The organism is Micromonospora sp. DT231 (genome assembly GCF_049847025.1).
GTDB lineage: Bacteria > Actinomycetota > Actinomycetes > Mycobacteriales > Micromonosporaceae > Micromonospora.
The window spans coordinates 171925-229595 of the sequence record NZ_JBNCNO010000011.1; the positions used below are offsets into that span (position 1 = coordinate 171925).

At 69.8% G+C, this 57671-nt stretch carries 41 protein-coding genes and 2 pseudogenes (2 of these 43 only partly in view); 18 read left to right on the forward strand and 25 right to left on the reverse strand.

Features of this window, described 5'->3' with window-relative positions; translation table 11 throughout:
* The 6 genes in view from ACPXBU_RS25560 to ACPXBU_RS25585 are tightly spaced (at most 5 nt apart) and all read left to right on the forward strand, a layout consistent with a single transcriptional unit that may run on beyond the window.
* On the forward strand, positions 1 to 876 hold the 3' portion of the coding sequence (locus ACPXBU_RS25560; protein ID WP_425759961.1) for a threonine ammonia-lyase. It extends 180 nt beyond the left edge of the window; 876 of the gene's 1056 nt are visible here — the last part of the coding sequence; its start codon lies off the left edge, out of view; the stop codon is at positions 874 to 876.
* On the forward strand, positions 873 to 1883 hold the full coding sequence (sbnA, locus tag ACPXBU_RS25565) for a 2,3-diaminopropionate biosynthesis protein SbnA (protein WP_425759962.1): 1011 nt from the start codon (positions 873 to 875) through the stop codon (positions 1881 to 1883). Before ACPXBU_RS25560 ends, sbnA begins: the two co-directional genes overlap by 4 nt.
* On the forward strand, positions 1877 to 2887 hold the full coding sequence (sbnB, locus tag ACPXBU_RS25570) for a 2,3-diaminopropionate biosynthesis protein SbnB (RefSeq protein WP_425759963.1): 1011 nt from the start codon (positions 1877 to 1879) through the stop codon (positions 2885 to 2887). Before sbnA ends, sbnB begins: the two co-directional genes overlap by 7 nt.
* Complete coding sequence (locus ACPXBU_RS25575) at positions 2884 to 9348, forward strand: amino acid adenylation domain-containing protein (RefSeq protein ID WP_425759964.1); 6465 nt, start codon at positions 2884 to 2886, stop codon at positions 9346 to 9348. The genes sbnB and ACPXBU_RS25575 overlap by 4 nt, the downstream gene beginning before the upstream one ends.
* Positions 9345 to 16505 carry an amino acid adenylation domain-containing protein gene (locus ACPXBU_RS25580; protein ID WP_425759965.1) on the forward strand — a complete coding sequence of 2387 codons (7161 nt, stop codon included), beginning with the start codon at positions 9345 to 9347 and terminating at the stop codon, positions 16503 to 16505. The genes ACPXBU_RS25575 and ACPXBU_RS25580 overlap by 4 nt, the downstream gene beginning before the upstream one ends.
* Before the next feature lie 5 nt (positions 16506 to 16510).
* The gene (locus ACPXBU_RS25585) at positions 16511 to 17788 is read left to right on the forward strand and encodes an MFS transporter (RefSeq protein WP_425759966.1); all 1278 of its coding nucleotides are present in this window, start codon (positions 16511 to 16513) and stop codon (positions 17786 to 17788) included.
* A gap of 276 nt (positions 17789 to 18064) precedes the next feature.
* On the opposite strand, the gene ACPXBU_RS25590 is transcribed toward ACPXBU_RS25585, so the two are convergent.
* The 7 genes from ACPXBU_RS25590 to ACPXBU_RS25620 are packed head-to-tail and all read right to left on the reverse strand — an operon-like array spanning position 18065 to position 24163.
* Positions 18065 to 18994 carry an LnmK family bifunctional acyltransferase/decarboxylase gene (locus ACPXBU_RS25590; RefSeq protein WP_425759967.1) on the reverse strand — a complete coding sequence of 310 codons (930 nt, stop codon included), beginning with the start codon at positions 18992 to 18994 and terminating at the stop codon, positions 18065 to 18067.
* Positions 18994 to 20055, reverse strand: coding sequence for a histidinol-phosphate transaminase (locus ACPXBU_RS25595; protein WP_425759968.1), 1062 nt, complete (start codon positions 20053 to 20055; stop codon positions 18994 to 18996). The genes ACPXBU_RS25590 and ACPXBU_RS25595 overlap by 1 nt, the downstream gene beginning before the upstream one ends.
* Complete coding sequence (locus ACPXBU_RS25600; RefSeq protein WP_425759969.1) at positions 20048 to 20275, reverse strand: acyl carrier protein; 228 nt, start codon at positions 20273 to 20275, stop codon at positions 20048 to 20050. The genes ACPXBU_RS25595 and ACPXBU_RS25600 overlap by 8 nt, the downstream gene beginning before the upstream one ends.
* Positions 20268 to 21332 carry a 4-hydroxy-2-oxovalerate aldolase gene (gene dmpG / locus ACPXBU_RS25605; RefSeq protein WP_425759970.1) on the reverse strand — a complete coding sequence of 355 codons (1065 nt, stop codon included), beginning with the start codon at positions 21330 to 21332 and terminating at the stop codon, positions 20268 to 20270. Before dmpG ends, ACPXBU_RS25600 begins: the two co-directional genes overlap by 8 nt.
* Positions 21329 to 22225, reverse strand: coding sequence for an acetaldehyde dehydrogenase (acetylating) (locus ACPXBU_RS25610; RefSeq protein WP_393248291.1), 897 nt, complete (start codon positions 22223 to 22225; stop codon positions 21329 to 21331). Before ACPXBU_RS25610 ends, dmpG begins: the two co-directional genes overlap by 4 nt.
* A 31-nt stretch (positions 22226 to 22256) precedes the next feature.
* Entirely contained in the window at positions 22257 to 23045 is a 789-nt protein-coding gene (locus tag ACPXBU_RS25615) for a 2-keto-4-pentenoate hydratase (protein ID WP_425759971.1), read from the reverse strand.
* A 23-nt stretch (positions 23046 to 23068) separates the two neighbouring features.
* Entirely contained in the window at positions 23069 to 24163 is a 1095-nt protein-coding gene (locus ACPXBU_RS25620; RefSeq protein WP_425759972.1) for a class I SAM-dependent methyltransferase, read from the reverse strand.
* Between the two features lie 344 nt (positions 24164 to 24507).
* On the opposite strand from ACPXBU_RS25620, the gene ACPXBU_RS25625 reads away from it, so the two are divergent.
* Together ACPXBU_RS25625 and ACPXBU_RS25630 are read left to right on the forward strand one after the other, a co-directional pair.
* A complete protein-coding gene (locus ACPXBU_RS25625; protein WP_425759973.1) occupies positions 24508 to 25110 on the forward strand; it encodes a response regulator transcription factor in 603 nt (200 codons plus the stop codon).
* Between the two features lie 20 nt (positions 25111 to 25130).
* A complete protein-coding gene (locus tag ACPXBU_RS25630) occupies positions 25131 to 25745 on the forward strand; it encodes a helix-turn-helix transcriptional regulator (RefSeq protein WP_425759974.1) in 615 nt (204 codons plus the stop codon).
* A 142-nt stretch (positions 25746 to 25887) separates the two neighbouring features.
* Here ACPXBU_RS25630 and ACPXBU_RS25635 read toward each other — a convergent pair whose 3' ends face one another.
* From ACPXBU_RS25635 to ACPXBU_RS25645, 3 genes are all read right to left on the reverse strand, one after another.
* Positions 25888 to 26634, reverse strand: coding sequence for a thioesterase II family protein (locus tag ACPXBU_RS25635; RefSeq protein ID WP_425759975.1), 747 nt, complete (start codon positions 26632 to 26634; stop codon positions 25888 to 25890).
* A 364-nt stretch (positions 26635 to 26998) separates the two neighbouring features.
* Entirely contained in the window at positions 26999 to 27952 is a 954-nt protein-coding gene (locus ACPXBU_RS25640; RefSeq protein WP_425760047.1) for a TauD/TfdA family dioxygenase, read from the reverse strand.
* Positions 27953 to 28023: 71 nt separating this feature from the next.
* Positions 28024 to 29802: a condensation domain-containing protein gene (locus ACPXBU_RS25645; RefSeq protein WP_425759976.1), complete on the reverse strand. Its 1779-nt coding sequence runs from the start codon at positions 29800 to 29802 to the stop codon at positions 28024 to 28026.
* A gap of 359 nt (positions 29803 to 30161) precedes the next feature.
* Here ACPXBU_RS25645 and ACPXBU_RS25650 point away from each other — a divergent pair, with 359 nt between their 5' ends.
* Complete coding sequence (locus ACPXBU_RS25650; protein WP_425759977.1) at positions 30162 to 31619, forward strand: class I adenylate-forming enzyme family protein; 1458 nt, start codon at positions 30162 to 30164, stop codon at positions 31617 to 31619.
* 6 nt (positions 31620 to 31625) lie between these two features.
* Here ACPXBU_RS25650 and ACPXBU_RS25655 read toward each other — a convergent pair whose 3' ends face one another.
* Positions 31626 to 34607, reverse strand: a complete 2982-nt coding sequence (locus tag ACPXBU_RS25655; RefSeq protein ID WP_425759978.1) for a BTAD domain-containing putative transcriptional regulator — start codon at positions 34605 to 34607, stop codon at positions 31626 to 31628.
* A gap of 324 nt (positions 34608 to 34931) precedes the next feature.
* Positions 34932 to 35240 carry a phosphopantetheine-binding protein gene (locus ACPXBU_RS25660; RefSeq protein WP_425759979.1) on the reverse strand — a complete coding sequence of 103 codons (309 nt, stop codon included), beginning with the start codon at positions 35238 to 35240 and terminating at the stop codon, positions 34932 to 34934.
* 252 nt (positions 35241 to 35492) lie between these two features.
* Between ACPXBU_RS25660 and ACPXBU_RS25665 the strand changes: the two genes are divergently transcribed.
* Positions 35493 to 36026 (forward strand): phosphopantetheine-binding protein, encoded by a 534-nt coding sequence (locus ACPXBU_RS25665; RefSeq protein WP_357556855.1) that lies wholly within the window; start codon positions 35493 to 35495, stop codon positions 36024 to 36026.
* 437 nt (positions 36027 to 36463) lie between these two features.
* Here the strand turns inward: ACPXBU_RS25665 and ACPXBU_RS25670 are convergent, their stop codons facing one another.
* From ACPXBU_RS25670 to ACPXBU_RS25680, 3 genes are read right to left on the reverse strand one after another with little or no spacing between them, the layout of a single operon-like run.
* Entirely contained in the window at positions 36464 to 37285 is an 822-nt protein-coding gene (locus tag ACPXBU_RS25670) for an S-methyl-5'-thioadenosine phosphorylase (RefSeq protein WP_425759980.1), read from the reverse strand.
* Positions 37286 to 37325: 40 nt separating this feature from the next.
* A complete protein-coding gene (locus ACPXBU_RS25675; RefSeq protein ID WP_425759981.1) occupies positions 37326 to 37862 on the reverse strand; it encodes a hypothetical protein in 537 nt (178 codons plus the stop codon).
* Positions 37855 to 39222, reverse strand: coding sequence for a molybdopterin-dependent oxidoreductase (locus ACPXBU_RS25680; protein ID WP_425759982.1), 1368 nt, complete (start codon positions 39220 to 39222; stop codon positions 37855 to 37857). The genes ACPXBU_RS25675 and ACPXBU_RS25680 overlap by 8 nt, the downstream gene beginning before the upstream one ends.
* 117 nt (positions 39223 to 39339) lie before the next feature.
* Here ACPXBU_RS25680 and ACPXBU_RS25685 point away from each other — a divergent pair, with 117 nt between their 5' ends.
* Positions 39340 to 40401 (forward strand): NAD-dependent epimerase/dehydratase family protein, encoded by a 1062-nt coding sequence (locus ACPXBU_RS25685; RefSeq protein ID WP_425759983.1) that lies wholly within the window; start codon positions 39340 to 39342, stop codon positions 40399 to 40401.
* A gap of 17 nt (positions 40402 to 40418) precedes the next feature.
* On the opposite strand, the gene ACPXBU_RS25690 is transcribed toward ACPXBU_RS25685, so the two are convergent.
* Positions 40419 to 41819, reverse strand: a complete 1401-nt coding sequence (locus tag ACPXBU_RS25690) for a hypothetical protein (RefSeq protein ID WP_425759985.1) — start codon at positions 41817 to 41819, stop codon at positions 40419 to 40421.
* Between the two features lie 144 nt (positions 41820 to 41963).
* Here ACPXBU_RS25690 and ACPXBU_RS25695 point away from each other — a divergent pair, with 144 nt between their 5' ends.
* The 5 genes and pseudogenes from ACPXBU_RS25695 (at position 41964) to ACPXBU_RS25715 (ending at position 46243) form a co-directional block, all read left to right on the forward strand.
* The gene (locus ACPXBU_RS25695) at positions 41964 to 42638 is read left to right on the forward strand and encodes a glycosyltransferase family 2 protein (RefSeq protein WP_425759986.1); all 675 of its coding nucleotides are present in this window, start codon (positions 41964 to 41966) and stop codon (positions 42636 to 42638) included.
* Positions 42635 to 43237: pseudogene (locus ACPXBU_RS25700) on the forward strand (TIGR04282 family arsenosugar biosynthesis glycosyltransferase); the annotation flags it as partial. The gene ACPXBU_RS25695 and the pseudogene ACPXBU_RS25700, both read left to right, overlap by 4 nt.
* A gap of 206 nt (positions 43238 to 43443) precedes the next feature.
* Positions 43444 to 44133, forward strand: coding sequence for a class I SAM-dependent methyltransferase (locus tag ACPXBU_RS25705; protein WP_425759987.1), 690 nt, complete (start codon positions 43444 to 43446; stop codon positions 44131 to 44133).
* Between the two features lie 415 nt (positions 44134 to 44548).
* Positions 44549 to 44784, forward strand: a pseudogene (locus ACPXBU_RS25710) (two-component sensor histidine kinase); the annotation flags it as partial.
* Between the two features lie 169 nt (positions 44785 to 44953).
* On the forward strand, positions 44954 to 46243 hold the full coding sequence (locus tag ACPXBU_RS25715; RefSeq protein ID WP_425759989.1) for an SLC13 family permease: 1290 nt from the start codon (positions 44954 to 44956) through the stop codon (positions 46241 to 46243).
* Between the two features lie 3 nt (positions 46244 to 46246).
* On the opposite strand, the gene ACPXBU_RS25720 is transcribed toward ACPXBU_RS25715, so the two are convergent.
* Together ACPXBU_RS25720 and nhaA are read right to left on the reverse strand one after the other, a co-directional pair.
* Complete coding sequence (locus tag ACPXBU_RS25720; RefSeq protein WP_393362455.1) at positions 46247 to 46693, reverse strand: CBS domain-containing protein; 447 nt, start codon at positions 46691 to 46693, stop codon at positions 46247 to 46249.
* A 70-nt stretch (positions 46694 to 46763) separates the two neighbouring features.
* On the reverse strand, positions 46764 to 48086 hold the full coding sequence (gene nhaA / locus ACPXBU_RS25725; RefSeq protein ID WP_425759990.1) for a Na+/H+ antiporter NhaA: 1323 nt from the start codon (positions 48084 to 48086) through the stop codon (positions 46764 to 46766).
* A gap of 743 nt (positions 48087 to 48829) precedes the next feature.
* Here nhaA and ACPXBU_RS25730 point away from each other — a divergent pair.
* Positions 48830 to 49906 (forward strand): cellulose binding domain-containing protein, encoded by a 1077-nt coding sequence (locus tag ACPXBU_RS25730; RefSeq protein ID WP_425759991.1) that lies wholly within the window; start codon positions 48830 to 48832, stop codon positions 49904 to 49906.
* Between the two features lie 548 nt (positions 49907 to 50454).
* Here ACPXBU_RS25730 and ACPXBU_RS25735 read toward each other — a convergent pair.
* The 3 genes from ACPXBU_RS25735 to ACPXBU_RS25745 all read right to left on the reverse strand — a co-directional run bounded on the left by ACPXBU_RS25735 (position 50455) and on the right by ACPXBU_RS25745 (position 52557).
* Positions 50455 to 51219 (reverse strand): hypothetical protein, encoded by a 765-nt coding sequence (locus ACPXBU_RS25735; protein ID WP_425759992.1) that lies wholly within the window; start codon positions 51217 to 51219, stop codon positions 50455 to 50457.
* A gap of 101 nt (positions 51220 to 51320) precedes the next feature.
* Positions 51321 to 51464 (reverse strand): hypothetical protein, encoded by a 144-nt coding sequence (locus ACPXBU_RS25740; protein ID WP_425759993.1) that lies wholly within the window; start codon positions 51462 to 51464, stop codon positions 51321 to 51323.
* Positions 51465 to 51816: 352 nt separating this feature from the next.
* Complete coding sequence (locus ACPXBU_RS25745; RefSeq protein WP_425759994.1) at positions 51817 to 52557, reverse strand: hypothetical protein; 741 nt, start codon at positions 52555 to 52557, stop codon at positions 51817 to 51819.
* 39 nt (positions 52558 to 52596) lie between these two features.
* Here ACPXBU_RS25745 and ACPXBU_RS25750 point away from each other — a divergent pair, with 39 nt between their 5' ends.
* The gene (locus ACPXBU_RS25750; protein ID WP_425759995.1) at positions 52597 to 53223 is read left to right on the forward strand and encodes a TetR/AcrR family transcriptional regulator; all 627 of its coding nucleotides are present in this window, start codon (positions 52597 to 52599) and stop codon (positions 53221 to 53223) included.
* A 554-nt stretch (positions 53224 to 53777) separates the two neighbouring features.
* On the opposite strand, the gene ACPXBU_RS25755 is transcribed toward ACPXBU_RS25750, so the two are convergent.
* The 4 genes from ACPXBU_RS25755 to ACPXBU_RS25770 form a co-directional block, all read right to left on the reverse strand.
* A complete protein-coding gene (locus ACPXBU_RS25755; protein ID WP_425759997.1) occupies positions 53778 to 54689 on the reverse strand; it encodes a hypothetical protein in 912 nt (303 codons plus the stop codon).
* 170 nt (positions 54690 to 54859) lie between these two features.
* Entirely contained in the window at positions 54860 to 55396 is a 537-nt protein-coding gene (locus ACPXBU_RS25760) for an FHA domain-containing protein (protein ID WP_425759998.1), read from the reverse strand.
* Positions 55384 to 56022, reverse strand: a complete 639-nt coding sequence (locus ACPXBU_RS25765; RefSeq protein ID WP_425759999.1) for a 4Fe-4S cluster-binding domain-containing protein — start codon at positions 56020 to 56022, stop codon at positions 55384 to 55386. The genes ACPXBU_RS25760 and ACPXBU_RS25765 overlap by 13 nt, the downstream gene beginning before the upstream one ends.
* Positions 56019 to 57671: the 3' portion of an AAA family ATPase gene (locus ACPXBU_RS25770; RefSeq protein WP_393362419.1), read on the reverse strand. Its footprint extends 204 nt past the window's final position; the window shows 1653 of its 1857 coding nt (coding positions 205-1857); its start codon lies beyond the right edge, outside the window — the gene reads right to left on this strand; the stop codon is at positions 56019 to 56021. The genes ACPXBU_RS25765 and ACPXBU_RS25770 overlap by 4 nt, the downstream gene beginning before the upstream one ends.

A 57671-nucleotide genomic window follows, 5' to 3' on the forward strand; every position in this document is an offset into this window, starting at 1 on the left:
CGGTACGCCGACGAGGTGGTGGCGGGTTCCTCCGGTAACCACGGCATCGCCGTCGCCATGCTCGGTACCGCGTTGGGCATCAGGGTGACGATCGTGATGGCTGCTGGTGCCAGCGACAGCAAGGCCCGGACGATCCGGGCACTCGGCGCCAGCGTGGTCCAGGTGACCGGCGGCGTGGTCGAACGCGACCGCCGGGCCGCGGACATCGCCGCGGCGACCGGGGCGGTCTTCGTGCCTTCCTCCGACGACGAACTGGTGGTGGCCGGGGCCGGCACGGTCGGGCTTGAGGTGCTCGAACAGGTGCCGGGCCTCACGACGATCTTCGTACCGACCGGCGGTGGTGGCCTGCTGGCCGGCGTCTGCCTGGCGGCGTCGGCGCTGTCTCGGCGGGTGCGGGTCGTCGGGGTGGAGCCGATGTCCGCACGCCGCTACGCGGCTTCCGTTGCCCAGGGTGCGCCGACCGAGCTGCCACCGTCCATGACGATCGCCGACGGTCTGCGCGGGCAACGACCCGGTGCGGTTCCCTGGCCGATCATTCGGCACCGGGTCGACGACCTGATCGGCGTGACCGACGAGGCGATCACCCACGCACTGGGTGTCCTTCGCCGAGCCGGTGTCAGCGCGGAACCAAGCGGTGCGGTAGCGCTGGCCGGCGCTCTACGGCACGGATCTGCCGGCCGTGCGGTGGTGATCGTTTCGGGTGGAAACGGCGCGGCCGGCCGCAGCAGTACGAAGAAAACAGAAGAACCTCCGGCAGAACTGCTGCCGGCGTCAACCGGTGAGTCTGCATGTTCTTCCCTGCGCTGTCTCGGTGGTGCGGAGGAATCTCGTAGTAGGCGCATCGCGGCGGATGCAATTCGAGGAGCGGCTCTATGACCGAACAAACCCCCACCGGGTCAGGAGTGCTGGCGACCATCGGAGCGACACCGATCGTCGAGCTGGTGAAGCTCGACCCCGAGAGTACGTTCAGGACGTTCGCTAAGTTGGAGTCGCACAATCCGGGCGGCAGTATCAAGGACCGCTCGGCGCTGGAGATGCTGCGAGGACGCATACACGACGGGCGGCTCGTACCCGGAAGATCGGTGGTGATCGAGTCCAGTTCCGGCAATCTCGGAATCGGGCTCGCACAGGTCTGCGGGTACTACGGAATCCGCTTCATCTGTGTGGTAGACCCGCGCACCAACAAGGACAACATCGCCATCATGCGGGCGCTCGGCGCGCAGGTCGAGGTGGTCACCGATGTCGATCCGGCCACCGGAGAGTACCTGCCCGTCCGTATCCGTCGGGTGCGTGAACTCGTCGATACGATCGATCACGCGTACTGCCCGGACCAGTATTCGAACCCGCTCAACCCGCAGGCACACCATACGACCGTACGAGAGATCGTGCGCGCCCTGCCGGACATCGACTACCTGTTCTGTGCCACGAGTTCCTGCGGCACCCTGCGGGGGTGCTCCGAATACATTCGGACGCACCAACTGCCGGTGACCATCGTGGCGGTGGACGCGTTGGGCAGTGCGATATTCGGCCCAGCGGTCGGGTGGCGGATGATTCCCGGCCACGGCGCATCGGTGCGTCCGAAGCTGTACCGCAGCGATCTGGCCGACGTCGTGGTCCGAGTCGACGATCTCGACGCGATTGTGGCGTGCCGCAGGCTGGCCGCCCGCGAGGCGATTCTCGTCGGTGGCTCGTCGGGTGCCGTCGTGGCGGGCCTGGAGCAGATGCGCGATCAGATCCGACCCGGGGCCACCTGCGCGATGGTCTTTCCCGACCGCGGTGAGCGGTACCTCGACACCATCTACGACGACGACTGGGTCTTGACGTACTTCGGTGACGTGTCGCACCTGTGGACCAAGCCCGACATGGAGGTGGCGCCATGCTGATTCTCGGAGCAGGTGAGGTCCGTTCCGTCCTCGACGGGGGCGAGCGCGACGTGATGTCCGCAGTGGAGGCGGCGTACCGGTCGCACGCGTTGGGCCGTACCCGGGTACCGCAGTCGGTCTTCCTCCGCTTCCCCGACGGAGAGCGCGAGCGGATCATCGCCCTACCGGCCTATCTGGGAGGTGAGACGCCGACCTGCGGGGTGAAGTGGGTGTCATCCTTCCCCGGCAACCTCCACCGGGGGATGCACCGGGCCTCGGCCGTGATGATCCTGAACTCGGTACACACCGGCGTGCCGGAGGCGATCCTCGAAGCGTCGGCGATCTCGGCCGGACGTACGGCCGCGAGCGCCGCCCTGGCGGCGTCCACGCTCTCCTCGTCCAGTCCCGAATCCGCGGTGACGCTCGTCGGCTGCGGTCCGATCAACTTCGAGGTGCTGAGGTATCTGCGCACCGTGCTGCCGACGCTGGACACGGTGACCCTGTACGACCTCAGCGTCGAACGGGCGCAGTCCTTCGCCGCCGAGGCGCGGTCGGTCTGGCCGACGTTGAAGATCGACGTGGCCGAGAACGCGGCCGACGCCATGTCCCGCCACAAGCTGGTGTGCCTGGCTACGACGGCGAGCGCCCCGCACCTGGGTACCGAGCACTGCCGCCCGGGAACGCTGGTGCTGCATCTGTCCCTGCGTGACCTCACCACCGACTCGATCCGTTCCAGCGTGAACATCGTCGACGACGCGGACCACGTGTGCCGGGCCGCGACCTCGCTGGATCTGGCCCAACAGGAAGCCGGCCACCGCGACTTCATCGCCGCCTCGCTCGGCGAAGTCCTGGTGGCCGGTGAGCGGTACGTCAGAAGCGACGAAGCCGTGACGGTGTTCTCGCCGTTCGGACTCGGCTGCCTGGATCTGGCGGTGGCCGACCTGGTCCGGCGTGCGGCATCGGGTCGCAGCCTGGGCACCACATTGGATGACTTCCTACCGACGAAGCAGCAGGTGTGCGCATGACCGACATCCTCGAAACCGACAACCAGCTCCGACTGTCGTTCGAGCAGGAGCAGCTGTGGTTTCTCGACCAGGTCCGGTCCGGCACCCAGGAGTACCTGTTGCACTGGGGATTCCGGCTGCGCGGGCCGCTGGACCGGGTGGCGCTGACCGCCGCCTTCACTGACATCGCTGGCCGGCACGAGATTCTGCGCACCCGCTATTCGACGGTTGACGGACAGCCGGTGCAGATCATCGACGAGCCGGTGGCGGCCGACCTCACGGTGGTGGACCTCACCGGGCACCCGGCAGCTGAACAGGACCGACTGGTACGGGAGATCGGCGAGGCGGCGGTGACCACGCCGATCGACCTGCGTGGATCATCCTCCTGGCGGTTGACCCTCGTGCAGCTTTCCCCCGCTGACGCAATCTTGATGCTGGTGGTGCATCACATCGCCTTCGACGGCCCGTCGCTGGGAATCCTCGCCCGGGAACTGGGCGTGCTCTACGCGGCCCATGCCGCCGGCGAGAAGTCGCCGCTGGCGCCGCTGGAGCTCCAGTACGCCGACTTCGCCGACTGGCAGCGGAGTCGATGGGACGCGAACGACGCGGCGTTCGTCCGGCACCTGGACTACTGGCGTGAGCGACTGACCGGACTGCCGTCACTGGAACTGCCCACGGACCGGCAGCGCCCCGCCGCCTGGGAACCGGCCGGCGACGTGGTGGCGTTCGCGGTGCCGGCCCCGTTGGCGGCCCGGATCAGCGCCGTGGGACGCGCCGCCCGAGCGACCCCGTTCATGGTGTTCCTGGCCGCCTACCAGCTTCTGATCAGCCGTTACGCGGACCAGCTCGACTTCGGTGTCGGGGTGTCGACCAGCGGGCGGAACCGGGTCGAGCTGGAACCGGTGATCGGCTCGCTCGCGCAGACGGTGGTGCTGCGGACCGACCTGTCCGGCGATCCCACCTTCGTCGAGTTGCTCGGCCGGGTCCGCGAGACGGCCCTGGACGCCTTCGAACACAAGGACGTGCCCCTGCAACGCCTGGCCGCCGAACTGTCGCCGGACCGCGGCCTGTCCCGCAACCCGCTCTTCCAGGTCGGGTTCGCGGTCCTGAACGGCCAGGGGGAGCCGCTGAGTCTGCCCGGCATCGAGGTCGACTGGGTGCCGACCCCCGTACGCAGTGCCACCTTCGACATGTCGCTTCAGATGACCGAGGAACCGGACGGATCCTGGGTCGCCCGGATCACCTATCCGACCGCCCTCTTCGACCGGGCCCGGATCCAGCGGATGGCCGACAACTACGTGGCGCTGCTGGAGAACCTGGCGGCGGCGCCGGAGACGCCGCTGCGCGACGTGCCGACGGTGACCGGCGCCGAACAGCAGCAGTTGCTCGGCTGGCACCCAGCACCGCGCGGAGCGACCGACGCGCTGCTGCCGGACCTGTTCCGGGCGCAGGCCGAGGCCACGCCGGACGCGGTGGCCGTGGTCTGTGGCGACACCGAGCTGACCTACGCCGAGCTGAGGTCCAGGACGGACAACCTGGCCAGGTTCCTGCGCATTCGCGGAGTCGGCGCGGAAACCGCCGTCGGCGTTGCCCTGCACCGCGGCACCGATCTCGTGGTCGCGCTGCTCGGCTCGCTCACCGCCGGCGCGGTCTACGTCCCGCTCACACCCGACCTGCCCGACGAGCGACTCGAGTTCATGATCGAAAATGCGGGCGTCGAACTGGTGCTCACCGACACGGCGCTGCGACAGCGGATCCCGCAGCAGACCCCGGTGGTGGTGCTCGACGAGCAGTGGGACGACATCGCACGCGCCACGCCACCGCCGCCGGTGGCGCGCGACGCCGCGAACGCCGCCTACGTCATGTACACGTCCGGCTCCACCGGTCGCCCCAAGGGCGTCGTGATCAGTCACGGCGGGATCCGGAACCGGGTGCTGTGGGCCGTGGACCGGTTCGGGCTCACCGGTACCGACCGTGTACTCCAGAAGACGACCATCGGGTTCGACGCGTCGATGTGGGAGTTCCTGGCGCCGCTGGTGTCCGGCGGTGCTGTGGTGATGGCGCCGCAGGACGCGCACCGCGACACCGCGGTGATGGTCGGTGCCCTCGCCGCGTACCGGATCACCGTGGTGCAACTCGTCCCGTCCGTGCTGCGCACCGTGGTCGAGGAGCCGGAGCTGGCCGCCTGCGACGCGCTGAGGTTGGTCTGCTCGGCCGGCGAGCCGCTGCCGACCGAACTGTGCGAGCGACTGCTCGGCGTGCGGGAGGTGGAGCTGTACAACACCTACGGCCCGACCGAGTCCTCGATCGACGTGACCGCGTGGCGCTACGCGCGTGGCGAGACCGACGGTACGGTTCCGATCGGTGCCGCGCTGCCCGGCGTCGACCTGTACGTGGTGGACTCCGCCGGCCGGCTCGCGCCCATCGGCGTACCGGGTGAGTTGTGTATCGGCGGTGTCGGCCTCGCCCGCGGATACGCCGGGCGCGGCGACCTCACCGCCGAACGCTTCACCCCGAACCCCTTCGCCACCCGGCCCGGCCAGCGGTGGTACCGCACCGGAGACCTCGCCAGGTGGCGTGACGACGGGGTCCTGGAGTTCGTCGGCCGCCTCGACGCGCAGGTCAAGGTGCGGGGGGTGCGTGTCGAACCCGGTGAGGTGGAAGCCGCGCTGCGGGCGCATCCGTCGGTCGCGGCGGCCGTGGTCACCTCGTACCGGTCCGTCACCGGTGACCTGGAACTCGCGGGCTACGTGGTGCCGACCGCCGGGGCGACGGTGGAGACCGACGAGCTGTCGGGATTCCTCGGCACGCGGCTGCCCGCCGCGATGGTTCCCGCCAGCATCGTCCCGCTGGCCGCGCTGCCGTCGCTGCCCAACGGAAAGGTCGACAGGTCGGCGCTGCCGCCCCCCGGCAGCCGCCCACCCGGCGACGACCCGGATCACGTCGAGCCCGATGACGTGGCCGCCGGTCACGTCGCCCCACGGACGGAGACCGAGCGGGCCGTCGCCACCCTCATGGGTGAGCTGACCGGGGTCGAGCGGGTCGGCGTCGCCGACGACTTCTTCGCGCTGGGTGGGCATTCGCTGCTGGCGATCCGGCTCGCCCACCGGTTGCGCCGCAGGTTCGGGCTGGAGCTGACGGTGGCCACCCTGTTCGAAGGACGGACCGTGGAGCGGGTCGCCGCGGCGATCGACGCGGGCACGACACCCGACAGCGAGCCGCAGATCGTGCCCGTACCCCGCGACGGCACCCTGCCGACCTCGTTCGGCCAGCAACGACTGTGGTTCCTGGACCAGCTCGAACCGGGCAGCGCGGAATACCTGATCCCGATGGTGTACCACCTCACCGGAACGCTGGACACCGCGACGCTGCGTCACGCGGTGGAGCAGGTCAGCGCCCGGCACGAGGTGCTGCGCACCCGCTACGTCGGGGACAGCGGTATTCCGTCGCAACTCGTGGATCCCCCCGGCCCGGTGCCCTTCGACGTGGTGGACCTGACCGGCACCGCGGAGGCCGCGAAGCGCGCCAGGACGATCATCGAAGCGGTGAGCGCCCGGCCGTTCGACCTCACCCACGAGCGTCCGCTGCGGGTCACGGTCGTGCACACGGCGGCCGACGAACACCTGGTCGCGATCACCCTGCACCACATCGCCTTCGACAACTGGTCGCTGGGCATCTTCCTGCGCGAGCTGAACGATGCGTACGTGGCCGGGCTCACCGGTACCCCCTGGTCGACGCCGCCGCTTCCGGTGCAGTACGCCGACTTCGCCGCCTGGCAACGCGACCGGCAGGCCGACGGCACCATCGGCAACCAGATCGAGCACTGGCGAAACCGGCTCGCCGGACTCGTTCCAATCGAGCTGACCCCCGACCGGCCCCGCCAGCCTGGGCGTGACCTGCGCGGCGAACTGTTCATCGTCGACATACCCCAGGACACCGGAGCAGCAGTACGCGAGCTGGGCAACCAGACCGGCGCAACCCTGTTCATGGTGCTGCTGGCCGCGTTCGACGTGCTGCTGAGCCGCCACACCGGCCGCACCGACATCGCGATCGGCACCCCCGTCGCCGGTCGGACGCGGCCGGAGACCGAGGACCTGGTCGGCTTCTTCGTCAACAACCTCGTGGTCCGGGCCGACCTGGGCGGGAACCCGACCTTCCTCGACCTGGTCGACCGGGTCCGCCGGAGCGCCCTGAAGGCGTTCGCCAACCAGGAGGTGCCGTTCGAACACCTCGTCGACGCCCTGCAACCGGACCGCGACCTGTCCCGCAACCCGCTGTTCCAGATCATGTTCGAGGTACAGCACACCGGTGCCGGTAACGCGACGTCCACCCTCGCCGGGTGCGCCGCGACCGGCCTGGACAGCGGCCTGTCGGTGGCCAAGTTCGACCTCACCCTGTCCGTGATGGAGCAGCCGGGCGGCCGGCTGGAGTGCTGGTTCGAGTACGCCACGGCGCTGTTCGACCGCTCGACGATCGAACGCCTCGCAGGCCAGTACCTGCGCCTGCTGGGCGGCGTGACCGCCGCCCCGCAGAACCGGATCAGCGAGCTGGATCTGCTGTCGGCCGACGAACGCCACACGATCGTGCACCAATGGGCGGACCCCGACGCGGACCGGCTGGACCTGCTCGACCCGCCCGGCGAACGGCACCTCTCGGTACCGCAACTGTTCGAACAGTGGGCGGCCCGGACTCCGGAGGCGACCGCCGTGGTGTTCGGTGCCGAGCGGCTCGGCTACGCCGAGCTGAACGCCCGGGTCAACGAGCTGGCGCACCAGCTCCGTGCGATGGGGGTTGGTCCGGAGGTCATCGTCGGCTCGTGCCTTCAGCGCGGGATCGCACCGGTCGTGGTGCTGCTGGCGGTGCTCAAGGCCGGCGGGGTGTACGTGCCGTTCGACCCGGAACATCCGCCGGAGCGGCTGCGCTACATGCTCGCCGACGCCGGAGCGCACCTGGTGGTGACCACCGGCGCGTTCGCCGACCGGTTCGCCGGGCACGACCGGCCGGTGCTGGTCGTCGACGACGGGGACCGGGCGAGCGGCCGGCCAACGGCCGACCCGGCATCGGTCACCGTTCCGGACAACCTCGCGTACATCATCTACACGTCCGGGTCGACCGGCCGCCCCAAGGGCGTGACGATCTCGCACCGGGCGTACGCGCACCACTGCCGGGTGGTCGCCGACCAGTACGGCATCCGCCCGGGCGAACGGGTCGTGCTGCTCTCGGCACTCACCTTCGACGTCGCGATGGATCAGGTCGGCGCCACCCTGGCCGCCGGTGCCACGATCGTGGTGAGCGACCCGGTCTTCTGGGCGCCGAGCGAGCTGCCGGCCAAGCTGGCGCAGTACGGCGTGACGATCATGGAGATCACCCCGGCGTACTACCGGGAGATGATTGAGTCCGGCGTGGACCGGCTCACCGGGCTGAAGCTCGTCAACATCAGCTCGGACGTGGTGACCGTCGCCGACGCCCAACGCTGGGCGGCGACCGGCCTACCCGGCCGGTTTCTCTGCACCTACGGGCCGACCGAGGCGACCGTCACCTGCATGTTCAACCCCGTGTCGGGCGATCTCGCCGACGAGCGCAGCACGGCCACCCTGCACATCGGCCGTGCGGCCGCCGGTACCCGGGTGTACGTGCTCGACGCGGAGCTGCGTCCGCTCCCGGTGGGGGTGCCCGGCGAGCTGTACCTCGGCGGCGTGCGCCTGGCCCGTGGCTACCACGACCGGCCGGAGCTGACCGCGGAGCGTTTCGTGCCCGACCCGTTCGCCACCGAACCGGGCACGCGCCTCTACCGCACCGGCGACCTGGTGCGGCTCCGGCCGGACGGCGCTGTCGACTTCCTCGGCCGCCTCGACACCCAGGTGAAGATTCGGGGTTTCCGGATCGAACTCGCCGAGATCGAAGCCGTGTTGGCCAGGCACCCCGCGGTGTCCGCGGCCGCCGTCGTCGCGAAGGACGTCGGGCCCGGCGACAAGCGTCTCGTCGCCTACCTGGAGTGGCCCCACGACACCGGACCCGACCTCGACGAGCTGCGGGCGCACCTACGAGAGTCGCTGCCCTCGTACATGATCCCGTCGGCCTGGGTCACCGTCGCGGCCCTGCCGCTGTCACCGAGCAAGAAGGTCGACCGGGCGGCGCTGCCGGATCCAAAACCTTCCGAACTCGACCGCGCCCGCGGGTACGTGGCACCGCGGGACCCGGCGGAGGAGACCATCACCGGGATCTGGTCGGACATTCTCGGCGTCGACCGGGTCGGCGTCGATGACGACTTCTTCGGGCTCGGTGGCCACTCGTTGCTGGCCACCCGGGTCCTGGCCCGGCTGCGGGCGGCCTTCGCCGTGGAGGTCCCGCTGCGCTGCCTGTTCGAGGCGACCACCGTGGCCGAGCTGGCGGTGGTGGTGACCGACCTGATCACGGCGGAACTCGACGAGTTGACCGACGCCCAGATGAGCGAACTGCTTTCCCAGGATGGTGCCCTGTGACTGAGACAATCGACCGAGCCGGTCTGCGCGCGGAGTTGCTTCGGCGCAGGCTCGTCGGTGCCGCGAACGCCGCGCCGGACCAGGGGATCACCCGGGTCTCGCGTGAGACGCCGCCCGCGCTGTCGTTCGCGCAGCGCCGGCTGTGGATTCTCGACCAGGTCCGGCCGGGCGGTACGGAGTATCTGGCCAGCGCCGGCCTGCGCCTGTTCGGGCCGTTGGAACCCGGCGCACTGCGGGCGGCGCTGGACGCAATCGTGGCCAGGCACGAGGTGCTGCGCACCCGCTACGTGGTGGTCGACGGTGAACCGGGCCAGGTGATCGACCCTCCGCAGCCGGCCACGCTGCACGAGGTGGACCTGCGTGGCCTCGACCCCGCCGCCCAGGACGAACGGATCGCCGGCTGGATGACCCACGACCGGGCACCCGTCGACCTGGCGACCGGCCCGGTGCTGACCGGAACCCTCGCGCGGCTGGCCGACGAGGAGCACGCGCTGGTGGTGACCCTGCACCACATCGCCTTCGACGGCTGGTCCGAGCAGGTGCTGTGGCGTGAGCTCGACCGGTTGTACACCGCCGCGCTGACCGGCGGGCCGTCCCCGCTGGCACCCCTACCGGTGCAGTACGCGGACTTCGCCGCGTGGCAGCGCGATGCGATGTCCGGTGCCAAGCTGGACCGTCAGCTCGACTACTGGCGGCAGGCGCTGGCCGGCGCCACCGCGGTGGAACTGCCGCTCGACCGGCCCCGCCCACAGGTCCGGGACAGCGCCTGCGACCTGGTCCCGATCGGGGTGTCCGCGCCGGACGCCCGAGCCCTGCACGAACTCGCCCGCCAGTCCGGCGCGACGCCGTTCATGGCGCTGATGGCCGTGTACGCGATCACGCTGGGCCGGTTCGGCCGGAGCAACGCCATCACGATCGGCACCCCGGTGGCCTGTCGCGACCGGGCCGAGGTGCAGGACCTGATCGGCTTGTTCCTCAACACGCTTGTGCTGCGCACCGACCTGTCCGGCGACCCGTCCTTCCGCGAGGTGCTCCGGCGGGTCAAGGAGATGGCGCTCGGCGCCTACGCCCATCAGGAACTCCCGTTCGAACGGCTGGTGGACGAGCTGGCCCCGGTGCGCGACGCGTCCCGGACCCCGCTGTTCTCGACCATGTTCCTGTGGGCCAACGGGGACTCCACGGCCCGCCGCGTCGGCGAACTACGCGCCGAGGAACTGCCGGTCGGCGAGAGCGACGCCAAGTTCGACCTGACGCTGGTGGTCGTCGACCAGCCCGACGGCACCCTCACCGGCTTCCTGAACTACGCCACCGCGCTGTTCGACCGGGACACCGTCGAGCGGTTCGCGAGCCACTTCACCACTTTCGTCGGCAGCATCGCGGCCACGCCGGACGCACCGATCAGCCAGCTGGTCGAGTCCCCACCGGCGGAGCGGGAGCTGGTGGTGCGGACGTGGAACGAGACCGAGGTGGCGTACCCGACCGGCACCCTGCCGGAGCTGTTCGCGCGACAGGTGGCCCGGACCCCGGACGCCGTCGCCCTCCGCTTCGAGGGCGAGGACGTCTCCTACGCCGAGCTGGACCGGCGGACCGACCGACTGGCGCGGTACCTGGTCGACGCAGGCGTCGGGCCGGAGTCGATCGTCGGCGTGTGCCGCCGACGCGGTATCGAGTTGGTGGTGGCCCTGCTGGCGATCCAGAAGGCCGGCGGCGCCTACCTGCCGCTGGACCCGGACCACCCGGCCGAGCGCCGGGACTACATGTGTGCCGACGCCGGTGTCACCATCGTGCTCACCGACGGCGAACCGGCCGTCACCGGCAGCGGATCGGCATCGGCGAGCACGACCCCGGCGGGGCCGGACCACCCGGCGTACGTGATCTACACGTCCGGCTCGACCGGCCGGCCCAAGGGCGTCGTGGTCACCCACCGCGCGATCGTCAACCGGCTGCGCTGGATGCAGGACACCTACCGGCTGGACGACTCCGACCGGGTGCTGCAGAAGACCCCGTACAGCTTCGACGTCTCGGTGTGGGAGTTCTTCTGGCCGCTGATCACCGGGGCCACGCTGGTGATCGCCCGGCCCGACGGCCACCGCGACCCGCACTACCTGGCCGACCTGATCGCCACCGAGCAGGTCACCACCCTGCATTTCGTACCGTCGATGCTGCGGGTGTTCCTGGCCGAGTCGTTCGGGCCGCTGCCGTCGGTGCGCCGAATGATCTGTAGCGGCGAGGCGCTCCCCGCCGACCTGGTCGCCGCCGTCCACGAGCGGATCGGCGGCGAGCTGCACAACCTCTACGGGCCAACCGAGGCGGCCGTCGACGTCACCGCGGTGCGGTGCGTGCCCGGGACGCCGGTCACCATCGGACGGCCGATCGCGAACACGCGCACCTACATCGTCGACGAGAACCTGCGACCGGTCCCGATCGGAGTGCCCGGTGAGCTGCTGCTGGGCGGCGTGCAGTTGGCCCGCGGATACCTCAGCCGCCCGGGGCTCACGGCACAGCGGTTCGTTCCCGACCCGTTCGAGGAGTCCGGCGATGGAGGGCGGCTGTACCGCACCGGTGACCTCGCGAGGTACCTGCCGGACGGCCGGATCGACTACCTCGGCCGGCTCGACGACCAGGTGAAGATCCGTGGGCACCGCGTCGAACTCGGCGAAATCGAGGCGGTGGCGGCGGAGCACCCGGGAGTGTCCGCGGTCGCCGTCGCGGTGCACGACGGCCAGCTCGTCGGCTACCTCGTCGCCCGGGACACGGACGCCGGCGTCGAGGTGAGCGACGTGGCGTCGTTCCTGCGCGGTCGACTGCCCGAGGCGATGATCCCGAGCCACTGGCAGCTGCTGCCCGCGCTGCCGCTGACCACAAGCGGAAAGACCGACCGGCGCGCGCTGCCGGCCCCGACACCTGGCCGCGCCTGGGCGGCCGGAGCGTACGTCGCCCCCCGCACCGAGGCCGAAGGCGTCGTCGCCGAGGCGCTCGCGGCGGCGCTGGGCATCGAACGGATCGGTGTGCACGACCGGTTCTTCGACGTCGGGGGTGACTCGATCCGTGCCATCCGGGCGATCGGGGCCCTGCGCCGGGGCGGGCTGAACCTGTCGGTGCAGGACATCTTCACGCACCAGACCGCGGCGCAGCTGGCGACGCTCGCCGACCGGCCGGCGACCAGTGCGGACGAGCTGCCGGTCGGCCCGTTCGAGCAACTCGACCCGGCCGACCGTGACCGGCTCCCCGACGGCCTGGTGGACGCCTACCCGATGGGTCAGGTGCAGGCCGGCATGGTGTACGAGATGCTGGTCAACAGCTCGCACCCGGCATACCAGAACGTCACCAGCTTCGACATCGTCGACGACGGCCCGTTCTCGCTGGCCGCGTTGCAGCAGGCCGCGCAATGGCTGGTCGACCGGCACGAGATCCTGCGCACCACGTTCGACGTGTCCGGCTACACCGAGCCGATGCAACTCGTCCACGCCGAGGCGCGGGTCGAGGTGGGCTTCGACGATCTGCGCGAGCTCCCGGAAGCTGAGCAGCAGGACATCCTGGAGCGGTACCGGGAGACGATGAAGCTGGCGATGCTGCCCATCGATCACGCACCGCAACTGCGCTGGCACGTGCACCGCACCGGGGAGCGGACGTGGGTGCTGACCCACACCGAGTGCCACGCCATCCTGGACGGCTGGAGCCACCACTCCCTCATCGCCGAGCTGCGGGACACCTACCGGGCGATCCGGGACGCGGACCCCGATGCGCTGAAGCCCCCGCCCCCGGGGCGGTACGCCGACTTCGTCAGGTTGGAACGGCGATCGCTGTCGGCCGGGCCGGACGAACGGTTCTGGCGGAGCCGGGTCGGCGAGTACGATCGGATCGCGTTGCCAGCGGACACCGCCCCGGCCGGCCACGGCGCGGTGCCGGAGCTGCGGATGTCCTGGCGGCATCTCGAGCCGGGGCTGCGTGAGCTGGCCGCGCGGACGCAGACCTCGCTCAAGGCCGTGCTGCACACCGCGCACCTCGCGATGATCGGCGTCGTCACCGGCCAGCGGCGGTTCTTCAGTGGTCTGGTCGTCAACGGCCGGCCCGAACTGCTGCGCGGCGACGAGGTGATGGGGATGTACCTCAACACGGTGCCGTTCGCGGTGGACCTGTGTACGCCCCGGTGGCGCGACCTCGTGCGCGCCGTGTTCGCCGAGGAGCTTGCCGTCTGGCCGCACCGGCGCTACCCGATCCCCGCGATGCAGCGCGCCTGGGGCACCGGTACGCCGCTGATCAGCAGCATCTTCTCCTACCTCGACTTCCACGTGCTCGACGCGCAGGAGGACGTTTTCGGCACGGTCGTCGACGACAGCCCCAACGAGTTCACCCTGGTCACGTTGACCTTCCCGGGTGAGCTGCGACTGGAGTGCCGGGCCGGCTGGGCGACCCAGGAGCGGCTGACCGCCCTGGGCGAGACCTTCCTCGAACTGCTCACCGCGATGATCGCCGACGACGGCGCGAACCCGGTCGACCTCAGCTCGACCCCGGCGCACCGGTTCACCGAGCCGCAGCAGGACTGGCCCGCCCTGCCCGAGGCGTGCGTCACCGACCTGTTCACGACCCGGGCGCAGGCCCGGCCGGACGCCGTCGCACTCGAGTGCGGCGATTCGCGCCTGACCTACGGCGAACTCGACGCCCGGGCCAACCAGTTGGCGTGGGCGCTTCGTGAGCACGGCGTCGGCCGGGAAACGCCCGTCGCGGTCTGCATGGACCGCGGGATCGACGCGGTGGTCGCGCTGCTCGGCATCCTCAAGGCCGGCGGCTGCTACCTTCCGCTCGACCCCAAGTATCCGGACGGCCACATCGAGTACCTCCTCGACGATTCCGGCGCCCAGGTCCTGGTGAGCGGGCCGACCCACGCCCACCGTTTCGCGGCGCGTGCCGGGCTGACCACGGTGAACCTGGGCTCCGGCTGGTGGTCGGACGGCAGCCGGCCGACCACCGCGCCACAGGTGACGCTGTCACCGGAGAACCTCGCCTACATCACGTACACGTCGGGGTCCACCGGACGTCCGAAGGGCGTGCTGGTCCCGCACCGCGGCGTCGTCCGGCTGGTGCACGGCCAGGACTACGCGCAGCTGGACGCCGACCAGGTCATGCTGCAAGCCGGCACGCTCGCCTTCGACGCGTCGACGTTCGAGGTCTGGGGCGCGCTGTGCAACGGGGCGCGGCTGGTCGTCTCCCCGGAAACGCCGACCGCCGACGAGCTCGACGAGCTCCTGCGCCGGCACGGGGTGACCGTGCTGTGCCTGCCCACCGGCCTCTTCAACACCATGATGGACGTTCGGCCGCAGGCGTTGGCCGGGATACGGGAAGTGGTGGTCGGTGGCGAGGTGCTGCCGCCGCTGCAGGTGCGCAAGGCGATGGAACACGGCGTGCTGGTCAGCAACGGGTACGGCCCGACCGAAAGCACCACGTTCGCCACCGTCCATCCACGGATCCCACTGCCGGCGCTCACCGACGTCATTCCGATCGGGAAGCCGATCCATCACACCTACGTGCACGTCGTCGACGAGAACCTCGACCCTGTCCCGTTCGGCGTGCCGGGGGAGCTGCTGCTGGGGGGCCCGGGCGTCGCGCGCGGATACCAGAGCCGCCCGGACCTAACCGCCGAACGCTTCGTACCTGACCCGTCCGGACACGCGCCGGGAAACCGGCTCTACCGCACCGGGGACATAGTCCGCCAGGATCCGGACGGCACGATCCACTTCATCGGGCGGCGCGACCACCAGGTGAAGATTCGTGGACACCGCGTCGAGTTGGGCGAGGTGGAGGCCGCGATCGCCGAGCTGTCCACGGTGCGGGCTGCCGCGGCGGCGGCGTACCTGGGCGTGGACGGCATCAAGCAGCTCGTCGGGTACGTCGTGCTCGACGAGGGCGGCCCGGCCGACCCCGCCCGGCTCGGTGACGTGATGCGCAGCAGGGTGCCCGGCTTCCTGGTCCCGACGGCCTGGGTCCGCCTGGGCCGGCTCCCGTTGAACAACAACGGCAAGCTCGACCGGGCCGCGCTGCCCCGGCCGGCGGCGGGAACGTCGGTACGGGAATACAGCGCGCCGCGTACGCCCACGGAGGTGGCCGTCGCCGAGGTCTGGACCGAGGTCTTCCACCTGCCCCGGGTCGGCCGTGACGACGACTTCTTCGACCTCGGCGGGCACTCGCTGCTGACGTTGCGGGCGATCGCGATGCTGCGGGACCGGCACGGCATCGAGACGACCGTGCGAACCTTCGTCGAGCACCGCACGCTCGCGGCGCTCGCCGCGTCGATCGACGGCGAGCGGCAGCCGGTCACGGCGTTGCTCTGGCTGCGCCGGACCGGCGACCAGCCGCCACTGGTGTGTGTGCACCCCGGCGGCGGCAGCGCGCACTGGTACCGGCGGCTGGCCGAGCACCTCGATCCCAATCTGCCGGTGGTCGCCTTCGAATGGCCGGGCCGCGACCCGTCGACCGGCTCGGTGCCGTCCACCGAGGACATGGCGGCCCGCTACCTCGCGGAGTTGCGGGAGGCGGTTCCGCAGGGGCCGTACCGGATCTTCAGCTGGTGTGGTGGCAGCGGGGTGAGCACCGAGATGGCCAGCCGACTGATGGCCGAAGGCGAGGAGGTCACCTTCATCCTGCTCGACCCGGGGCAGGACGCCTGGCAGAAGGAGCACCTCTGGTCGGAGTACGGGCTGATCAAGCAGTGTGTGACGAACCTGGAGCGGCTCGACGCGGCGCCGCCGGACGAGGACACCTCGGTGCTCCGGCAGGAGACGCTGGCGCTGCTCGAACACATCGTGGACGACATCGTCGGCAACGACGGGATCACGCTCCCCGAGCGCGGCGCGGGAACGATGTGGCTGCCCGGCGCGCGGATGTGGGAGGAAGTGATGGAGATGGTGCTGTCCTACCGCGACCGCCCGTACGCGGGTCACCTGGATCTGATCGTCAGCGACGAGCTGGCGCTGGGCGAGCACGAGGTCGTCAGCTCCGGCCAGAGCTATGACGACTACCTCCAACGGTGGCGCGAGCGGACCGCCGGGCTGGGGGTACACCGGGCGAAGGGTGAGCACTTCTCGGTCATGAAGGAATACGTGGCGGACCTCGCCGGCATTCTGACGGGGCTGATCGACAAGCCGGCCGGCCGACGGTGAACGGCATGTCGACCGCGCCGTCTCCCGCACCGGGCACCACCAGACGGGCCCTTGCGGCGGTGTATGCCGCCGGCGCCGGGTCCGCCGTCGGGACCCAGATGACGACGCTCGCGCTGCCGTGGCTGGTGCTGGAGAGCACCGGCTCGGCACCGCGGGCGGGTCTGGTCTTCGCCGTGTCGGTGCTCCCCATGGCGGTGCTCGGATTCGCGGGCGGCGAGGTCATCCAACGGTACGGCGCACGCCGAACCATGGTGCTCATCGACTTCGCGCAGTTCGTGGCCATCGGTTCGATACCTGCGCTGGCCGCGGTGGGCCTGCTCAGCTTTCCCCTGCTCCTGACGATCGTCGCGGTGATCGGCGTACTCGGAGTGCCCTACTTCGCCGCGCAACGTGACCTGGCCACCGAACTCGCCGGTCCGGACCCGAAGGCGCTGATGCGGACGAACAGCGTGCTGGAAGGGTGCTTCAACATCGCCGCGTTGGCCGGCCCGGCCGTAGCGGGCGTGCTGATCGCGACACTCGGCGCGGAGAAGGTGCTGTTGTTCGACGCCGTGACCTCGGCGGTGTCGGGTCTGCTGTTGTGGTGGTTCATGCCGCGTTCGCGGCCGGCGACGTCGGCACCGCAGGAGCGGCAGACCCCGGACCACTCGGGAATCCTGGCCGGGGTACGCGCATTGCTCCGGGACGACTTCCTGCGACGGGTGATGGTCACGACCGTCAGCTTCGGCTTCCTCATGCGGGTCCTGATGCTCGCGCTGCCGCTGCTGGCGTTTGCCCGCTTCGCCGGCGATGCCAGGGTTGGTGGGCTGCTGCTCTCCGGCTTCGGTGCCGGCGCGGTCGCCGGGGCGGCCGTCAGCTATCTGATCGGCAGCCGGTTGTCCCCGACGATGGTCTTCGGGCTGGCCGCCTTCCAGCTTGTCCTGCCCTGGTGGGTGCTGCTGTTCGACGTGCCGGTGCCGGTCCTGGTCGCCGCGCTCGCGGTGTCCGGTGCGGCGCTTCCGTTGTCCAACGCTCCGTTCTTCAGCATCCTGGCCACCCGGTTCGCGGCGGACATCCGAGCGAAGGTGATCCAGGCGGTCATGACCATCAGCAACATCGCCGGCCCGCTGGGCTTTCTGGCCGGCGGGATGGCGATCGGCCGCTTCGGCGTGACGACGACCCTGCTCGTCCTCGCGGCCCTGTCCACCCTCGCTGCGGTCAACCTGGTGGTGGCACTGCGGCACTTCGATCCGGTGGCGCTGACCAGCCCGCAGCCCGAGCCTGCGGTGGCGGCTGCTCGGTAGCCCGCTCGGGCCCAGTGCCCGCGAACCAAGGGTGTTTCCTCGCGGAACGGTTCACCCGACATACGTGAAGGATGTGATGTCCGGGCCGACGTCGGCCCGGACATCACCGGGTGATGACGCGGGGGAAGCGCCCTGGTGCCTGGTCCTCCGACGACGATCGCGCGGGCGTAGCTTCAGCCATGCACTGATGGGCGCGGTTGCAGGTTCGCAACCGCGCCCATCAGGTGGCCGGTGGGGTGCCGGCCGGGCTCGCATTCTGTCGGGTCGAGGCACTCCTCAGGCCAGCGTCGACGGGGTTTCCGTCTCGATCGCCGCGACGGCCAGCAGCCGACCGCTGGCGGAGTCCCGCAGTTCCAGGTCGGCGATCTCGGAGAGCGGGTCGGTGACGTTCTGCCACCTCCGGGCGGTGACGGTGAAGAGCGAGCCCAGGTCGGCGTTGCCGAAGAAACCCACCTTCTGATCGATCACCCGCCGCTGGAGGAACTGCCGCTCGGTGCGGCCGAGCCCACGCCACAGACGCAACAGCGCCGTGTCGAAGATCGAGAAGTACGAGGCGAAGTAGACCAGACCGGCGCCGTTGATGTCCCGCACGGCGTCCAGTGCGTACTCGAAGGACAGCTCGCCCCCGGCGACCGCGAATCCCGGCGGCGCCGGAGTGAGGAAGCTGCCCGCACCGCGGGCGCGGCCGACGAGCGTACGCGGTGAGAACTGATTGGGCAGTCGTGGCAGGTCGGCGTTGTCGAAACCATCGGGGATGGTTTCGGAGAGAACCCGGTTGCTGCCCGGATTGCCGCGCGCGATCCACCGGTTGAGCGTCTCCGCGTACATGCACTCCGGGTCCGGCGTCTCGTAGACCTCCGCCGGATCGAGGAACGCGGTGCCGAGGCCGGAGCCGGCAGGCGCGAGCCGGTGCAACGTCAGAACCGAGCCGCCGCCGAACTGGAAGACCCTCGACGTCACCTCGAGCTCGTCACCGAAGGTCAGGCCGTGCGGATGAACGACCTTCCCGCCCCGGACCCGGTAGTAGTAGAACGAGAGGTAGGTCGGTTGGCCTTCGGCGGTACGGGCGGCGTGCACGTTGGTGCGGCAGGTCTCGGCCACCGATTCCCACGTCCAGTCGCCGATCCGCCCGAAGATCAGAGAGCCACCGCTGCACATTCCCGGCGCGACGATCACCTTCCGGTGAAGGGCTGTGTTCTCGGGCATCATCTCAGCGCTCCAGTCGTGAGTAGTTCCGGTGCGTTGCGGACGCGCCACTGGTGTACCGCCGCGAGGAACGCGTCGTTGTCCGAGGGCGAACCGAGCGACACCCGGACGCCCTCCCCGTCGAAGACCCGCAGCTCGATTCCGACCCGGGCACACCAACTGCCGAACGGGCCCGCGTTCTCGCCGAGCCGGAGCCACAGGAAGTTGGCCTGGCTGGCCGGGACCGCGAAGCCCTCGGCCAGCAGGGCAGCCCGCACCCGGGTCCGCTCGGCGATCGTCTGCCGGACCCGCGTCAGGAGCACGTCCTCAAGGGCGAGGGCGGCGACCGCCGCATGCTGGGCCGGCGCGCTCACCGCAAAGGGCAGCGTCATCTCGCGCAGCGACGCCACGATGCGCGCGGCGCCGATGAGATAGCCGACCCGGAGCCCGGCCAGGCCGTACGCCTTCGAGAACGTGCGCAGGACCACCAGGTTGGGATACCTGTCGTGCAACGCGAGACCGCCGGTGCCCATCGGCTCGTCGACGTACTCGAAGTACGCCTCGTCGAGGGCGACCAGGCAGGTCGGCGGGACGCGATCGAGGAACGCGCGCAGCCGGTCCAGGCCGAGCAGCGTACCCGTGGGGTTGTTGGGGTTGCAGATGACGACCACCCGGGTCGTGGCGGTGATGCGATCGGCCATGGTGGCGAGGTCGTGCACGTCGTCGGCGAGTGGCACCCGCTCCGAGTGGACCCCCAGATGGCCGGCGAGGATCGGGTAGTACTCGAAGGAACGCCAGGCGTAGACGGCCGTCGCACCCGGCCCGGCGAGCTGGAACACCGCCTGGAGCAACGCACAGGATCCGGCGCCGACGGCCACCCGGTCCGGTTCGACACCGTGCCGCCGGGCGAGCGCCACGGTCAGGTCGGTACACGCCGGGTCGGGATAGCGGTTGACGTCCCGGCTGCTCGCCGCAACCGCGGCGACGATGTCCGGCAACGGGCCGTGCGGTGACTCGTTGCGCGACAGGGTCCGGGTGACGGCATGGGACGTTCCGGCGGTCGGCCCCGCGGCCTCACGCACGACAGCGCTCCGCGACCAGCTCGGCGATATCGCCAACCGTCGCGAGTTCCAGCAGTTCGTAGTCGGAGACGTGGATGTCCAGCCGCTTGCTGAGCAGGTCCGACAGCTCGACCACGGCGAGGGAGTCGAGGCCGACCTCGACGCGACCGGCCGTGGCCACGACGTCCTCGGCCCGCATCTGCAGATCCTCGACCAGGATGGTCTTGAGTTGGTCAAACATGGCTCGCCGTCCGTCCAAGCTGACCCGTGGACCCGGCACGCAACGCGAGCGCCACGTCCTCGATGAGGTCCTCCTGCCCGGCCACTGCCTGTAGGCGGCCCAGTTCGAAGAAGACGTCGCGCGGGTCGACGCCCTCGCGGGCGGCGACGTCCAGCACCCGGTTCTTGAAGCCGGAGAACACTCCGGCGAGACCACTCACCACGCCGATCGAGTCGATGGTGGGCGGCGCGGGCATCAGCTCCCGCTCGGCGATGTCCGCCGCGTCCAACAGCCGATAGAGATCGATGCCGGTGTCATAGCCCAGCCGTTCGAGCACGGGCACGAGAACTTCCAGCTGCGTGTTGCCGGCCCCCGCGCCGAACCCCCGGGCGCAGGCATCCAGGATGGTGGCGCCCGCCTCGGCGGCGGCGATGGAGTTCGCCACCGCCATACCGAGATTGTTGTGCCCGTGGAACATCACCGGCACGCTGACGGCGGACCGGATGGCCGCGATCCGGGTGCTCACGTCCTGCGGCAGATAGTGGCCGGAGGAATCGAGGATGCCGACGCCTGTCGCACCGAACTCGACGAGCCGCGCGCACTCCTCGGCCAGGCGCTCCGGACCGGCCATATGGCTCATCAACAGCACGCCGTGTGCGTCGACGCCCGCGTCGCGCAGCAGCCCGAGGTGCCGTTCGGCCAGGTCGCTCTCGGTGCAGTGGGTGCCGATACGGACGAGGTCGACGTCGTACGAGACGGCCAGCCGGATGCTCTCGGTCGTGCCCCAGCCCGGCAGCATGAAGACGCCGAGCTTGGTGGTGGTCAACGCATCCCGGACCACCGACAGCATCGCCTCGTCGCTGAGCAGGGCGCGGCCGGCTTGCAGGGACGAGGCGCCCAGGCCGTTGCCGTGTCCCACCTCGACGACGGGTACCCGGGCGGCGTCGGCGGCGGCAGCGTACGCCCGAAGTTGCTCCCGCCCGAGCTGGTGGCGGACGGCGTGGTGCCCGTCGCGCAGCGTCGGGTCGTGGATCAGGATGGGTGGTCTCGGCGAACTTTCGGCAGCTTGCTGGCTCATGACACGACCTCCATGGCCTCGATCGGTCGGCGTTGCGCCGCCCAACGCTCGGCCACCCGGATCGCAGCCGAGTTGATGATGTCGAGGTTGCCCGCGTAGGCGGGTATCTGGTCGCCTGCGGAGGTCACCTCCACGGCGATGAACGCCTTGTTGTCGTTCACGATGCAACTCGTCACCCGGTAGCCGGTGGCGAACGCACGGACGTCGGCGGCGGCGGACGCCACGAGCGGGTGCACCGACTCGTGGGTCAGGCCCTCGCCGACCAGCGACATGGCCACCCTGAAGGTCGCCGGAGGACGAGCCGGGCTGACGTTGAGGATGGCCTTCACGTCCCCGACGCCGGTGAACTCGCGGAGCGCGTCCTGAGTGGTCTCCACGTACTCATCGAGGTTCAGCCTGGTTCCGCGGCCGACGCTGAGCGTCGCGGCGGTCGCGACCACCTCCACGTAGTCGATGCGGTGCGCTCGGGTGATCGCTCGTACGATCGGCACCGATGCCTGCCCACCGCAACTCACCATGTTCAGGTCGCGGTGAGCGGCGGCCTCCGCGCCGTTGACGGTGGGGACGACCATGCGCCCGATCCGGCTGGGTGTGAGGTCGATCAGCAGCGTGCCGAGCGGTGCCAGCGCCTCGGCGTGCTCGGCGTGCGAGCCGGCGTTGGTGGCGTCGAAGACCACGTCGAGCGGTTCGTCGAGGTCGGCAAGTGACGACAGACCCCGGCTGGCGGCCGGCAGCCCCAGCCGAGCGGCCCGCTTGAGGCCCGGGCTGTCGGCCGTCCGGCCGGCGACGAGGCGAAGGTCTAGTGCAGCGGACCGCTCGACCTTCACCGCCAGGTCGACGCCGATGAGTCCGGCGCCGAGCACTCCAGCTGACAGCCGTCGTTCTGAGTTCATCGAGGAGATCGCCTTCCTATCCGCGTCGGGACTATGTGTTGGTGACGTGCAGAGTGACCGAGCCCAGATGATCGAATTCGGCGGTGTAGGTGTCACCGGGGCTCAACGGGACCGCGGCGTGCAGGGCGCCGGTCATGATCAACTGGCCGGCCTCCAACGTGACGCCACTGTCACCCAGCAGGTTCGCCAGCAGCGCCACCACCGCCACCGGGTTGCCCAGGGCGTCGGCGCCCTGACCGGACGCGACCAACTCCCCGTTGCGACGGAAGGCCATTCGCACGAGCCGGTAGTCCAGCTCCGCGCTGGCCGGGATCGAGCGTCCCAGCACGGCCGCGCCATTCGAGGCGAGGTCGGCGATCGTGTCGCCCAGCCGGATGCGCCAATCCGTGATCCGGGAGTCGACGATCTCGAGACCGGCGATGACCTCTCCGATCGCCGCGTGGGCCTGCTCCACGGTGACGCCAGGACCGGTCAACGGCCTCGCCAGCCGAAAGACGATCTCGGCTTCCACCTTCGGCGAGATGAACTCGCCGCGAGCGAAGCACGCCCCGTCCGCGCGGACGGTCGAGGCGAACACCGGGCCGTAGTCCGGGGCGTGGACCCCGAACATCTCCTGCATCGAGGCGGAGGTGAGCCCGGCCTTGTAGCCGATCACCCGTTCGCCGTCGGCGATCAGCAGCTCGGTCAGCCGGCGCTGGACGGCGTATCCGCCGGCCGCGTCGAGCGTGGGGCAGGCGTCGGTGAACGGAGCGATCGGCACGCGGTTGCTCCGCGCCTCGTACAGGGCCATGGCCATGCGCTCGGCGTCGTGCTCCGCCACCGTCGCTGCTCCACCGTTCCGGCTCATCGCGTGGCCACGAAGAGGCGGCTGCCGGGCATTCCCAGGGCGGTGCTGGCCACCTCGGAGAAACCGGCCTGCCGGAAGAGTTCGCGCCACCGGTCCTCGGTCGGCAGCCGTACGCCCATCGAGCTCTCGTGCAGGTAGCTGAAGAGGGCGCTGAAGGCGCGTTCGCCCGGCGTGTCCACGTACGGCACCGCGTCGGTGACCACCAGGCAGCCGCCGTCGGCGAGGTGCTCGCGGCAGGCCCGCAGGACGCCTGCGAAGACCTCGGGATGCTGAGCGACATCGTGCATGACGAAGCCGGCATGGATGATGTCCGCGCCGTCGAGTGGAGCGGGGTCGTCGACGAGCGTCTCGACGGACCGGTTGACCACCGTGAGCCGGTCGTCCACCTGGGCGTGGCGGCCGGCGCGTTCGGCCTCCTCGCACGCTCCCGGGCTGAGGTCCAGGGCCACGCCGGTGCTGGTGGGCAGCTCGGTCAGCAGCCGGATCAGCAGCGCGCCCGCGCCGGAGCCGAGATCGACGATGTGTCGGGGCTTGCGGCTGATGATCTCGGACAGCACTCCGGGATAGAAACCGCGCGAGCCGATCCAGCGGGACGACACCGCCACCCGTCTGCCGTCGCGCTGGTGCTGGCGGCCGGCCGCGTCCGGCTCACGCAGAAACCGCTCCGCGTGATCGATGTACGGCCGGTTCGCGCTGAGCGACCAGGAGAGGTAGCCCGCCTCGTACCGCCGGTCCGCGAGCTCCGCGCAGGGCGTGAACGGCCCGGTCTCGGCGTCGCGCTCCAGCAGCCCGGCGGCGGACATGGCGCGCAGGAAGAGGAGAGCGCGAGCTTCGGGAACGCCGGTCGCGGTCGTTGCCTCGGCCAGCGTGAACGGCGTCCCGCGATCGAGTAGCGGCGAAAGTCCCAGATTCTCGGCGATCTCCAGAAGAGTGGCATTCGCCGCAAGGTCTGCGGCGATGTCACTGACGTCAGAACTAATCACTGGTTCACCCACGTCCTGCTGATTCGGCAATTTTTCGGTATCGGCCCTTGCTTTTCCGATTCGTGTCCGTCCAGGTAGGAAGGCCGGCGATGAGGTGACGGCCTCCATCAACCGCTCCTTCCGTAACGGCGGCAATCGACGTTCTCGGCACGGAACCACAACGGTTGTCAATGTGCCACGGAAACACGGATCGCCTGCAGAGAAGAGTCGGCAGACATACGGGAAGGCTGCCGCCACCGGTCGGCCGCCGGAGCAGCCGGCCGTCGCCCGACGGGCAGGACGACCGGCGCTGACGCGACGATGGCAAGTCGATGCTCCGCTATCAGGCTGCGCCGACGGCCGACAGCGAGTCGACAGCGAGTCGACAGCGACCTGTTAGTTCGTCGCGGAACCATCCGGCCAGGACATTCCGACGCCACGCCACGCCTCGGCGTGACGACGAAGGAGGCGTGATGGGCGAACCGATGTGGGTCAACGTCATGGCGACCGACCCCGTGCTGGAAGCGGGCGTGACGAGCGCGATGCTCGGGTGCCCGGACATCGTGGTGGTGACGACGCGGGAGAAGGCGGCGGTCACGGTCCTGGTGGTCGACCATCTGGGCCAGGACGCGCTGGATTCGGTGCGGGCCGTCCGCACCGGCGCGGACCGGCCCGAGGTGGTGCTCGTCGTGCCCGAGGTGGAGCCGGCTGACGCGCTGCGAGCCATCGCGGCGGGTGCGCGCGGCCTGCTTCGACGCCGGGAGGCGACCGCCGAGCGGCTCACCCGCACCGTGCTGGCCGCCGGTGAGGGGGACTGCACGGTCTCGCCGGACATGCTCGACCGGTTGCTCGCCGCGCCGGCGGTTCCGGCCGGCACCCTGGCGTCGAACATCAGCGACCGCGAGCGCGCGGTGCTGCGGCTGATCGCCGAGGGCCGGGAGACCGGTGAGATCGCCAAGGAGCTGTGCTACTCGACGCGAACGGTGACCAGTGTCGTGCATGACATCACGCGACGATTCCGGCTGCGCAACCGGGCCCACGCGGTGGCCTTCGCCCTGCGGGCCGGGATGTTGTGAACGGCGAACAGGAGAAGATCATGATGGCATTGACTGCACACGTGGTGGCCCCGAACGCGACCATCCGGGCCGAGGTGCTGGCTGCGCTGCGGTGTGCCGGCGTCACACCCGTGCCCGACCCGTACGAAGCACCGGACACCGTCATCCTCACGGCGGTCGACACGGTGCATGAGGCGCTGACGGCCTGCCCGGCGCGGCCGCGGTCCACGGCGCAGCGGACGCTGCTGGTCGCCGACCGCTTCTCACCGACGGACGTGGTACGCGTACTGCGTTCGGGGACTCTGGTGATGCTCCGCTTCGCCGACGTCACACCGAGCCGACTGGCCGCCGCGGTGCAGGCCGCCCGGCACGGGGAGGTCCGGCTGCCGCACGAGGTGCTGGTCGGGGTGCTCGGTGGCACCGGTACGCCGAACCAGGCCGAAACGTCCTGGCCGGCCGGCCGGTCGCCGCTGACGCCCCGTCAGACGAGGGTGCTCGCGTTGATGGCCGAGGGCCAGGACAACGCGATGATCGCCCGGTCGTTGCTGTGTTCCAACCACACGGTGAAGAACGTCATCTACGACATGATGGCGCGGTTGCAGGTTCGCAACCGCGCCCACGCCGTGGCCTGTGGGGTAGCGGCCGGGTTGATCTGAGCCCGTCGTGCGTGGGTGCACACCGGCGTGCAGCCACGGACGACGTGTCACTCGGGTGCGGTTGGTCGTTTCGACGGTCGGCAGCGGAGCTGCGCGGGCGAGGCGACCGTGCCGTCGTCACCGCTCGGCTGGCCGACGGCGGTCAGCCGAGCGGCATCCGGTCACCGATGACCCGCAACAGATCGGCCGGCTCGGTCGCATAGCTCAATCCGGATCCGGGCAGCTGCACCAGATCGGTATCGCCGTACGCCGACCAGCCGGCCACCACCTCCGCCTCGATGCCCTGGTCCAGCCACCGAATCGCGGTCAGCGGACAGCGCAGCGGCGCCGGGTGGGGCACTTGATAGGCCCGCAACGCGGGCAGTTCGGCCCGGAGCGCCCGTGCGCCGGCCGCGACGATCGACGGCAGCGGGATGGTGCCCATGGCCACTGCGGTCGCCAGCACCCGCTCGGTCAGTTCGTCGTCGGTCGGTTCGGTGTGCGCCTCGCCGGCATAGCGACTGAGGAACTGGGGTGCGGGACAGCCCGAGACGAACAGACGCAGCGGTGCCGGCGCGCCCTGCCGGTCCAGCTCGACCGCGACCTGGTAGCCGAGCAGCGCGGCACCCTCGTGGCCGAACAACGCGAACTTCTCGACCCCTCGGCGCTTGAGGTCCGCCACGAGCTCCGCGGCCCGCTCCGGCAACCCTGAAGGGGGCTGGGCCGCAGACCGCGTTCCCGGTGCTTCGCCGCCCAGGTCGCCCACGACCGGCGGGCGGACAACGCACCATGGGCCGACGGTGTCGGGCCATCGGTCGAACTGGAAGTCACCGTTACCGGCGCTGGGTATGCAGATCAGCGTTGCGGTGCCGACATGCGGAGCGGTCCGCTGGTCCAACCATGAGGCCATGAGGAGGGTCGCCTTCGTTGACGGAGAGTAGGCAATTCTTGCCCAACCGTCGTCCCGTGCACCTCCACACCGCTATCACCGATCGGGTAGGCAGCCGCCGGCGAGGAAAGCGTCGTGATGGGGAGCCGAAAACGGCCGGCCATAGCTTCGTTTCTGTCGGCGGCAGCCGGCACAAGAACCGAAGCAGACAAGGGGTACTGAGGTGCTGGTTTCAATGGTTTCCGGTCCGCGCCTGATCGTCTCGTCGGCCACGTCGGTGGTCGCTGTTGCCGGTGACACGCCGTGGGGCTGATCAGTCTCTCCCGGGCAGGCCGACGGAGGGCCGCCGCAGCGGTGTCCCTCCGTCGGTCAGGTGCCACCTTCCTCACGAAGTCGGAAATGGTTCGGCCATCGCCACGGCTATCTTGCGTGGCCCGGTGAACGGCTCACGGGCGTGAGCCGCAAGCATGTTGTCGACGATCAGTACGTCGTCGCGCTCCCAGTCGAAGCGGCGCTGGGCGGCTCGGTAACAGTCGCGCAGGTGCGCCACGACCTCGTCGGGGATTCGCCCGCCGTCGCCGTAGTACGTGTTGGTGGGCAGGTCCGCCTCGTCGAACATCTCCCGCAGCCCCTCGCAGTCCTCCTCGGGCAGCGTGGTCACGTGGAAGAACGTGAGGTGGTTGAACCAGACGGTCTCGCCGGTCACCGGGTGCTGGTGCACCGCCCGGCGGCGGGCCGTCGTACGCAGGCCGTTGCGCCCGACCCACTGGACCTCCGCACCGCTACTCGCGCAGTAGCGCTCGACCTCCGCCCGGTCGGTGGTGTTGAACGCCTGCTGCCACGGCACCCCGAAGCCCTCGGTGAAGTTGCGTACCACCGTCCAGCCGCGCCGGGTGAATTCCTCCAGCACGCTCGGATCGATCGACTGTAGGATCCGGCGGGTGTCGGCCAGCGGCGTGGCACCCTGCGTGTCGGGCGGGGTGATGCAGTAGAAGAACAGCGTCAGCGGCCAGGTCGCCTGGTACGAGTTCTCGTTGTGCAGGAAGATCTCCTCGGTCGCGGGGTAGTCCGTCGAGGTGTAGACCTGGCCCTCGATGGTGCTACGCGGTGACGACCGCTCGGCGTAGGACAGCGGCGCACCGGACACCGCCCGGACGACCCGTTCGAACCCGCTGACGCTGCCGATGTCGAAGCCGCGCAGCAGGACCGCGCCGTGGGTGTGCAGCTGCCGACGGACCGATTCCCGGATCCCGTCGATCTGGCTCTCGGCCGGTACGCCACTGCTGGGCGCGGTCAGTACAGCGGGCAGTATCGACTCATCGCTTGATACCGCGGGTATGAGGCGTACGGGCGTGACTTTGCTCGTGGTCACCGTCGGCTCCCTTCATTGCATCTGGTGGTCGGGTCGGATCAACAGGGCTCCGGGTCGCCGGCTCCGACGTGTCGGCCGGATCCCTGGCGGCAGACGTCGAGCCAGGCGGCCGGGTCGTCGGGGTTGTCCGGGACGCGTTCGCAGATGACGTAGCGCCGTGGTGTCATCGCCGTCGGATATGCCTTCACCGCTGCCAGGCAAGCGGCGTGGGCCTGTTCGGGGGTGCGGATGGCCTCGGTCCGCGCCAGATGAGCGACCAACGGCAGGCCGTCCACCTCCGCGAAGATCCTGGCACCGGTCGACGGCAGGCTGTCGTCGAGCAACCGTTGCACCTCGGCCACCTCGATCCAGCAGCCGTCTACGAGCAGCCAGCCGGGGCCCCGCTGTACCGGGCTGAGCGGGATCGAGTCGCGGATCCCTCGGGCGCCGAGGTCAGCGGACCCGGCCGCGATCAACAGGTTCTCGACCGCCAGGAGCAGCGATTCGGCCTCGTCGTCGGGGATACGGCCGGTGTCGCTGCTCCAACAGCCGAGACGCAACTGTCCGTCGGTGTCGTAGAGATCGAAGCGGATCAGCGTGGTCCCGGCGGGCATCGGCTGTCGCCGCAGCTGCGTCGCGCGTCGCGCGGCGACCAGTTCATCCGGCGTGGGTACCGGTGCCGTGAACCGTCCTGCCGCCCGACCGGACTCGATGACAAGGTTGTTGAACAGCGGTTCGCAATCGAATACGATGCCGCGCTCGTGCTCGATGCGGCGTGCGATGGCACTCTGCCGGTCCACGTCGTAACGGCCGTGCCGGCTCGCGTCGACCACAGCAGCCCACGCCTGCCGGACCAGCCGGTCGAAGGTGGTGTCACTGATCGTGAGCGTGATCGACGCGAGCTGCGCGAGGCTGCCGACGTGCTGCCGAAGGTGCGGCTCGAAACGATTGGCCGACAGGGTGGGGAGCACGAGTTCCCGTACGCCGGTCCGGTGCGAGAGCACCGCGCCGATCGCCGCCAGCACGACGCTGGCGCGACTCGTCCTGGTGCGCGCCGTCACCGCTCGCAACGCCATCCCGGCTGCGGTGGAGGTCATCTCGACGGAGACCGACCCGGTGCCGGCGGCGACCCGCGGGACCGGGTACAGGCACTGCGGGGTACGGGCGAACCGGTCTTTCCAGTAGCTCAGCACCGATTCCTCGTGCCGCAGGGCCTTGGGCGAACGTTCCAGGGCGGCCAGGTCCAACGGCTGGATTGGTGGTCCGCCGGCCGGTCGTGCATCGCGGTCACGGATCAGGTCCGCGAACTCCCGCTTGATGATCTCCATGGCCTGGTAGTCGACCGCGAGATGCGAGCAGCCGATCACCGCGGCCTGCACCACCCCGGCGGAGCTGGTGGACGCGTCACCGGACGACACCGCGAGGGCGACCCGGACCGGCAGTTCGCCGATGCGGTACGCCCCCGCGGCGCGCAACCGCCGGGTGAGGTCTCTGGCCAGGCTGGCCCGGTCGACGAGTTGTGGGTCAGCGGCCTCGATCGCGTAAACCTCGACGACAAGCTCGCCGGTGGCGTGCACGAGCTGCTGCGGTTCGAAGCCGTCCACGTAGGTCGTACGCAGTCCTTCGTGCCGCTCGATCAGGACCGCGAGTACACGGGCGACGTCATCGACCACGGTCGCGGCCGGAATGTCGAGTTCCCCCGCGACGGCCGCGAAGAACTGCTCCGACTCACGACGCAGCCACTGCAGAATGTTGTACTGGCCGATGTTGAGGGGCCCCTCGGCCGATCGCGTTCCGTGGAACCGCACGGTCACCGGTGGCCGTGGGACCAGGCTCACCGATCGCCCCCGACGCCGGGGCGCGCGGGTTCCGGCTGCCTGGTGGGTCCGCGTCGTCCGGGTGCTCGGCGCGGCACTGTCGATGTGCCCTGGTGAGACCATGTGCGCCAGGCTATTGAGCGTTCCACGCGGCGCAGTAGAGAAGGACCGGCAGCGACTCGGGGCTGGGTCCTGTGCGTTGTTCTGCCGGTTGTTCTCTGCGTGTGCCGGCCCTGGCGGACCATCATCGACCTGCGTCCATCGTGTGTGCGCCGGCCAGGTCTGCCGGGTGGGTCTGCGTTTCGTCCACTCGGCCGGCCCATCCGGCAGGTCGCCGACCGCTGGGTGGATGACGACGCACTCGATTGTGGGAGGCTCGAATGAGCGTATCGATCCGTCAGCGGATCACCGCTATCGCGGAAATGTCAGCTGATCGGCCTGCGGTCGTCGGCTTCGACGAGAACTTCGTCGAGCAGGTGCTGACGTGGCGGGAGTTGGCCGAGCGGAGCGGCCGGCGGGCGGACGCACTGGTGGACGCCGCCGCCCGTGAGACCGGTCCGGGCGTGGTCGCGATCGAGGCGAACAACACGATCCAGTCGGTGGTCGACATCGTGGCCGTCCTCTCCGCGGAACTGCCACTGCTGCCGCTGAACCCGGCCTCACCCGTACCCGAGCGGGAAAAGCTCCTCAACTTCATCGGTCAGACGTACGGACGGGCCCGCCTCATCGACGCCGAGGCCGACGCCGAGGCCGACGCGGGACGACCGGCGCGGTCGCCGGCGGCGATGGCCAGCCGGATCGCCTACCTGCTGCCCACCGGCGGCAGTTCCGGCCGGCCGAAGATCGCGATTCGGCCCGGACCACTCGGCTACGATCCGCACCAGGTGCCGTTGCCCCTGCGCCGTCGCGCCGGCTGGCGAGCCGGTCAGCGGCAACTGATTCTCGGCCCGCTGCACCACGCGGCCCCGTTCACCACGCTGCTGGACGGGCTCCTCGACGGCAACACCACAATTCTGCCGCCGTACTTCCTGCCGGCGTGGACGGTGGAGCTGGTCGAGCGTTACGCCGTGGAATGGATCCAGCTGACCCCGGCACACATGCGCACGATCCTGCTGCTCCTCCAGCCCGACCCGGCGTCCTTCGCCAGCGTTCGTACGGTGATGCACACGGCTGCGTCGTGCGACTCGTTCACCAAGAAGCGGTGGATCGAGATGGTCGGGCCGCAACACCTGTACGAGGTGTACAGCTCGACCGAGAACATCGGCGGCACCCTGGTGCGGGGGGACGAATGGCAACAGCGGCCGGGCACGGTGGGCCGGGGATTCTTCACGAAGATCAGCATCAGGGACGACGCCGGGAACCGGCTCGGCCCGGGACAGACCGGCAAGGTGTTCATGCGCGCCGGTCGGGTCTCCAGAGGAGACGCCTACCTCGGCAGCCAGGTGCTCGAAACGACGGCCGACGGCTTCGCCAGCGTCGGCGACTTCGGATGGCTCGACGCGGATGGCTACCTGTTCCTCGCCCCCCGTCGGCACGACGTGATCAACGTGGGCGGTGAGAAGGTCTACCCCAACGAGGTCGAGGCGCAGTTGCTGGAACACCCCGCGGTGCTGGACGCCGTGGTGGTGGCGGCCGAGGACCAGGTGCTGGGCTCTACGGTCGGCGCCTACGTCGTGTGCAGGCCGGGAGCCTCGGTCAGCACCGGCGAGCTGATGGCGCACTGCCGGGCTGGTCTGGTCAACTACAAGGTGCCGACGCGGATCACGTTCGTCGATCAGGTGCCGCGCTCGGCCGCCGGGAAGCTCGAACGGTGGCGGCTGGCCGGCCAGCGGGGCTGATCGCGGTCAGATCTTCACCTCGCCGGCCGGCTCGTTCTTGTTGTTGCTCTGTGTCGTCAGCCGGCCGGCGGCCCGGCGCAGCGCGCCCAGCTCGTCGATGGAACGTGAGTGCCAAGGGCTGTTTTCCTGCATCGCGAACGCATTCGCGGCCTGCACGAAGAAGTGTTCCGCGGTATCGAACTCACCCCGGCCCAGGTACACCCGGCCGAGGCCGAACAGGGCGTGCGCATGGACATTCCGCTCCTGCGTCATCCGGCAGATTTCGACCGCCTCGCTGAAGTGGATCTCGGCATCGGTGAACCCGTTCTGCTCCAACACGGCCCCGCCGAGGCCGATCAGGGCGTAGGACTGGCCGATACGGTCGTCCTGCGCCCGAGCCAGATCCAGCGCCGACTGGAAGACAGCCTTCGCAGCCAGCGACTGCTTCGAGTCGGCAAACACCTCACCGAGCCGGTACAACGCCTGGGCCTGAAGGCGCCGGTTACCCAACTGTTCACCCAGTGCGAGCGACTCTTTCGCCAGGATCTCGGCCCGCTCGGGGGCCCCGAGATCAAGGTGGCTACGCGCGAGTCCGCTCAGTACGTGGGCCTGTGCGCCCAGGTCGTCGACTGCCCGGAACTTCTCCAGCGCCTGCCCGTAACGCAGCACCGCCATGTCGGGTCGACCCTGGATCCGGTCCAGGTGCGCAAGGTTGCGCAGCGTCAACGCCACCCCGGCCTGATCGCCGACGGCATCGAACAAGCTCATCGCGTGCAGCAGGTTCTCGCAATCGTCCTCGGCGTGTTGGGCTACGCCCAGCGAGCCGAGTGACGCCAACACGGCGGCCTTGCCCCGGCGATTGCCGGCCCTGCTGGTGGCCTCCAGCGCGATGTTGTGAGTCGTACGCCATTCGGCGAACAGGCCGCGCCTTTCATACATGGCAACCGAAACGGTGGCCAACTCCCAGCACAGTTCGTCCAGCCCCAGCTCTGCCGCCTGGCGGATCGCCACCTCCAGCGTGATGCGCTCCTCGTCGAACCAGGCGGTGGGATCGCCGAGGAAGCGGTCGAATTCGGCATGTGCGCCGGCCCATCGGCGTGCCGTGCCGTGCAGAACCGCGAATCGCCCCCCGTAGATTCGATGATGAGCCTCCTCGGCGAAGGCGAGCAGGGCACCGAGCGATCGGGTGACCGCCACTATGCAGGTCTCCCGGTCGTCCTGCGTCAGCCGGTGCTCGCTCGCGAACACCCGCACCAGCTCGTGGAATCGGTATCGGGGTTGCTTGGTGAGCGCGGAAAGGTGGGCCTCCAGCAGCCGGACGTCCACGAGCTCGTCGAGGAGCGCCGTGGCCCGCCTCGAATCGCAGTCCAGCAGAGCCGCCGCGGTCCAGGCGCTGAACTCGTGTAGCTCCAATGCACTGAGCAGCCAGAACAAAGTCTGCGCAGGCACGGTGAGGGACTCGTACACGTCAGCGAGCAGCGAGCGGACCGCGACGTCACCGTGGGACAGTTCGTCCAGCCGAGACCGTTCGTCGCGCAGTCGGTCCAGCAGGGTGCCAACGGCCCAGTGCGGGTGCGCAGCCAGTCGGACCCCGGCGATCCGCACGGCCAGCGGCAGGCCACCGCACATCTCGGTCAGCGCCGCGGCGGCCTCGGGCGCCGCCGCGACCCGCTGCTCTCCGCAGATCTGGCCGAGCAGGGTAAGGCTCTCGTCGGCCGACATCATGTCGACGTCGACAGCTCGGGCGCCCGGGATACCGGCGAGCCGGCGGCGACTGGTAATCAGCACCGCCGGGCCTGGCACGCCGGGGAGCAGGTCGGCGATCTGGTCCTCGTTGCCCACATCGTCCAGCACGATCAACAGCCGCCGCGTCGCGAGCTGGCTCCGTAGTAGGTTGATCCGTTGGCCGGGTGCGACCGGGATCGCCGCCGGGGCGACGCCCAGTCCGTGCAGGAGGTCGCTGAGTACGGCTTCGGTCGAGCGTGGCTGCGTGGTGCTCCCGTAGAGGCAGGCGTACAGGCTGCCGTTGACGAACTTGGCGCGCAACAGGTGCGCGACGTGCAGGGCCAGCGAGGTCTTTCCACAGCCCGGCGCGCCGGTGATGACCGCGATCGGCACCTGTTCGGTGTCCTCGCTGGTCAGCGTGGCGGTCAGGGTTCCGATCAGCGGCGCATGGCCGACGAAGTCCGGCAGATCTGCGGGCAACTCCTGCGGACGGTGCACGCTCGTGGCGGTCTCGGTTCGCCTGTCGTCCACTTCGCCGCTGATGCTGCTGTCCTGGCTGAGGATCGCGCGTTCCAGCTTGCGCAGGTACTGGCTCGGCTCGATGCCGAGCTCGCCCACCAGGTTGGTGCGGGCCGTACGGTACGTCGCCAGCGCTTCTGCCTGCCGTCCTGACCGATACAGCGCGAGCATCCGGAACCCCCACAGGCGTTCCCGCAGCGGGTAGTCCGTGGTCAACTCGACCAGTTCCTCGACCAGTTCTCGATGACCGCCCAGGCCCAGACGGATCTCGGCGCGGTCCTCCAGCGCCATGATCCGCCGCTCCTCCAGACGGTGGGAGACGACTTCGGCGGCCCGGCCGGGCACTCCGCCCAACGCCGGTCCGGACCAGATGTCGATCGCGCGGTCCAGGTGCGTCAGCGCCTCGTCCAGCCGGCCTTTGGCTGCGGCGGACCGGCCCCGGGAGAGAGCGTCGTCGAACATGAGGTAGTCGAGCTGCTGACGGTCGACCCGGATGGAGTATCCGAGTGGGCTGGTTTCGATGATCTCCGGACTGCCGAGAGCCCGGCGCAACGCGGAGATGCAGATCTGGATCTGACCACGCGCGCTGGTCGGCGGGGAATCGTCCCAAACTGCGCTGATCAGCCTTTCCACGGTCACGACATGGTTGGCGGCCATCAGCAAATTGGCCAGCACTATACGTTGCCGCGGGGAGGTTATCGGCACGGGGGAACCATCGACCACGGCTTCCAATGTTCCGAGAACCCGGAACTCGACTCGCACCATGTCGGCCAGCATACGGTATCACGTAACGACGATCATCAATCACGTTTGTTCCGGAAGTTCGGGCGGCAACCGGGCGCACTCGAGCGGGGCCGCAGAGCTGGGATGCCGCGAGTAACCTCAATTCGTCGGGAGGCGGTTTGACCGGTTACAGATCGTCTTACTGTTGACCTCTGACGGACGAAACCCCGGTAAATTCTGAACGATAGTTCGGTCCCTCGATGTCGTAAGGATCCGGCATGTCTTGTGGTTCCGGCTTGATCGGTTTGTCCGACCCGCGGGATGAGGCAGCGCTGCTTCGCTCCCGGAGCCCACCGGACCTGTCGCTCACCGTCGCCTGATGGGCGCAGTCTGTTCGGCGACGGGGTAGCCGGGCAGGGCCGAGGCCAGAGTCGCGACGGTCGGCCAGTCGAACAAGGCCCGCTCCGGCAGCTGCCGGTCCAGGGCGACGCACAACCTGGCCACGGCCTGCGTCGCGAGCACCGAGTGGCCGCCGAGGTCGAAGAAGTTGTCGTGTCGCCCGACCTCGTCGAGATTCAGTACCTCGGCCCACACCTCGGCGATGACCCGCTCCGTAGTCGTGCTTGGCCTGTCCTCCTCGACGAGCGACGACTGTGCATAGTTGATCTCGTTCATCGTCCATTACCCCCTGGCCGGTGACAATATGGCGTCGAATAGCGAACAGTCGCAGGTTCGCCACCCTCGGGAGAATTGTGGTTCGCTCGGCCGGCGCGGGCAAGGATAGGCGGTAAGAAGCAACGGCAGTCAACCACTTCCGGAACTTCTGCCGATTCTTCTCTGGGGCCACTCAAGCTTCCGTGGCACATTGCGACTGTTGTCAATCCGCGCCGACGGCTCGGATTGCCGCCGTTACCAAAGGAGCGGTTGATGGTTGGCTTGGCAGAGCTCGCATCCACCCTGCTGGGGCATTCGGCCGTGCGTGATGCCCGGGCGACGACGATCCGCCACGACGATCGGGACGTCACGATCGGCGTGGTCGAGTTTTCCCAGTACGTAAGCGGGCCGGAGCTTCGTGGCTACGTGTGGGACCGGCTCGGTGCGGGCTGTGGATTGGACGGCGTGCTGCTCGTCGACGCCATGCCGCTCGCCGGCAACACACTCGACACCGAATACGTCCGGTCCGCCGTCATCGCCGGCACGTGCACCCTGTTCGAAGGTCCGGTCGACGGCGTCGAAGAGCGGCTCCTGTCGATCTGGGCCAGCACCATGAACCTCAAGTGGATCGGCGTGCACGACGACTTTCTGGACCTCGGCGGCGACTCGATTGTTGCGGTCGAGGTCCTTGCGAAGATCGAGGACGAGTTCGGCACGGCGCTGGACGTCTACGACTTCATGAGCACCTACCACATCCGCGGCGTCGCCGGCCTTCTGAGCGAACCTCGGGTACTGCAGCAGCAGTAGTTGACTAGGCGGGCCGCAGCAAGTCCCCGCGTGTGCGGGTATGGGTTGGCCGGCGGGTTGGCGGGAGGCGCTATTCGGTGAAAGCGGTATGTCACTGAGACATATTCATGTCTCGGTGACATGCCGAGTGGTGATGGTCCGCGTCAGTCGAATGAGGTGATCTCAGCAAGGTTCGGCGGCTGAGTAAGGATGAGACGGGCGTGACGTCCATAGCGGACGGTGTCGGATGTGGGCGTGGAGCCATCGATAGACAGGCTGTTGCGACAGAATCCGGTCTTCGAGAGGGCCGGCACGGCACGTTCGTGGCAGCTCCCGGGGGCGAACGGCGCGGGGAAGGGCCGGTGGTGCCAGCCTTCCCCGCGTTCAGCGCGTTAGCCAGCCACCGCGCTGGCGACAGGCTGCGAGCTGTTTTTCCTTCACCCGTCCTTCACCCTGTGTCAGGGCAGGGTGATCGGGAGCGGGACGTTCTCGTGGCCTTGCCCGCAGGCGCAGGTGGACGGGTCGGGCGGCAGTGCCGGAATGGCCTGGTAGAGCACCTCACGTAGTCGCTCGACGTTCGCGGCGAAGATGCGCAGCACCTCGGCGTGGCTGACCGCACCGGCCGCGTCGAGTCCGGCGTCGAGGTCGGTGACCAGGGCGATGGGGGTGTAGCACAGCTCCAGTTCACGGGCGAGGATCGCTTCTGGGTGCCCGGTCATGTTGATCAGCTGCCAGCCCTGGTGGGCGTACCACTGTGACTCCGCTCGGGTGGAGAAGCGCGGCCCTTCCACCACCACCATGGTGGCGCCGACGACGGCTTCGTACCCGACATGACGGGCGGCGGCGGCGACAGTCGTGCGCCCGTTCGGGCAGTACGGGTCGGCGAACGACGTGTGGACCGCGCCGTCGTCGAAGTAGGTGCAGGCCCGTCCGCTGGTCCGGTCGACCATCTGGTCGGGGAGGACGAGCGCCCCGGGGGCCAGTGCCGTGGTGAGGGATCCGACGGCGCAGGGTGCGAGGATCTGGCGTACCCCGAGCGTGCGCAGTGCCCAGAGGTTGGCCCGGTAGTTGATGCGGTGCGGGGGGAAGCGGTGGTCGGCGCCGTGCCGCGGCAGGAACGCGACAGTGCGGCCATCGACCTGGCCGACGGTGACCGGGTCGGACGGGCGGCCGTACGGTGTGGAGACGTCGACCGCCGTGCCGCCGGCTACCAGGTGGTAGAGGCCACTGCCACCGATCACCCCCACCTCGGCCTGGGGCAGTTCCGCGTACCTGGTCATGCTCGTGCCTTCCTGCGGACAGCGGCGGGGGATCACCCGTTCAACGCGTCGACCCGTCGACCCGTCGCCAGCGGATCTGCCGCACGAGGTACCAGACGCCGCTGACCAGGAACAGCGCGGCGGTGACTACCAGCCAGCGGGCCAGGTACGGATGCTGGTTCTGACCGGTGGCGGCGAGATAGGTTTCCTGGCCCTGCCGCAGGATGCCGGGGAGATACACCAGGAACAGCAGCCCGCTGGCGAGCACCGGCACCCGGATGTGATTCAACGGTGACGGCTGCCCCGCGCGGCCCGGTATCCGGTGGTGTGCGGCCGGCGATCGGCCATCCGGGCCGGCGGAGCCGGAGCGCCCGAGCGCAGCGCGCAGCACCCGGTCGGCCGACGCGTAGATCGGAAAGAGGACGAGGTCGTGGGCGACGGCCGCGCCGACGAACCAGAGCAGCATTCGGCCAGCCGTGGCCTCTTCGGCGATGCGGAGCGCGACCCAGCCGGTGAGGGTGAAGCAGACGATCAGGAGGACCAGGTGCTGGAGGGACGATCCGTAGGCCGCTCGGAATCGGGGGAGAGGCTCAGCCATCGGCGCCGGTCCGGAAGGTGATCTCGGTGACCCATTTCGTGCAGTGCACGCCGGGCAGGGCGGGGACGATCACCCGGGCGGGGAAGCCGTGGTCGGCCGAGAGGTCGACACCGTTGACCCGCAGAGCGAGCAGGGAGTCGGTGTCGAGCACCTGGTTGGCCTGGAGGATCGCCTGGTTGAACAGCCCGGCTTTCTCCAGTGATCGCACCTGCGCCGACGCCGGGTCGTGCACACCGACCAGGGCGGCGAGGTCGCGCAGTCGTACACCTGACCATGTTTGTCGTGTCGACCACCCCTCCACGCAGGCGATCGGCAGGCGGGCGGTGTGCTGGCCCATGGCGAGCAGGCCGGGACGGTCGAGGGTGACGAGGCGGTCGCCGCCGCGCACGGTCAGTCGCCATCGTTGCCCGGTCTCGTCCGGTTGGATGCCTGCCGCGGCGGCGGTGCGGTTGATCGGGAAGCCGTTCGGTCCGGTGCCGGGCTGACGTCCGCGGGGCAGCAGCAGCGCGGTGCGGCGCCAGCGCCCGTCGAGGCTCTGCCCGATCGTGAGGGCGCCGAGCAGCAGGGACAGGCCGCCGACCAGGGCTATCGCGCCGCGTCGGCTCATCGTCGGCGCGCCGGGTGCGGTGGCCACCAGGTCGTCCGGATCGGGTGGCTCGGGCCGGGTCGCGGCCAGCGGGGTACGCAGCTCAGCTTGCAGGGGCTCGACCTGCCCGGGTCGGTTGCGGTCCCGCAGGGCCGGCCGGGATCGGAGTGCGCTGACCATCCGGGGCAGTTTCAGCGTCACGTGTGCCACGAACGCCGCGATGAAGACCCAGGCTCCGAAGTAGTGCGCGGTGTAGAAGTCGAAGCCGAACAGGTACGCGTACTGGATGTTGAGCAGGCCGGTCGCGATCTCGAAGAGGATGCCGCCGACCAGCAGCAGCAGGGACAGTCGTTCGAGCACCTGGGCCAGGGAGCGGGCCGGTGGCCAGCTGAAGAGCTTCGGGATCACCGACCACAGCTTCCCCAGCACCACGGGGATCAGGATGATGCCGAGCGTCACGTGCAGCCCCTGGGTGACCCGGAACAGCCAGGACGGCCGAGTCGGCCAGTCGAACGGCGGCAGCCGTAACCAACCCACCTCGCGGGGGAGCGCCTGATCGAACTGGGGGCCGTAGGCGGCAAAGTCGAGCAGCCCGGTGATGATCACCAGCGGCAGCCCGACGAGGAGCACGGCACCGTAGACGGCGGTGAGCCACGGACCGCGCAGCGGACTGCGCCAGCGGTCCCCGGCCAGGCCGGGGACTGGTGGAGGGTGCCGTTCAAGGGCACGCCACCACCGCTGCGGGAAACCCGTCGGCCGGTCCGTCACACCCATACCCCGGGACGCTAGACGCCACAGGTGCCCGATCTGGTGCATTCCGGCGATACCGATCGCCTGGCAAGGCGGCTGAAATGACCGCGCCCCGGCCGAGTGCGGTCTACGGTCACCGGGATGCGGGTACTGCTCACCGGCGCGGCCGGTTTCATCGGATCGCAGATCGCCGACCTGCTCGTCGCCGAGGGCCACGACCTTGTGGCGCTCGACGCGTTGCTGCCCCAGGCACACGGCGGGGAACTCCCCGAGTGGTCCCGGCGGCACGACCCGGTGGTCGGTGACGTCCGGGACGCCCGCCTGCTGGACCGGCTCCTGGCCGGCGTGGACGCGGTGTGTCACCAGGCGGCGATGGTAGGACACGGGCTGGACCCGTCCGACGCCCCCGACTACGTCAGCCACAACGACTACGCCACGGCGGTGCTGCTCGCCGCGATGCACCGGGCCGGTGTGACCCGGCTGGTCCTGGCCAGCTCGATGGTCGTCTACGGCGAGGGTCGATACGTCTGCGCGACGCACGGCACCGTGCGGCCCGGCTCCCGCAGCGTCGCCGACCTGGCCGCCGGCCGGTACGAGTCAACCTGCCCAGACTGCGCAGGCATCCTCTCGCCCGATCTGGTGCCCGAGGACGCCCTACTCGAGCCGCGAAGCACGTACGCGGCCACCAAGCTTGCCCAGGAACACCTGGCCGCCGCGTGGGCGCGGCAGACCGGCGGGAGCGCCTGGGCGTTGCGCTACCACAACGTCTACGGCCCCCGGATGCCCCGGGACACCCCGTACGCGGGCGTGGCCTCGATTTTCCGGTCCGCGCTGGCGGCGGGCCTGCCGCCGAGGGTGCTGGAGGACGGCCGGCAGCGCCGCGACTTCGTCCACGTCACCGACGTCGCCCGAGCCAACCTGCTGGCGTTGACCGCTCCGCCACCGCGGGGCCTCGTACCGGTCAACGTCTGCTCGGGCGAGCCGCACACGGTCGGTGAGCTGGCCGTCGCCCTCGCCGAGGCGATGGTCGGGCCGGCGCCGCTGATCACCGGTGGCGGTCGGGCGGCCGACGTCCGACACGTGGTCGCCGACCCCCGGCGGGCGGCGGAGCTGCTCGGCTACACCGCCCGGGTCGGGTTCGCCGAGGGGGTGGCCGCCTTCGCCACGGACCCGCTCCGGGAACCGGCCGCCCTCACCGCCTGAGGCCGTCGCCCTGCGGATCAGGACACCGTCCACAGCAGGTGGCTGACCGCGAGGGCGGTGACCACCTGCCCGGCCAGCCAGAACCGTTGGGCGGGCGGTGGCAGGTGGGCGGCGGCCACCAGCAGCCAGACCACGAACGGTAGCCAGATCCGTTCCACCTCGGCCTTGCTCAGCCCGGACAGGTCAGCCGCGCCAACCGCCAGCACGGCGGCCAGCGGCAGCAGCACCGTGGGCCCGGCGCCCCGCAGGGCGATCATCCCGGCTCGGTCCGGCCCGCGCCATCGCATCGCAACGGTCCGCGCCGAACCGGCCGACGCGAGCGCGGTCCGGCGCAGCGCAGGCCCGAGCACCGGGCCGGCGCAGAGCAGAAGCGCGGCCAGGTTCGCCCACACCCAGTAGCCGTACGGGCGGTCCGCCGCCCAGCCCTGGTGATACCGCTCCACTACCAGGTGGTAGCCGTCCAGCCACCAGAAGCCGGCCAGGGTGAACGCGGCCACCACCGTGCCGACCCCGGCCAGTGCCGCGAGCAACGCCGGCCACCGGTCCCGCAGGCGCAGCGCCACCACCGCCAGGGCCAGAACCCCGACCAGCACGAAGCCGTACGACAGGTAGAGGGCGAAGCCGAGCAACAGGCCCCCGACCGCAGCGGCGGCCAGTCCGCGCACCGCCAGCAGGGCCAGCCCCGCCGCGACCACCCCGGTGAAGATGCCGTCGGCCGAGACTCCCACCCAGATCGCGCCGGGCAGCAGCACCAGGAACGGCAGCACGCCACGGGCCGCCTGCCCCGCACCGAGTGCCCGCAGCGTCACCGGCACCGACACGGTCACCGTCGCCCCCACCAGCACACATGCCAGGGCGGCGACGGTGGGACCGCCGAGGCCGATCCGATCCAACCCGACGAAGACCAGCAGCGCCCCCGGTGGATGGCCGGCGGTGTGGGTGGACCACGCCTCCGGCTGGAAGTCGAGAATCCGTGCGCTGAAGCCGGCCAGCATGGCCGTGATGTCGGTGACCCGGGGTACCTCGTGCAGGTATTCGGCCTGCGAAGTGAGTCGTCGGGTGAAACCGGCCGACCAGCCGTCCACCAGCGCCAACGACATCGTCCATGCGACCGTCGCGAGATAGGCCGCGACCAGCAGCTGCCCCCACCCGGCGGTGCGGGACCACCGGACGCCCCAGCCGAGCACCCCGGCGGCGACCAGAAGCGCGGCCGGGGTACCCCAACCCAGGTGTGGACGCCAGGTGGCGTAGAGCGGCGCGGCATCGGCGTGCAGACCGACACCGCGCGCGTTGAGCAGCAGCCCCACCGCCACCGCGGCCGCGACCAACGCCACCTCGACGCCGAGCACCACCAGGTCGGCGTCGACGCGTCGGGCGGGCACCTCCGGTCCCCGCCGCAGGGGCGCGAGCACATTCATGACCACCGGACGGTACGGCCATCGCCGGCCCGGTGCTGCGGGAACGGGCAGGACACCACCGTTCGATACGGGAGCGACACCGACAAGGATGCTGATGGTCCGATTACGCCATCTCGGGCGGCTTGGCGTCCTAGCGTTTCCGGTATGCCATCACCGATCGACGTGGTACTGCCGTGCCTCGACGAAGCCGCGGCGCTACCCGGCGTCCTGACCGCCCTGCCACCCGGTTACCGGGCGATCGTGGTGGACAACGGCTCCCGGGACGGCTCACCGGAGGTCGCGGCCCGGCACGGCGCCCGGGTCGTCCACGAAGCGCGCCGGGGCTACGGCGCGGCCGTACACACCGGCCTCGAGGCGGCCGAGACCGAACTGGTCTGTGTGCTCGACGCCGACGGCTCCTTCGACCCGACACAACTCCCGGAGCTGGTCCAGCCGGTGGCCAGCGGAGCGGCCGATCTGGTGGTCGGTCGTCGTCGGCCCGTCACCGCCGGCGTCTGGCCGTGGCATGCCCGCGCCGGCACCGCGCTGGTCGCGGCGCTCCTGCGGCACCGGGGCATACCGCTGCGCGACCTCAGCCCGATCCGGGTGGCCCGCCGCGAGGCGCTGCTCGGCCTCGGAGTCACCGACCGCGCCTTCGGATACCCGGTGGAACTGCTCATCCGTGCCGCCGCCGCGAGCTGGCGGATCCGGGAACTCGACGTGCGGTACTCGCACCGCGCTGCCGGCACCCGGTCGAAGGTCTCCGGCTCGGTACGCGGCACGCTCCGCGCGACCCGCGACTTCGCCGGGGTCCTGCGCACCGTGGAGCGATCGCGGTGACCGTCCTGCTGGTGATGGCGAAGGCACCCGTGCCCGGGGCGGTCAAGACCCGTCTCTGTCCACCGGCCAGCCATCTCCAGGCGGCCCGGATCGCCGCCGCGGCACTGCTGGACAGTCTGGACACCGTACGCGCCACACCCGGCGTGACACCCGTCCTCGCCCTTGACGGTCGGCTGGCCGACGCCGAAGAAGCCGCCGAGTTGACCGCCGCGATCGAAGGCTGGCAGATCCTCCCGCAGCGCGGCACCAACCTCGGCAACCGTCTCGCCAACGCCCACGCCGACGTGGCGGACGCCTACCCGGGTCGACCGGTACTCCAGATCGGCATGGACACGCCACAGCTCACGCCGGCGCACCTCGACGACGCCGTCCACCGCCTCACCCTGAGCGACGCCGTGCTCGGCCCCGCCATCGACGGCGGGTGGTGGGCGCTGGGTCTGCACAACCCCCGGCACGCCGCCGTGCTGGGGACCGTGCCGATGTCCACCGCATCGACCGGACACCACACCATCGCGGCCTTACGCCAGCGCGGTCTGCGCGTCGAATCCCTACCCCTGCTTCGAGACGTCGACGAATGGGCTGACGCCCTGGCGGTGGCCGCGTCGACTTCCGGCGATGCGTCGGGGTGGTCCACCGACGTGATTGCGGACGGTCATCCTGGGCGGGCCGCGGCAGTCCTGCCCGGGCAGTCCGGGGGCGAAGACGCGGCCCACCCGCAGGCCCGACCGGAGCAGCACGGTAACGGCAGCCGCTTCGCGCGTCAGGTCGCGGCGGTCCGGCGCAGCCTGACGCTCGGAATCCCACGGTGAACCGCAGCGTACGGACCAGACCGGCCGACGCATTCGCCAGCGCGTTGCGGTGCCGCACCGACGACCACTGGCTGGTGCACGGCGACAACGGCTGGCGCAGCCGCCTACCGGTACGCCGGTGGCACGGCCCCGCCGAGCCGGCGGTGGCCGCACTCGTCGCCCGGTGCACCGGGCCGACCCTCGACCTGGGCTGCGGTCCAGGCCGACTCACACTGGCCCTCACCCGGGCCGGACTGACAGCGGTCGGAGTCGACATCTCCGCGCAAGCGGTCCGCCTGACCCGGGCACGAGGCGCGATCGCCCTCCAGCGGGATGTCTTCGCCCCGCTGCCCGCCGAGGGACGTTGGGCGCACGTGCTACTGATCGACGGAAACATCGGCATCGGCGGTGACCCCACCACCCTGCTCGGTCGGTGCCACGACCTGCTGCGCCCCGGCGGCACCGTGCTCGTCGAACTCGAAGCACCAGGTCCGGGATTGTGGCGCGGTCAGGCTCAACTGGCCCTCCAGGCCGCCGGCGGTGGATCGCGCCTCGGGCCACCCTTCCGGTGGGCGCGGCTCGACACGATGGCGGTCGCCGGGGTGGCATCAACGGCCGGACTCACGATCCGCGAGGTGTTCCGCCGCGATCACCGCTGGTTCGGCGAGCTGGCCGCGGACAGCTCTGGCGCGGTCAACCCAACGTGAACCGAGCAAGGCCTCGGCCGGTGATCACCGCGGCCTGCCCAGGGAGCACCATGCCCGCCGGGCCCGGCTACCGCGGGCCGCCCTGTCGTCGAGATGGCGACGACACCCGCGACACGCCCAACTGGCACCACGCGCTGCGGCGGGTGTGTCGACGGATAGCGGTCCCGCGTCGGCCTGCCGGCGACCCTGCGGCGACTGCCGTGCCGGATATCGACGGTGAGGCCGAGGAAGGTCAGGCAAATGCGAAGTAACGGCTGGTCAGGAATCCAGGTCACGCCGGCGGTAGCCGATCGTGCCGGCGACCACTCCTACTGCGGCGATGCCGGCCATCACCGACGCTGCTGGCCACGCCGGCGCCGATATCGGCACCGCAGGCAGGTGCGCGAACGGGGATAGCGCACGGATCCAGGAGGGTGCCGCGTACTTCGACGCGACAGTCGTCCGCGCCGGGATCGACACCGAGACCCCGACGTCGTACAGGTGCTCCGGTCGCTGGACACCGGTGGCGGCCGCCGCCCGGTCCTGCACCTCAACGGCGAGTGGTACGCGCGCACCGCGGATCCCGGTCCCACCGCGGCCATCCCCGTGGACCTGCGACGTCTTGTGGCGTCCGGGCAGCCGGCGGTGCAGCGGGTCCGCGTTGACGGACAGCCCCGCCAGGCCTTGGCCGGCAGCGAGGGTGTCACCGCAGGGGATGCACCTCTCGCCCAGGGTCGGCACGCCCGTTGCTGACCGACCAGGCTGATAGGTTGATCTCAGGTGTGCCGGGAAGTCTGGTCGGCGTTGTGATGACGGCTGACCAGAACAGGAGAAGCGCCGCATGAGCACCCTGGCCTGGATCGCGGTGGCCGTATTCGCCACCGCCTACGTCCTCATCGCCACGGAGAAGATCAACCGGGTGGCGGTGGCCCTGGGTGGGGCGTCGATCATGCTGGCGATCGGGGCCACCGACGCCGAGCACGCGTTCTTCTCCGAAGAGGCCGGCATCGACTGGAACGTCATCTTCCTGCTGCTGGGGATGATGCTGATCGTCGGCGTGCTGAAACGCACCGGCCTGTTCGAGTACCTGGCGATCTGGAGCGCCAAGAAGGCCCGAGGCCGCCCGTTCCCGATCATGGTCATCCTGGTCGTGGTGACCGCCATCGTGTCGGCGGCACTGGACAACGTCACCACCGTGCTGCTGGTAGCGCCGGTGACGCTGCTGGTCTGCGAGCGGCTCGGTGTGCCGCCGGTCCCGTTCTTGATCGCCGAGGTGATGGCGTCCAACATCGGTGGCGCGGCCACCCTGGTCGGCGACCCACCGAACATCATCATCGCCAGCCGGTCGGGGTTGAGTTTCACAGACTTCCTGAACGTCATGGCCCCGCTGGTGCTGATCGTGATCGTCGTGTTCATCGGCCTGTGCCGGATCATGTTCCGCAAGGCCTTCCGCTACGACGCCGAGCGCGCCGCCCGGATCATGGCGCTGCGGGAGGCGGACGCCATTCGCGACCGCCGCCTCGTCGTGATCAGCCTGGTGGTCCTCGGCGCGGTGCTGCTCGCGTTCAGCCTGCACACGGTGCTGCACCTGGAGCCGTCGGTGGTGGCCATCCTCGGCGGCCTGCTGCTGCTGGCGTTGTCCCGACTGGACGCGGAGGACGTGGCCAAGGAGGTCGAGTGGCCGACGCTTGTGTTCTTCGCCGGCCTGTTCATCATGGTGGGGGCTCTGGTCGCCACCGGGGTGATCGACAGCATCGCCCGGTCGGCGACCGAGGCCGTCGCGGGCAAGCTGTGGCCGGCCACCATGTTGCTGCTGTGGGCATCGGCCGGGTTGTCGGCGATCGTGGACAACATCCCGTACGTGGCCACGATGAGCCCGATCGTGAGCGAGCTGGTGAACGCCGAAGGCGGGATCGGTAAGGCTCAGGTGCTCTGGTGGGCCCTCGCCATCGGGGCTGACTTCGGCGGTAACGCCACTGCCGTCGGCGCCTCGGCGAACGTGGTGGTGCTCGGGATCGCCGATCGCGCCGGGCACAAGATTACGTTTTGGGGGTTCACCAAGTACGGTCTCATCGTCACCGTGATCTCGGTGGCGATCGCGGTGCCGTATCTGTGGCTGCGGTTCTTCTGACGCTCAGGTGCCGAGCATCCGGTCGAGCAGCCCGTCCAGGGTGATCGCTCCGGTCATCACCCGATTGCCGTCGACGACCGCGACCAGCGGCACATTCGAGCGGGCCATCACCGAGGCGACCTCGAGCAGAGTGGCGTCGGCGCTGACCGCCGGCAGGCCCGGACGGTTGCGGGGCAGCAGGTCCGCGACGGTGCGGTTACCGATGCCCTCCAGGATCACGTCGGCGGCGGCCTCGTCGATCACCCGGGCCAGCGCCGGATCGTCCTGGCAGTAGGACGGCAGCGCCATCCGCAGCACCTGCGTGCCGGCCAGCACCGTCGAGGGACGGCCCATGGTGTCCACCACGATCAGGCCGGGTAGGTCCTGCGCCGCCAGGATCCGCGCGGCCTCCCGTGCCGGCATGTCCTCGGTAACGGTTTCCATCTGGATCGCCACGTCGCTCGCGCGCATGCACCGACGATACGCCCGGGCCGCCGCCTCGACCGCGCCGATGCCGCGTGTCAGCCCACCCGCGGCCGACCTACTGCTGGTAGACGTCGGGAACGTCGTCACGGTCACGGTCGACCTGCTCGGCCTCGTAAATCTGCTGGTACACGCGGTTGCGCACCCGCAAGATGACCATGGCGAGTACTGCGGCGATCAGGGAACCGGCCAACACGGCGATCTTGACCCGGCCGTCGGCGTCGCTGCCGATGCCGAAGGCGAGTTCGCCGATCAGCAGCGAGACGGTGAACCCGATACCCGCCAACACGGCCAGCCCGGCCACGTCGATCCAGGCCAATCCCGCGTCCAGCCGGGCCCGGGTGAAACGGGCGACGAGCCAGGTCGCCAGCAGGATGCCGATCGGCTTGCCGACGACCAGACCGAGCATGATGCCCACAGCGACGGGGTCGGCGACCGCCTGCACCAGGCCGTCGAGCCCGCCGACGGCCACCCCGGCGGACATCAGCGCGAACACCGGCACCGCGACGCCGGCGGAGATCGGCCGGAATCGGTGCTCGAAGTGCTCCGCCAGACCGGGCCCGGGCCCGGCGTTCCTGGAACGCAGCACCGGGACGGCGAAGGCGAGCAACACCCCGGCAACGGTGGCGTGCACACCGGAGGCGTGCACCAGCGCCCAGGTCGCGAACGCCAGCGGCAGCAGCAACCACCACGAGCGCACCCGACGCTGCACCAGCAGCGCGAACAAGCCCAGCGGCACCGCCGCGGCCAGCAGCGGCAGCACCGACAGGTGAGCGGTGTAGAAGACCGCGATGATGACGATCGCCAACAGGTCGTCCACCACCGCCAGGGTCAGCAGGAAGGTACGCAGCGCGCTCGGCAGATGCCGGCCGATCACCGCCAGCACGGCAAGGGCGAACGCGATGTCGGTGGCGGTCGGAATCGCCCAGCCCTTCACCGCGCCGCCCCAGTTCACCACCGCGTACAGCAAGGCCGGCACGAGTACGCCACCGACCGCGGCGGCGACCGGGACCGCGGCCCGGCGGGGATCACGCAGATCACCGGCGACGAACTCGCGCTTGAGTTCGAGACCGGCGACGAAGAAGAAGATCGCCAGCAACCCGTCGGCCGCCCACATCGCCAGCGACAGGTCAAGGTGCAGCGCGTGCGGCCCGATGGTGAGCGCCGTCATCGCCTCGTAGCGGTGCGCCCACGGCGAGTTCGCCCAGATCAAGGCCACGACGGCACCGATCAGCAGGAGCGCGCCGCCGATCGTCTCCTTGCGCAGCACGTCGGCGATGCGACGTGCCTCGGCCCAGGAACCACGGCCGAGGACACGAGGGGGCGACTGAGGGTTCGACGTCACAAGCGGGCCAACTTTCGGAAGACAGGTCGGAGCCATTTGCCGACCAGACTTCCCGGCGCACCGGAACCCATCGTACCGGCGCCTACCGCTGCAGGTGCCTGGACCACCTACTGCCGGCGGTGCCCCTCGTCGCTGCGCATCAGTCGCAGGCGTCTTTTCCCCAGACCGAGCACCACTGCTACGTGGGGTGCCGGCGGCGTCAGCCGGTCGGCTGGGAGGCGCCGTTGAACACCGGCGGCGCGTACCCGGCCGCCATCGAGTACAGCGACGGCACCTTCGGCGAGGGCGTCGAGCAGCCTTGCGGTGTCGGGCCGCCGCTTCCATGGCAGGGAGCGGGACAGGCCGATGTCGAAAACTCGGCGACGACGATGCCACCAGCCGGCTCGGAGAGCGGCACCGGCGCCCACATCACGAGGGTGCCTCGCGCTGTGGCTCGGGGCTGACTGATGGCCGTCGGTCTGGTGATCTGTCCACTCGTCGGTCCACATTGCGAGGTCGCGTACGCGGCGCTCGGCTTCCTGCCGTGACTTGGCCGCCCACGTCGTTGCGTTCTTTGACGCGAAGTCGTCAGGACCTGGCGGTCAGTCGCGGTCCAGGCGGGAAGCTGCGCTGTCCACTCTTCTGCCTGCTCGGCCCTGTGGCCGCTACCGATCAGCCATGGGCGGGCTGTCCGTTGTCCTGCCGGCGGCAGGACTGCCGTGCGTGCCTTGACAGGAAGGCGAAGCAGCAGGACAGTCGACATTCTCATAGACGTTCAGCTATCTGCGGTGAGGTGTGCCATGCGGAAGTCGCTGACTGCTGTGGCCGCCATCGCTGTTGCCATGGTCGCGATGACGGCCGCGATCTCACACGCCAGTGCGGCGAACGCGGCGGCCGGGTGTCGGGTGAACTACGTCGTGACCAGCCAGTGGACCGGTGGCTTCCACGCCGACATCGCGGTCACCAACGTGGGTGAGCCAGTCAACGGGTGGACGCTGCGGTTCGCTTTCCCTGCAGTCGACCAGCGGCTCACGCAAACCTGGAGCGCCACCTGGGCCCAGGCGGGCCAGCAGGTCAGCGCGACCAATCTGGGCTGGAACGCGACCCTGGGCACCAATGGCTCCGCGAACATCGGTTTCGTTGGCGCCTGGTCGGGCAGCAACCCCGTACCGGCGTCGTTCACGCTCAACGGCGTCACGTGCACCGGCGGCGTCCTGCCCAGCGTGACGCCGACCCGGACGACCACACCGCCGGTCGCTGACTACCCGGCGATCGTCACCTGGCTCAGCCCGACCGCCGGCGCGGTGTACACCACGCCGGGAACCGTCCCGCTGGCGGCGACCGCGACCGTGGGAGGCGGCCACGGCATCACCTCGGTGTCGTTCCGGGTGGACGGCGTCACGGTGGCCCGGGGGGTGAGGACGACCGGCGACCGGTACGAGGCGCTGTGGACACCACCGATCGGGGAGCCCGGCACCAGCACCACCTTCGTGCTGTACGTCTCGGCCGGCACCGACCAGTCGCTGTCTGGCGCTGCGCCGCCGTTGCTGGTCACGGTGGTGACGCCGGCGTCCACCGACACCAACCACCCGCCGGCGGTGGCGTTGAGCACCCCCGGCGGGCAGACCTACTTCCTCGAGCCGACGACCGTCACGCTGGTCGCCGACGTCGCCGACACCGACCCCGGGGACCTCGTCAGCCGGGTGGAGCTTTACCTCGGCGCAACCCGGCTGGCCGTGACGCCGACCATCAGCGGACAGCGCTACCAGTTCCAGACGGCCCTGTCGGCCGGCACGTCGTCCACCTTCACCGTGCGGGTCCACGATTCCCACGGCGGCCTCGGCATCTCGAACCCGCTGACCTTCACCATCCATTAGCGCCTCGGCCCTCCGTTGAGGGCTGACCAAGGTCCTTGTGGGTGAACCTGCGGTGGTCGCCTCAAACAGCTTGCTGGAGCCTTGGCGTTGCGGGTGAGCTTGCTGGAGTCCGCCGCAGTTCCGTCATTCGAGACACCGATCCCACGGGCAGTGCCCTGACCGGGACCTTCGGCGTCCCGAAGGCGTCAGCGCTGGCGCTGCCGCGGAAGCGGTAGGGCGGCGTCCGCACCTGTCAAAGAGCGGCTGCCGACAGCGTCTCTATCGGAATTCGCGAGCGGAGGAAACATTGCGCGAGCCCGCTGTCACGAACGGTCCCCGCCTCGGGCGGGCGGCCACCGCACGACGATCAGCCCGGTGATGTAGCAGCCGATTTGATCGACGCGGGTGGCATCGTCGAGTTCGACGGTCGTCGCTGTGGTGCGTATCCGGTGGACTTCCCAGTGGCGGTACGCGTAGGTCGCGTAGCCGGGTTTGCTTGACCTCTCCCGCGACATGCATCGGTGATGCCGCCGGTTCGGCGATACAGGCAGCCGTGATCTGCTCGCGGTTCAGCGGACGACGAGCGCGTCGGCGACGCGGAGAAATCCGCCGTCGTCGTGGATGTGCTGACCGTGGTCGAACGCGCTACTGGTTATCCGAAACCGCGACGGTCGGGTGATCTCCTCGCTGGTGAGAGTCCAAGGTCCTGCGGGGTCTGCGCCTGGCACCGCGGCGAGGAGGACGGCACAGCCGTGGCGAGGGACGTCGTCGTCGTGGGGCTCGTCGTACCGCGCGTGACGCAGCATGACCGGGCCGAAGCGGATCGCCTCAGGCGGCACCTCGGGCGGTACGTGACGCCACCATTGTTCGAGCTCCGCGAATGCCGTCTGGCGCGCCGATCCACGGCGTGCGCCCGCCGCAAGGATGGCGCTACCCGCGTCGGCGGCGACACGGCAGATGCTGACGATCGGTACGCCAGCTGCGAGGTTCGGATAGTGATGCACAAGCCGAGCGTGGAGCATCAACATGACGAGCGCTCGAGTGGCGGCCCGCTGCGGTGCGGGCAGGGTCGACGTCGGTACCGGCTTCCGCCGTTGCGGCCGTGTGTGTGGCGTGGCTAGGTCGGCCGCCTGGCCGGCCGTCGACTCGTACCATCGCGGGTCGTCGGGCCACACTGAAGCCTCGGTCGCGTGCAGGCGACCGCTCCGCCCGATCGTCACGGCTGACCCGGAGCTGGTGCGGCTTACGGCCATGCCGATCCGGTCCTCGGCGTCGAACAGCAGGTCGGTGACCCCGTTGAAGGTGAACCTCAGCGGAGCGGCCGGCCAGGGCAACGGGGATCCGTCTCGCGAGGCACGTCCGGTACTGGGTGTGAACCGCCGTGGAGCGGCCAGGGTCAGATGTACCTGCAATCCCGCCTCCGACGGTTGTGCCGTCAGGGCAGAGTGTTGTTGTCCCAGATGTCGGCGACGCGGCCGATGCGAGTCGCGTCGAAGCTCCGGGCGTCCATGGCCAGAGTTGCGATTTCTCGGATGGAGCGATCGAGCAGCCCGGCGAAGGTTTCCAGCGGCGAACTCACGTCGGCGAGTATGGCACCCGCGCGAAGAGGAGGGCCGCGTCGATCACGAGGCGACTTGCCGGCAGATGCGGTGCCACCGCCGCAGCTCGTCTCGGCTGAGCGGGCACACCACCTGCCATGCTGACCGACGGGACACTTGCCATGAGCCAGTCACACCTGATGGCGGTGGACAGCCGTAGAAAGAGCGACCCCACCAGTCAGCTCGGCCAAACCTGGCTGGGTTGCGGTGGCACCACCAGTCGATAAGTAGCCGATGAGCGGATGTCTATGCCTGCGCGCTCTCCGGCGGTTCGACGCGCTGCTGTGCTGGATGGCGACGCTGGCCGTCGGGTAGATCGGCCTGCCGATGGTCTCATCGAAATGACTCAACGGGACCGGTGCGTCGGTTGTTCGGTATCGCCTGGATGGGAACGGATGTCGGGCGGATCAGGGTGATGCCGTAGGCGACGACCCACACGACCCAGATTAGCCAGCCGACAAGGCCGAGGAGACCGACCGTACCGGGGTCGTCGATGGCCAGAGGGCTCAGCACGGCCGAGCCGAACTGGAGTGCGGCGGCAAGCAAACCGATCCCGCTGTGCCAGCGGCGGATCAGGCCGGCGCGTCGGCCGCTGATGGACAGGCCGGTCATGGCCAGTGCCAAGAAGGTGCCGTTGAAGATGAACAGCGCGTTGTGTAGTGCCCAGAGCCCGGCGATCGTGCTGCTGTCCTGCGCGGTCGTTGACGCGAGCGCGAGCCGGGTGGCCATCACGCCGGTGAAGGTGATGTTCTGCAGGATCACCCCGGCGAACCCGACCAGGGACCAGGCTGTGCCTTGCTCGAGGTCGGAACGCCACAGCACGGAGACCGCGCCGGCGCCGAAGAGGGTGGCCAGCACCCAGGCGATCGGTGCGAGTGCTGACGCGAGGCCGACGGTGTTCTGTTGGGTGGTGAAAAACTGGACAACGTCGTTGGTCTCTGCGCCGGTGTGGGGCAGGCCGGCTGGTACCAGGAAGGCGTTGATGGAGACGATCAGGATGGCGAAGCCGAGTCCGGCGAGGCCGGCGATCCGTGAGAACGTCCAGGTACTTCCGACGCGAAGTTTACGCAACATATATTCAATATAAGGTCCGGAAACCGAAGGGGGCAAGTCATGACCGCCGAGGCAGGCAGGCGCAGGTACGAGTCGCTGCGCCGGGCGGCGCAAGCGGCAGAGACCAGGGGTGAGATCGCCAGCGCCGCTCGTCGGCTGTTCCTCTCCCGGGGCTGGGCGGCGACCACGGTACGTGACGTGGCGCGGGAGGCCGGGGTCTCGGTGCCGACCGTCTACGCGGTGTACGGGAACAAGACCGGGCTGATCCAAGCCCTGGCCGACGCGGCAGACATCGCCGCGGATCCATCGCAGTCGCTCGCCGAACTGGAAGGGGCCGAGAACGATCCGGTGCGGCAACTCGCGGCGATGGCCGGCTACGACCGGCGCCTCTTCGAGCGCGCCGGTGACGTCATCACGCTCGTGCGCGAGGCGGGCCGCACCGAGCCCGAGCTGGCGAGCGTCTACCGCGACGGCCGTCGGCGGGGGGACGAAACCAGGATCCAGGTGTTCTCGTCCTGGCCGGGCGGCGTACTCCGGCAAGGATTGGACATTCCGTCGGCCGTCGATATCTACGCGGCGGTCTGCAACATCGACGTCTACACCACACTGACCGACGAACGTGGCTGGCAACCCGATCAAGTCGAACGCTGGTGGACCGAGGCCCTGGCCCGCGAACTCCTGACCTGACGTGCCATGAGGCGCCTCATGACAGGCCGAAATGGTACGGAAGATTAAGAGGTAGACGACGCCTACGAAGGCCACGCCACCTTTCGACCGATGCGACTGCGGGAGCCAGCGCCGGCGCCAAGCATGGGTACTGGGCCGGCATTTCACGGTCGGTCGTGGTCGGCGGGCGGCGCGGGCCCGGTTTGGGGGGAGCAGGTTGGGAGCAGCGGGGTGCCCCGGACGGCCTTGAACTGCGCCCAACGGCATCGAACGGCGCTCAACTGCACCCACCCCTGCCTGTGGCTCCACGTTGCCGCAGCTCAGAGGGGGTGCGGCGTCCTATGTCACCGCGGAGTGCTCCGCGGTTCCGGGCGGCAGTCGACGGTTCTCTATGTTCCTTGGTAGGGGAGTGCGCGAAGGTCACGGCGGTAAGGAGGTGCCGGGTGGCACGGCCTTGCAACTGGGAGCAGATTGGGTGCAGGTTGGCGCCCTTCCAATTCATCCCGACAGATCCGTGGTGCCTTCGAGCTCTGCGAAGAGGAGATGCTCCGCACCGTCCAGGGTCAGATGGGCGCTCATCTTGACGCCGGCATGCGCCTGGTGCTCGACCCGATGCGCCACTGCCACCTGACCAACCCCTGGGCATCGGCGGTCGCCGCACCAAGTCCTCTCGCGTGGCTGGTGCGCCCGCTGGGATAGACGATTCGCAGATTGCAGGGAGCATCGGCGCGGGTGGAGGCCAGCACACGGCAGTGCCCGTCGATCCGCGGGGTGCCGATGGCTGCGACGTCCAGCACGAAGATGTTCAACGTGTCGCAGATCCTGGACAACGACTTCCCCCACGCCCGGACCTCTGGGCTGCTGATACTCGCGAAATGCAGTCCGACCGCCGTGAAGGTGTTCCGGTCCAGCCACAACGCCCCCGAGTCGCCGTGATCGCCGAGCACCCCCTGAGGCAATGCGAAGTCGTCGGGAACGACCGAGAACTCGGTGCCGTCCGTGCCGTCGATGGTGCCGCCGGTGACTCCGGTCCGCAGCCCGGACTTGAGCACCTTGAGGCCGACGACGTGCGGGTTGCTACCGGATGCCGGCAGTGGCAGCCCTTCGATGTCGGTGGACACGTTCCGGCTGCGACTGCCGTCCTGCTCGCCGATCGAACTCACGGCGGCATCCAGACCCTGGTCCCAGCGCAGCAGGCGGCCAAGGAAGTTGTTCGGCGGCTCCGGATCGGGCGCAACCGGGTCGGGTTGGATCATCGGATCCATCGTGACCGGCGGATCAGCGACCGCCACGTGCCAGTTCGTCAACGCCAGAGGCCGCAGCGTGCCCCGTTCGAACACGATGGCCCCCAGCGTCCCCGGGTCTCCGGTGCCGGGACCTCCGACCTTGAGGGTTCCGACGTTGATGCCACCGAGGACAGGATCGTGCCGAGAGTGCCGGACATCCACATTCGGTACGGGATTGCTCTCGATGACGTCGACCGGCACCCCCTCGATCTCGTCGGGGAGTTGCTCCGACGGGGTGAGGCGCTGTTGGGCGCGGCGCTCAGGAAGGCGGCCGATGAGCTGCGCCGGTATCACGCCCGCCCCGCCCCTTGCCCCGTTCCGAAGGCCGGAAGTTGAGTACCCGCTGCGCCGGGGGCGATTGGCTCGGGTTGTCACTCGACCTGAAACGTCGCGGTCGATGCGAGTCGCAGGGTGGCCCCAGGTTGAAGTGGGTGGCGTACGCCGGGTTCAAGCCGCCGTTGGTCCAGCCAGGTACCGTTCGTGGAGTACAGGTCGGTCACCGTCGCGGCCCCGTCCGGCGCCGTCGTAACAGCCGCGTGTCGTCGCGAGACAGCGTCGTGGCCGGACAGCGCGGCCGCCGCGGGCGAGCCGGGGTCCCGACCGAGGATCAGGGTTCCTCCGGCCTCGAGCATTGTCTGCCACGGCGGGTCGAGCAACGCGATCGTCAGGACGGTTTCGAGCACGCTGAGGCAGTGAGGGCACATCCGGCTCCCCGCCGGACACGCCGTTCCGCACGACGGACAGGTGATGTCCACGGCGACCGGGTCGATCGGCCGCGGGGTGACGAGGTTGTCGGCCTCGATGACCGCCGAGACGGCGGTGAGGTTCGCATAGCAGTCCGGGTTCCCGCACACGATGTCACCGGAGCCGACCGGTGCGCCGCAGGCGCGGCAGATCAGCCGCTCCATGTCGATTCCCCGACGCCGATGCCGCGGGCCCTCAGATGATCGGCGATCTGGTCGAGCTCGCCGGGCCGTGGGATCCCGACCAGCCACAGCCGGCCGTCGAGTACGCCGGTCTGCAAGCCTGCCCGGACGAGCTGAGCGGCCTCGCCGTATCGCTGGTGGCCCAGCGGGCTGAGGGTGATGACGCGTTGGTTCGCCGAGCCACGCAGTGGGGTGTCGCCGTTGTTACGCCGCTCGACGTACCTACCCGCGACCACGGCGTCGCAGCTTGCGCGCAGCTCTGGCAGTCGTGCGGCACGCGACCAGCCGTATCCCGTGTAGAGCAGGATGTCGATCGGCCTGGTGTGCCGCCAGGTGGCTATCCCGCGGAGGAGCGCGGCGAGCGCGACCGGCTGCTGGAGCGGTTCGCCGCCGGAGATCGTCACACCGTCGATCGGTCGAGGAAGCGACGTGAGCCAGTCGAGCACCTCCTCGACGGGGACCGACCGGTCGGGGCGGCGAGGCCAGGTGTCCTGGGCGAGGCAGCCGGTGCAGGCGAGGGTGCAGCCTTGCAGCCAGATTCCGGCTCTCCTGCCGTATCCCAGGGTGGTGACCGGGTGGTGGAGGCGACTGATCTCGATGGTCGTCATGAGAGCTCCACGGTGATGACGCCGGCCTGACGCCGCCAAGCCGTCATGACGAGCGACGTGGTGTCGCCGGACGCCGGCGCGTCGCCCGCCGGTGCCGCCAGCCGGTCGAACAGGGCGCGGGCCAGCGGGTTGACGAGCGCGGTCTCCAGGGCGGAGCCGATCCCCCGGCCGCCTCGGGACAGGTCGCGCGTGCACTCCCTGAGCACGCGCGCATGGACCGGCTGGTCGAGCGTGACCGACACGTGGTGTTCTTCGCTGAGGCGCCGGAGCACGTTGCCGAATTGGAGTTCGAAGATCTGTTCGGCCGCTTCCGGCCCGATGAAGTCGAACACCACGATGTTGTCGCCGAGGCGGTTGAGCAGCTCGGGTCGACCGAGGACCCGGGTGAAGTGATCCTCGATCGCTGCCCGCACGATCGCCTCGACCTGGTCGTAGGGAGTGCCCGGCGTAGCCGTCGGCGTCAACTGGCCCGTGCCGTCGTCGACGTACATGCCGAGGTTGCTGGTGAAGATCAGGATGCATTCGGAGAAGTGGACAGTACCGCCGCGGCCGTCGGTGAGCCGCCCGTCCTCGAGGATCTGCAGGAACTTGTCGAGGATGCGCGGATGGCTCTTTTCGATCTCGTCGAACAGAATCACCCGAAAGGGTTGCTGACGCACGGCGTTGGTGAGTTCTCCGCCGGCTTCGAAACCGACGTAGCCCGGTGGAGCACCGATCAGCCGATCGCCGGCGTGCTCGGCGGAGAACTCGCTCATGTCGAACCGCAGGTAGGCCGCCTCGTCGCCGAACACCACATGGGCCACCGCCTTGGCCAACTCGGTCTTGCCCACCCCTGTCGGACCGGCGAAGAACAGAACTCCGCGGGGGCGTGACGATGCCCGCGCCGCATGGGCGCCGGACAGGCCGAGAGCGGCGCGTTTGAGGATGTCAAGGGTTTTGGTCACGGCTTGGCGCTGGCCGATGATCCGCTGGGGCAGGGACCGTTCCCCGTCTCGGATCCGGGTGTGCAGGTAGTCGCGGCGCCAGGGATTGTCCAATACCCCGAGCTTGAACGTTCGGGTCGCGTCGGGCCATTGCTCCGGGCTCAGCCCACGATCACGTGCCAGCCTGGTCACTTCGATCATGCCCTGCAGGGTGAGGCCTTCGGACTGCTCGGCGAACGAGCGAGCCCGCTCGTGCAACGTCGCGTCCGGGATCTGGCTGTGCAGCAGCCGGCGGGCGCAGCGTTCGCGATCGCCGTAGTCCGGTCGGGGCAGGCTGATCACGCGGATCCGGTCCTTGCCCGCGGTCAGCCAGGCCGGCAGGTCACTTTCGTTCTCCACCAACCAAATCACCGGGTTGTACAGGCTCTGGGTCCGACCGGATTCGGCCGCGACCGGCCGCGCCGACCGGGCCAGCTTCTCCATGCGGCGCAGGAACTGCCGCTCGGCGTCGTCCGGATCGCTCGGATGCCGCAGCAGGTGCGCCGCTCGGACGATGGCTGCCGCCCGCACATTGGTGCGTGGCTGGGCGATCGCGGCGAGCTGGACGAACAGCGCGCCCAGGTCGGGCGTCGGGCCGCCGGGGCGATACCCGTCGTCGAGGAGGGCACGGGTTGCAGTCGTCACGTCGCTTCTGCCGATCTGGTGCACGGCACCGGAATCGATCAG

Coding starts and splice junctions, on each gene's coding strand:
- sbnA (WP_425759962.1), top strand. CDS start 873: ATGACCGAACAAACCCCCACCGGGTCAGGAGTGCTGGCGACCATCGGA.
- sbnB (WP_425759963.1), top strand. CDS start 1,877: ATGCTGATTCTCGGAGCAGGTGAGGTCCGTTCCGTCCTCGACGGGGGC.
- ACPXBU_RS25575 (WP_425759964.1), top strand. CDS start 2,884: ATGACCGACATCCTCGAAACCGACAACCAGCTCCGACTGTCGTTCGAG.
- ACPXBU_RS25585 (WP_425759966.1), top strand. CDS start 16,511: ATGTCGACCGCGCCGTCTCCCGCACCGGGCACCACCAGACGGGCCCTT.
- ACPXBU_RS25590 (WP_425759967.1), bottom strand. CDS start 18,994: ATGCCCGAGAACACAGCCCTTCACCGGAAGGTGATCGTCGCGCCGGGA.
- ACPXBU_RS25600 (WP_425759969.1), bottom strand. CDS start 20,275: ATGTTTGACCAACTCAAGACCATCCTGGTCGAGGATCTGCAGATGCGG.
- dmpG (WP_425759970.1), bottom strand. CDS start 21,332: ATGAGCCAGCAAGCTGCCGAAAGTTCGCCGAGACCACCCATCCTGATC.
- ACPXBU_RS25610 (WP_393248291.1), bottom strand. CDS start 22,225: ATGAACTCAGAACGACGGCTGTCAGCTGGAGTGCTCGGCGCCGGACTC.
- ACPXBU_RS25620 (WP_425759972.1), bottom strand. CDS start 24,163: ATGGAGGCCGTCACCTCATCGCCGGCCTTCCTACCTGGACGGACACGA.
- ACPXBU_RS25625 (WP_425759973.1), top strand. CDS start 24,508: ATGGGCGAACCGATGTGGGTCAACGTCATGGCGACCGACCCCGTGCTG.
- ACPXBU_RS25630 (WP_425759974.1), top strand. CDS start 25,131: ATGATGGCATTGACTGCACACGTGGTGGCCCCGAACGCGACCATCCGG.
- ACPXBU_RS25635 (WP_425759975.1), bottom strand. CDS start 26,634: ATGGCCTCATGGTTGGACCAGCGGACCGCTCCGCATGTCGGCACCGCA.
- ACPXBU_RS25650 (WP_425759977.1), top strand. CDS start 30,162: ATGAGCGTATCGATCCGTCAGCGGATCACCGCTATCGCGGAAATGTCA.
- ACPXBU_RS25655 (WP_425759978.1), bottom strand. CDS start 34,607: ATGGTGCGAGTCGAGTTCCGGGTTCTCGGAACATTGGAAGCCGTGGTC.
- ACPXBU_RS25660 (WP_425759979.1), bottom strand. CDS start 35,240: ATGAACGAGATCAACTATGCACAGTCGTCGCTCGTCGAGGAGGACAGG.
- ACPXBU_RS25665 (WP_357556855.1), top strand. CDS start 35,493: ATGGTTGGCTTGGCAGAGCTCGCATCCACCCTGCTGGGGCATTCGGCC.
- ACPXBU_RS25670 (WP_425759980.1), bottom strand. CDS start 37,285: ATGACCAGGTACGCGGAACTGCCCCAGGCCGAGGTGGGGGTGATCGGT.
- ACPXBU_RS25675 (WP_425759981.1), bottom strand. CDS start 37,862: ATGGCTGAGCCTCTCCCCCGATTCCGAGCGGCCTACGGATCGTCCCTC.
- ACPXBU_RS25680 (WP_425759982.1), bottom strand. CDS start 39,222: ATGGGTGTGACGGACCGGCCGACGGGTTTCCCGCAGCGGTGGTGGCGT.
- ACPXBU_RS25685 (WP_425759983.1), top strand. CDS start 39,340: ATGCGGGTACTGCTCACCGGCGCGGCCGGTTTCATCGGATCGCAGATC.
- ACPXBU_RS25690 (WP_425759985.1), bottom strand. CDS start 41,819: ATGAATGTGCTCGCGCCCCTGCGGCGGGGACCGGAGGTGCCCGCCCGA.
- ACPXBU_RS25695 (WP_425759986.1), top strand. CDS start 41,964: ATGCCATCACCGATCGACGTGGTACTGCCGTGCCTCGACGAAGCCGCG.
- ACPXBU_RS25715 (WP_425759989.1), top strand. CDS start 44,954: ATGAGCACCCTGGCCTGGATCGCGGTGGCCGTATTCGCCACCGCCTAC.
- ACPXBU_RS25720 (WP_393362455.1), bottom strand. CDS start 46,693: ATGCGCGCGAGCGACGTGGCGATCCAGATGGAAACCGTTACCGAGGAC.
- nhaA (WP_425759990.1), bottom strand. CDS start 48,086: ATGGCTCCGACCTGTCTTCCGAAAGTTGGCCCGCTTGTGACGTCGAAC.
- ACPXBU_RS25730 (WP_425759991.1), top strand. CDS start 48,830: ATGCGGAAGTCGCTGACTGCTGTGGCCGCCATCGCTGTTGCCATGGTC.
- ACPXBU_RS25745 (WP_425759994.1), bottom strand. CDS start 52,557: ATGTTGCGTAAACTTCGCGTCGGAAGTACCTGGACGTTCTCACGGATC.
- ACPXBU_RS25750 (WP_425759995.1), top strand. CDS start 52,597: ATGACCGCCGAGGCAGGCAGGCGCAGGTACGAGTCGCTGCGCCGGGCG.
- ACPXBU_RS25760 (WP_425759998.1), bottom strand. CDS start 55,396: ATGGAGCGGCTGATCTGCCGCGCCTGCGGCGCACCGGTCGGCTCCGGT.
- ACPXBU_RS25765 (WP_425759999.1), bottom strand. CDS start 56,022: ATGACGACCATCGAGATCAGTCGCCTCCACCACCCGGTCACCACCCTG.